General features: G+C 63.8%; 54 protein-coding genes (2 of these 54 cut by a window edge). 32 read left to right on the forward strand and 22 right to left on the reverse strand.

Annotated elements, in window-relative coordinates; translation table 11 throughout:
• The 5 genes from dnaK to JY96_RS01495 all read left to right on the forward strand — a co-directional run.
• On the forward strand, positions 1–1,011 hold the 3' portion of the coding sequence (gene dnaK, locus JY96_RS01475) for a molecular chaperone DnaK (RefSeq protein WP_035034347.1). It extends 927 nt beyond the left edge of the window; 1,011 of the gene's 1,938 nt are visible here — the last part of the coding sequence; its start codon lies beyond the left edge, outside the window; it ends in the stop codon at positions 1,009–1,011.
• 88 nt (positions 1,012–1,099) lie between these two features.
• Entirely contained in the window at positions 1,100–2,245 is a 1,146-nt protein-coding gene (dnaJ, locus tag JY96_RS01480; protein ID WP_035040716.1) for a molecular chaperone DnaJ, read from the forward strand.
• 171 nt (positions 2,246–2,416) lie between these two features.
• Positions 2,417–4,060: a tetratricopeptide repeat protein gene (locus tag JY96_RS01485; protein WP_035034348.1), complete on the forward strand. Its 1,644-nt coding sequence runs from the start codon at positions 2,417–2,419 to the stop codon at positions 4,058–4,060.
• Between the two features lie 6 nt (positions 4,061–4,066).
• Positions 4,067–4,687, forward strand: coding sequence for a sensor histidine kinase KdpD (locus tag JY96_RS01490; RefSeq protein ID WP_035034349.1), 621 nt, complete (start codon positions 4,067–4,069; stop codon positions 4,685–4,687).
• Between the two features lie 70 nt (positions 4,688–4,757).
• On the forward strand, positions 4,758–6,425 hold the full coding sequence (locus JY96_RS01495) for a response regulator (RefSeq protein ID WP_081960949.1): 1,668 nt from the start codon (positions 4,758–4,760) through the stop codon (positions 6,423–6,425).
• Positions 6,426–6,473: 48 nt separating this feature from the next.
• Here JY96_RS01495 and JY96_RS01500 read toward each other — a convergent pair whose 3' ends face one another.
• Entirely contained in the window at positions 6,474–8,735 is a 2,262-nt protein-coding gene (locus JY96_RS01500; protein WP_035034350.1) for an arginine/lysine/ornithine decarboxylase, read from the reverse strand.
• A gap of 187 nt (positions 8,736–8,922) precedes the next feature.
• Here JY96_RS01500 and JY96_RS01505 point away from each other — a divergent pair, with 187 nt between their 5' ends.
• Positions 8,923–9,354 (forward strand): NfeD family protein, encoded by a 432-nt coding sequence (locus JY96_RS01505; RefSeq protein ID WP_035034358.1) that lies wholly within the window; start codon positions 8,923–8,925, stop codon positions 9,352–9,354.
• A gap of 37 nt (positions 9,355–9,391) precedes the next feature.
• Positions 9,392–9,790 (forward strand): DUF2237 family protein, encoded by a 399-nt coding sequence (locus tag JY96_RS01510; RefSeq protein ID WP_035034361.1) that lies wholly within the window; start codon positions 9,392–9,394, stop codon positions 9,788–9,790.
• A gap of 26 nt (positions 9,791–9,816) precedes the next feature.
• Here JY96_RS01510 and def read toward each other — a convergent pair whose 3' ends face one another.
• The 4 genes from def to smc are packed head-to-tail and all read right to left on the reverse strand — an operon-like array spanning position 9,817 to position 17,176.
• Positions 9,817–10,353, reverse strand: a complete 537-nt coding sequence (gene def / locus JY96_RS01515; RefSeq protein ID WP_035034364.1) for a peptide deformylase — start codon at positions 10,351–10,353, stop codon at positions 9,817–9,819.
• 30 nt (positions 10,354–10,383) lie between these two features.
• On the reverse strand, positions 10,384–12,555 hold the full coding sequence (gene ligA, locus JY96_RS01520) for an NAD-dependent DNA ligase LigA (protein ID WP_052162026.1): 2,172 nt from the start codon (positions 12,553–12,555) through the stop codon (positions 10,384–10,386).
• Positions 12,556–12,569: 14 nt separating this feature from the next.
• The gene (locus JY96_RS01525) at positions 12,570–13,646 is read right to left on the reverse strand and encodes a cell division protein FtsZ (RefSeq protein WP_035034366.1); all 1,077 of its coding nucleotides are present in this window, start codon (positions 13,644–13,646) and stop codon (positions 12,570–12,572) included.
• Positions 13,647–13,660: 14 nt separating this feature from the next.
• On the reverse strand, positions 13,661–17,176 hold the full coding sequence (gene smc, locus JY96_RS01530; RefSeq protein WP_035034369.1) for a chromosome segregation protein SMC: 3,516 nt from the start codon (positions 17,174–17,176) through the stop codon (positions 13,661–13,663).
• A 254-nt stretch (positions 17,177–17,430) separates the two neighbouring features.
• Between smc and queF the strand changes: the two genes are divergently transcribed.
• The 10 genes from queF to JY96_RS01580 all read left to right on the forward strand — a co-directional run bounded on the left by queF (position 17,431) and on the right by JY96_RS01580 (position 28,508).
• The gene (gene queF / locus JY96_RS01535) at positions 17,431–17,883 is read left to right on the forward strand and encodes a preQ(1) synthase (protein ID WP_235334011.1); all 453 of its coding nucleotides are present in this window, start codon (positions 17,431–17,433) and stop codon (positions 17,881–17,883) included.
• A 27-nt stretch (positions 17,884–17,910) separates the two neighbouring features.
• Entirely contained in the window at positions 17,911–18,564 is a 654-nt protein-coding gene (locus JY96_RS01540; RefSeq protein WP_035034370.1) for an energy-coupling factor ABC transporter permease, read from the forward strand.
• 121 nt (positions 18,565–18,685) lie between these two features.
• Positions 18,686–19,852, forward strand: coding sequence for a diguanylate cyclase (locus JY96_RS01545; protein ID WP_152606330.1), 1,167 nt, complete (start codon positions 18,686–18,688; stop codon positions 19,850–19,852).
• Positions 19,849–21,012, forward strand: coding sequence for a GGDEF domain-containing protein (locus tag JY96_RS01550; RefSeq protein ID WP_052162027.1), 1,164 nt, complete (start codon positions 19,849–19,851; stop codon positions 21,010–21,012). Before JY96_RS01545 ends, JY96_RS01550 begins: the two co-directional genes overlap by 4 nt.
• Before the next feature lie 55 nt (positions 21,013–21,067).
• On the forward strand, positions 21,068–22,297 hold the full coding sequence (dapC, locus tag JY96_RS01555; RefSeq protein WP_035034373.1) for a succinyldiaminopimelate transaminase: 1,230 nt from the start codon (positions 21,068–21,070) through the stop codon (positions 22,295–22,297).
• A 15-nt stretch (positions 22,298–22,312) separates the two neighbouring features.
• Complete coding sequence (dapD, locus tag JY96_RS01560; protein WP_035034375.1) at positions 22,313–23,137, forward strand: 2,3,4,5-tetrahydropyridine-2,6-dicarboxylate N-succinyltransferase; 825 nt, start codon at positions 22,313–22,315, stop codon at positions 23,135–23,137.
• 53 nt (positions 23,138–23,190) lie between these two features.
• Complete coding sequence (locus JY96_RS01565; protein WP_035034378.1) at positions 23,191–24,372, forward strand: PilT/PilU family type 4a pilus ATPase; 1,182 nt, start codon at positions 23,191–23,193, stop codon at positions 24,370–24,372.
• A gap of 8 nt (positions 24,373–24,380) precedes the next feature.
• Positions 24,381–25,535 (forward strand): succinyl-diaminopimelate desuccinylase, encoded by a 1,155-nt coding sequence (dapE, locus tag JY96_RS01570; RefSeq protein ID WP_035034382.1) that lies wholly within the window; start codon positions 24,381–24,383, stop codon positions 25,533–25,535.
• The gene (prmB, locus tag JY96_RS01575) at positions 25,535–26,422 is read left to right on the forward strand and encodes a 50S ribosomal protein L3 N(5)-glutamine methyltransferase (protein WP_035034384.1); all 888 of its coding nucleotides are present in this window, start codon (positions 25,535–25,537) and stop codon (positions 26,420–26,422) included. The genes dapE and prmB overlap by 1 nt, the downstream gene beginning before the upstream one ends.
• A gap of 67 nt (positions 26,423–26,489) precedes the next feature.
• A complete protein-coding gene (locus tag JY96_RS01580) occupies positions 26,490–28,508 on the forward strand; it encodes an ABC-F family ATP-binding cassette domain-containing protein (RefSeq protein WP_035034388.1) in 2,019 nt (672 codons plus the stop codon).
• Here the strand turns inward: JY96_RS01580 and JY96_RS21860 are convergent, their stop codons facing one another.
• On the reverse strand, positions 28,509–28,895 hold the full coding sequence (locus tag JY96_RS21860; RefSeq protein ID WP_161784227.1) for a TraR/DksA family transcriptional regulator: 387 nt from the start codon (positions 28,893–28,895) through the stop codon (positions 28,509–28,511).
• Positions 28,896–29,029: 134 nt separating this feature from the next.
• Between JY96_RS21860 and JY96_RS01590 the strand changes: the two genes are divergently transcribed.
• From JY96_RS01590 to JY96_RS01615, 6 genes are all read left to right on the forward strand, one after another.
• Entirely contained in the window at positions 29,030–29,530 is a 501-nt protein-coding gene (locus JY96_RS01590) for a MarR family winged helix-turn-helix transcriptional regulator (RefSeq protein WP_035034389.1), read from the forward strand.
• 98 nt (positions 29,531–29,628) lie between these two features.
• Entirely contained in the window at positions 29,629–30,051 is a 423-nt protein-coding gene (locus tag JY96_RS01595; RefSeq protein ID WP_035040730.1) for an organic hydroperoxide resistance protein, read from the forward strand.
• A gap of 242 nt (positions 30,052–30,293) precedes the next feature.
• The gene (locus JY96_RS01600) at positions 30,294–30,962 is read left to right on the forward strand and encodes a C40 family peptidase (protein WP_235333820.1); all 669 of its coding nucleotides are present in this window, start codon (positions 30,294–30,296) and stop codon (positions 30,960–30,962) included.
• A gap of 53 nt (positions 30,963–31,015) precedes the next feature.
• Complete coding sequence (gene moaA / locus JY96_RS01605; RefSeq protein ID WP_035034391.1) at positions 31,016–32,167, forward strand: GTP 3',8-cyclase MoaA; 1,152 nt, start codon at positions 31,016–31,018, stop codon at positions 32,165–32,167.
• Positions 32,160–32,801, forward strand: a complete 642-nt coding sequence (gene mobA, locus JY96_RS01610; RefSeq protein ID WP_235333821.1) for a molybdenum cofactor guanylyltransferase MobA — start codon at positions 32,160–32,162, stop codon at positions 32,799–32,801. Before moaA ends, mobA begins: the two co-directional genes overlap by 8 nt.
• Positions 32,788–33,333 carry a GNAT family N-acetyltransferase gene (locus JY96_RS01615; RefSeq protein WP_035034395.1) on the forward strand — a complete coding sequence of 182 codons (546 nt, stop codon included), beginning with the start codon at positions 32,788–32,790 and terminating at the stop codon, positions 33,331–33,333. Before mobA ends, JY96_RS01615 begins: the two co-directional genes overlap by 14 nt.
• A 28-nt stretch (positions 33,334–33,361) precedes the next feature.
• Here the strand turns inward: JY96_RS01615 and rnhA are convergent, their stop codons facing one another.
• Positions 33,362–33,811, reverse strand: coding sequence for a ribonuclease HI (gene rnhA, locus JY96_RS01620; protein ID WP_035034396.1), 450 nt, complete (start codon positions 33,809–33,811; stop codon positions 33,362–33,364).
• Positions 33,808–34,656, reverse strand: a complete 849-nt coding sequence (locus JY96_RS01625) for a class I SAM-dependent methyltransferase (RefSeq protein WP_035034400.1) — start codon at positions 34,654–34,656, stop codon at positions 33,808–33,810. Before JY96_RS01625 ends, rnhA begins: the two co-directional genes overlap by 4 nt.
• On the opposite strand from JY96_RS01625, the gene gloB reads away from it, so the two are divergent.
• Together gloB and JY96_RS01635 are read left to right on the forward strand one after the other, a co-directional pair.
• The gene (gene gloB / locus JY96_RS01630; protein ID WP_035034402.1) at positions 34,655–35,431 is read left to right on the forward strand and encodes a hydroxyacylglutathione hydrolase; all 777 of its coding nucleotides are present in this window, start codon (positions 34,655–34,657) and stop codon (positions 35,429–35,431) included. The two genes, JY96_RS01625 and gloB, sit on opposite strands and share 2 nt — an antisense overlap.
• A gap of 17 nt (positions 35,432–35,448) precedes the next feature.
• Entirely contained in the window at positions 35,449–37,269 is a 1,821-nt protein-coding gene (locus JY96_RS01635) for a transglycosylase SLT domain-containing protein (RefSeq protein ID WP_235333822.1), read from the forward strand.
• Between the two features lie 146 nt (positions 37,270–37,415).
• Here the strand turns inward: JY96_RS01635 and recR are convergent, their stop codons facing one another.
• Genes recR through dnaX form a run of 3 tightly spaced genes read right to left on the reverse strand, consistent with a single transcriptional unit; the run spans position 37,416 to position 40,465 of the window.
• Positions 37,416–38,003, reverse strand: a complete 588-nt coding sequence (recR, locus tag JY96_RS01645) for a recombination mediator RecR (protein WP_035034406.1) — start codon at positions 38,001–38,003, stop codon at positions 37,416–37,418.
• A 26-nt stretch (positions 38,004–38,029) separates the two neighbouring features.
• Positions 38,030–38,356 (reverse strand): YbaB/EbfC family nucleoid-associated protein, encoded by a 327-nt coding sequence (locus JY96_RS01650; protein WP_035034408.1) that lies wholly within the window; start codon positions 38,354–38,356, stop codon positions 38,030–38,032.
• A 57-nt stretch (positions 38,357–38,413) separates the two neighbouring features.
• Entirely contained in the window at positions 38,414–40,465 is a 2,052-nt protein-coding gene (gene dnaX, locus JY96_RS01655; RefSeq protein WP_035034411.1) for a DNA polymerase III subunit gamma/tau, read from the reverse strand.
• Positions 40,466–40,752: 287 nt separating this feature from the next.
• On the opposite strand from dnaX, the gene JY96_RS01660 reads away from it, so the two are divergent.
• On the forward strand, positions 40,753–42,219 hold the full coding sequence (locus JY96_RS01660) for a DEAD/DEAH box helicase (protein WP_081960953.1): 1,467 nt from the start codon (positions 40,753–40,755) through the stop codon (positions 42,217–42,219).
• 106 nt (positions 42,220–42,325) lie between these two features.
• On the opposite strand, the gene JY96_RS01665 is transcribed toward JY96_RS01660, so the two are convergent.
• The 4 genes from JY96_RS01665 to JY96_RS01680 all read right to left on the reverse strand — a co-directional run bounded on the left by JY96_RS01665 (position 42,326) and on the right by JY96_RS01680 (position 44,804).
• Positions 42,326–42,508, reverse strand: coding sequence for a hypothetical protein (locus tag JY96_RS01665; RefSeq protein WP_035034413.1), 183 nt, complete (start codon positions 42,506–42,508; stop codon positions 42,326–42,328).
• A gap of 118 nt (positions 42,509–42,626) precedes the next feature.
• The gene (locus JY96_RS01670; RefSeq protein ID WP_035034415.1) at positions 42,627–43,460 is read right to left on the reverse strand and encodes a 2OG-Fe(II) oxygenase; all 834 of its coding nucleotides are present in this window, start codon (positions 43,458–43,460) and stop codon (positions 42,627–42,629) included.
• Between the two features lie 12 nt (positions 43,461–43,472).
• Entirely contained in the window at positions 43,473–44,249 is a 777-nt protein-coding gene (yaaA, locus tag JY96_RS01675; protein ID WP_035034418.1) for a peroxide stress protein YaaA, read from the reverse strand.
• A gap of 6 nt (positions 44,250–44,255) precedes the next feature.
• Positions 44,256–44,804 carry a peroxiredoxin gene (locus tag JY96_RS01680; RefSeq protein WP_035040749.1) on the reverse strand — a complete coding sequence of 183 codons (549 nt, stop codon included), beginning with the start codon at positions 44,802–44,804 and terminating at the stop codon, positions 44,256–44,258.
• Between the two features lie 157 nt (positions 44,805–44,961).
• Here JY96_RS01680 and JY96_RS01685 point away from each other — a divergent pair, with 157 nt between their 5' ends.
• Both JY96_RS01685 and JY96_RS01690 read left to right on the forward strand, forming a co-directional pair.
• On the forward strand, positions 44,962–45,504 hold the full coding sequence (locus JY96_RS01685; protein ID WP_035034422.1) for a gamma carbonic anhydrase family protein: 543 nt from the start codon (positions 44,962–44,964) through the stop codon (positions 45,502–45,504).
• An 8-nt stretch (positions 45,505–45,512) separates the two neighbouring features.
• Complete coding sequence (locus JY96_RS01690) at positions 45,513–46,499, forward strand: Hsp33 family molecular chaperone HslO (protein ID WP_035034424.1); 987 nt, start codon at positions 45,513–45,515, stop codon at positions 46,497–46,499.
• Positions 46,500–46,536: 37 nt separating this feature from the next.
• On the opposite strand, the gene JY96_RS01695 is transcribed toward JY96_RS01690, so the two are convergent.
• The 7 genes from JY96_RS01695 to JY96_RS01725 form a co-directional block, all read right to left on the reverse strand.
• Complete coding sequence (locus JY96_RS01695) at positions 46,537–47,334, reverse strand: pseudouridine synthase (RefSeq protein WP_035034426.1); 798 nt, start codon at positions 47,332–47,334, stop codon at positions 46,537–46,539.
• Between the two features lie 7 nt (positions 47,335–47,341).
• Positions 47,342–47,980, reverse strand: coding sequence for an AAA family ATPase (locus tag JY96_RS01700; RefSeq protein WP_035034429.1), 639 nt, complete (start codon positions 47,978–47,980; stop codon positions 47,342–47,344).
• 1 nt (position 47,981) lies between these two features.
• Positions 47,982–48,653 carry a nicotinamide riboside transporter PnuC gene (gene pnuC / locus JY96_RS01705; RefSeq protein ID WP_052162030.1) on the reverse strand — a complete coding sequence of 224 codons (672 nt, stop codon included), beginning with the start codon at positions 48,651–48,653 and terminating at the stop codon, positions 47,982–47,984.
• Positions 48,654–48,655: 2 nt separating this feature from the next.
• On the reverse strand, positions 48,656–48,970 hold the full coding sequence (gene ftsB, locus JY96_RS01710) for a cell division protein FtsB (RefSeq protein ID WP_052162031.1): 315 nt from the start codon (positions 48,968–48,970) through the stop codon (positions 48,656–48,658).
• A 102-nt stretch (positions 48,971–49,072) separates the two neighbouring features.
• On the reverse strand, positions 49,073–50,356 hold the full coding sequence (gene eno, locus JY96_RS01715; protein WP_035034432.1) for a phosphopyruvate hydratase: 1,284 nt from the start codon (positions 50,354–50,356) through the stop codon (positions 49,073–49,075).
• Between the two features lie 81 nt (positions 50,357–50,437).
• Positions 50,438–51,292: a 3-deoxy-8-phosphooctulonate synthase gene (gene kdsA / locus JY96_RS01720; RefSeq protein ID WP_035034435.1), complete on the reverse strand. Its 855-nt coding sequence runs from the start codon at positions 51,290–51,292 to the stop codon at positions 50,438–50,440.
• 23 nt (positions 51,293–51,315) lie between these two features.
• Positions 51,316–52,971, reverse strand: coding sequence for a CTP synthase (locus JY96_RS01725; RefSeq protein ID WP_035034439.1), 1,656 nt, complete (start codon positions 52,969–52,971; stop codon positions 51,316–51,318).
• Positions 52,972–53,179: 208 nt separating this feature from the next.
• Between JY96_RS01725 and JY96_RS01730 the strand changes: the two genes are divergently transcribed.
• The 4 genes in view from JY96_RS01730 to JY96_RS01745 are tightly spaced (at most 42 nt apart) and all read left to right on the forward strand, a layout consistent with a single transcriptional unit that may run on beyond the window.
• Positions 53,180–54,349: an acyl-CoA desaturase gene (locus JY96_RS01730; protein WP_035034440.1), complete on the forward strand. Its 1,170-nt coding sequence runs from the start codon at positions 53,180–53,182 to the stop codon at positions 54,347–54,349.
• A complete protein-coding gene (locus JY96_RS01735) occupies positions 54,342–55,454 on the forward strand; it encodes a flavin reductase family protein (RefSeq protein ID WP_081960954.1) in 1,113 nt (370 codons plus the stop codon). Before JY96_RS01730 ends, JY96_RS01735 begins: the two co-directional genes overlap by 8 nt.
• Before the next feature lie 42 nt (positions 55,455–55,496).
• On the forward strand, positions 55,497–56,231 hold the full coding sequence (locus JY96_RS01740; protein ID WP_035034445.1) for a 1-acyl-sn-glycerol-3-phosphate acyltransferase: 735 nt from the start codon (positions 55,497–55,499) through the stop codon (positions 56,229–56,231).
• Positions 56,228–56,384 carry the 5' end (the start) of an MFS transporter gene (locus JY96_RS01745; protein WP_052162032.1) on the forward strand. It continues 1,076 nt past the right edge of the window, so only the first 157 of its 1,233 coding nucleotides appear in the window; the start codon lies at positions 56,228–56,230; the stop codon falls past the right edge of the window. Before JY96_RS01740 ends, JY96_RS01745 begins: the two co-directional genes overlap by 4 nt.

Consider the following 56,384-nt stretch of genomic DNA (forward strand, 5'->3'; position numbering starts at 1 on the left):
GTCGAAGAGCTGATCGAGCGCACCATCGCCCCTTGCCGCATGGCCATCAAGGACGCCGGCGTGTCCGTGGGCGACATCCAGGACGTGATCCTGGTGGGCGGCATGACCCGCATGCCCAAGGTGCAGGAGAAGGTCAAGGAGTTCTTCGGCAAGGAGCCACGCAAGGACGTGAACCCTGACGAAGCCGTGGCCGTGGGCGCCGCCGTGCAAGGCCAGGTGCTGGCTGGTGACCGCACCGACGTGCTGCTGCTGGACGTGACCCCGCTGTCTCTGGGTATCGAAACCCTGGGCGGTGTCATGACCAAGATGATCAGCAAGAACACGACGATCCCCACCAAGTTCGCGCAGACCTTCTCGACCGCCGATGACAGCCAGCCTGCCGTGACCATCAAGGTCTTCCAGGGCGAGCGTGAAATGGCTTCGGGCAACAAGATGCTGGGCGAGTTCAACCTCGAAGGCATCCCGCCCGCACCGCGTGGCGTGCCCCAGATCGAAGTGGCCTTCGACATTGACGCCAACGGCATCCTGCACGTGAGCGCCAAGGACAAGGGCACCGGCAAGGAAAACAAGATCACCATCAAGGCCAACTCGGGTCTGTCGGAAGACGAGATCCAGAAGATGGTCAAGGACGCCGAGCTCAACGCCGCTGAAGACAAGAAGAAGCTCGAACTGGTTCAGGCCAAGAACCAGGGCGACGGTCTGGTCCACAGCGTGCGCAAGTCGCTGACCGAGTACGGCGACAAGCTGGATGCCGGTGAGAAGGACAAGATCGAAGCCGCGATCAAGGACGTCGAAGAAGCCCTCAAGGGTGAAGACAAGGACGACATCGAGGCCAAGACCAATGCCCTGATGACCGCTTCGCAGAAACTGGGCGAGAAGATGTACGCCGACATGCAGGCCCAGGGCGCTGCAGGTGCGGCCGGTGCCGAAGGTGCTGCTGGTGCCGAACAGGCCAAGCCCGCCGACGACAACGTGGTCGACGCCGAGTTCAAGGAAGTCAAGAAGGACTAATCGGGTTCACCCGTAAGCCGACAGGGCACAGGTCGTGTGAGCCGAGCGCTCACGCCCTGTGCCTTTGTCGGATCTGGACATCAAGATCATGGCAAAACGCGATTTTTACGAAGTCCTCGGGCTCACCAAGGGTGCGTCCGACGAAGACATCAAGAAGGCCTACCGCAAGCTGGCCATGAAGTTCCACCCTGACCGCAACCAGGGTGACAAGGCCAAGGAAGCCGAAGAGAAGTTCAAGGAGGCCAAGGAGGCCTACGAGATGCTCTCGGACCCGAAGAAGAAGGCCGCCTATGACCAGTTCGGCCACGCCGGCGTCGACCCGAACATGGGTGGCGGCCGCGGTGGCCCCGAAGGCTTTGGCGGCTTCGCCGATGCCTTTGGCGACATCTTTGGCGACATCTTCGGCCAAGGCGGCGGAGGCCGCCGTGGTGGCGGTGGCGGCCCGCAGGTCTACCGCGGCAGCGACCTGTCCTACGCGATGGAAATCACGCTGGAAGAAGCTGCAGCCGGCAAGGACACGCAGATCCGCATCCCCGCCTGGGACGAGTGCGGCGTGTGTCACGGCTCCGGTGCCAAGCCCGGCACCAGCGCCAAAACCTGCCCGACCTGCAATGGCTCGGGCACCGTCCACATGCGCCAGGGCTTCTTCAGCGTGCAGCAATCCTGCCCGCATTGCCAGGGCACCGGCAAGGTCATCCCCGACCCTTGCACGACCTGCAATGGCCAGGGCCGGGTCAAGAAGACCAAGACGCTGGAAGTCAAGATCCCGGCGGGCATCAACGAAGGCATGCGCATTCGCTCGGCCGGCAACGGCGAGCCGGGCACCAATGGCGGCCCTCCTGGCGACCTGTACATTGAGATCCGCATCAAGCAGCACGACATCTTCGAGCGTGACGGCGATGACCTGCACTGCTCGGTGCCGGTCCCGCTGACCTCGGCCGCGCTGGGCGGCAACATCGAAGTGCCCACGCTGGGCGGCAAAGCGGAAATCGAGATCCCTGAAGGTACGCAGCACGGCAAGACCTTCCGCCTGCGTGGCAAGGGCATCAAGGGCATCCGCTCCAGCTACCCGGGTGATCTGTACTGCCACATCTCGGTGGAGACGCCGGTCAAGCTCACCGAGCACCAGCGCAAGCTGCTCAAGGAACTGGACGAATCCTTCCGCAAAGGGGGCGAGAAGCACTCGCCCAACTCCAAAAGCTGGACGGACCGCGTGAAGAACATCTTCAAGTGAGCCAGCCCCGGCCGCACAGGCCTGGCTGCTTCCAAAGGCACCTTCGGGTGCCTTTTTCATTTGCCAACATGGTTTTTCGGTCATCTGCCTCAAGTTTGTGCAAAGTCGTGCCGAAATGCGAAATGTGCTGGTCCACAAGGGATCGGGTTGACGCATGCCGAGTGAAACGCCATGGCCATTCAGACCTCCAATTTCTCCAATATCCAGGCCCTGATCGTGGACGACATGCCCGTGCAGCAGTCGACCTTGCGGGGGCATCTGACCATGCTGGGCATCGCCAAAGTGGACGTGGCCAGCAACGCAGAAGACGCCACCCGGCTCATCAAGCAGCGCAGCTACAACCTGGTGCTGTGCGACTACAACCTCAACCAGAAAACCGACGGACAGCAACTGCTGGAGTTCCTGCGTGACAACAGCCTGCTGACCGCTGACTGCCTGTTCTTCATGATCACGGCCGAGAGCAGCTATGCCTCGGTCGCATCGGCCACGGAACACCACCCTGACGCCTACCTGCTCAAGCCCACCACGGCGGCAGACATTGGCGACCGCCTCCAGGTACAGCTCGAAAAACGCGCGGCGCTGCTGCCCATCTCGCAAAAGCAAAGCAAGGATGACCTGCCCGGCGTGCTGAGCGAATGCGACAAGCTGCTGGCCCAGCAGAACCGCTGGTTCATGCAGGCCTTGCAGATCAAGGGCCAGACCTTGCTCAAGCTGGGCAAGAACGACGAGGCCAAGAGTGTCTACCTGGCGGCGCTGGAAAAGCGGCCGGAGCTGGTCTGGGCCCAGTTGGGCCTGGCGCGCGCGCACAAGGCTGCTGGCCAGTTCGAAGAGGCCAAGAAGCTGGCGCAACAGATCATCCAGTCCCGCGAAGGCGAAAAGAACGTGGCCGCCTACGACGTGGTGGCCGAAGCGCTGGAAGCGCAGGGCGATCCGCAAGCCGCCATGTGGGTGCTGCGCGATGCGGCCACCATCGTCCCATCGGCCCGCAGGCAGCGTGTCGCGGGCGAAAGCGCCTACCGCAACGGCGACCTGGACACCGCCAAGACCATGCTGCAGAAGGCCACCAAGGCCACCCGAGGTTCGGTTGTGGCGCAGGTGCAGGACACCTTGCTGCTGGCCCAGGCCATGGTGGATCTCGGCGAATCGGCCGACGCGGTCAAGGTGCTGAAGGACGCCACGCCGGCCAACCAGACCAACCCGACGTTCGCCAATGTGGCCTTGGCCATCCAGGCTCAAGCAGAAGCCAAGGCCGGCCGGCCCGAAGAGGCCCGCAAGCTGCTGGACAAGGCCCGCGCGTCCATGCGCAGTGGCCGCGCTGACTTTGCCTCTGTGGCGCTGGCCAAGGCGGAGTTGATGAGTGGCAACGTCGAGGCCGGGCTGGAGCTGCTGAGCAGCACCGTCAGCGCCGACCACGAAAACCCCCGCATCAAGCAGATGGTCGCCAACACCCTGCGCGAAACCGGCCACGAGGACAAGGTCGGCGACATCGTGGAAGGCGGCACCGCCCTGCTGGAAAGCAAGGTCCAGGATGCGCGCAAGCTGTTCAGAGACAGCCAGATCGACGAAGCCGTGCGCGCCATCGAAAACGCCGTGCAGACCTACCCGGAAAACACCGGCGTCCTGCTGCAGGCAGCCCAGCTCAACTGCATGGCGCTGCGCCTCAAGAAGGCGTACAACACCGAGATGATCGATCGCGTGCAGCTCTACCTCACGCGCCTTGAAAAACTGATGCCCGCCAACGACCGTGTGGTCATGATGCGCCGTTACTTCCGCGAAACCCTGAACGCGCTGGAAGCCCTGCCCGCCCAGGCCTGAACCACCATGGAAGCCGCCTCCTTTGCCCTGATCGCCCACGACCTCAAGAACGCCTTGGGGTCGCTGGAGGGCGAGCTCGAAGCGCTGATCGACGACCCCTCGCCCGCGATGGCGCACAGCGCCTACATGCGCTGCACCGAACTGCGTCGCCAGTTCGTGCAATTCCTCACGGTGTATGGCGCTGCCGACGGCATCCACACGCACTGCGAGGACGAGTCCCCCAAAGACCTGCTGGAGCAGATCTACCGTGCGGGGCAGATTCGCCGCCTGAGCCTGCCCCATGCACCGCGCGTGGCCATGCAAGTGCCAGAGAACGCCCCACCCTACTGGTACTTCGACCAGCGGCTGGTCCACATGGCGCTCGATGCGGCACTGCACAATGCCAGCCGCTTTGCACGCGAACAGGTCACGCTCGGCCTGCGCGAGGAAGACGGCTACCTCGTCTTCACCATCGATGACGACGGGCCGGGGCTGGGCGCGGCAGATCCGTCCTCGGCATCAACAGGGCTGGGCACGGCGCTGTGCGAGGCGGTAGCGCAGGCCCACCGGTCGGGCGCCCGGCAGGGCCGCATTGACTTGCGCAACCGGCCCGAGGGGGGCGCCCGCTTCGAACTCTGGCTACCGTGACATTTGTGATGGCATGGTCTCACTTTTTCACGGATACCCGTGCTGAAAAAGTGGGAAAGTCGGGCTCATCATGAGTCTTCCTGCCTTTGCCACGCAAGCCAGACCGTTGGCCGGCATTCCGGTCAGCGACCTGAGCACGTGTCGCGCCCTGATCATCGACACCAACCAGACCTCGCGCAGCATCCTGCGCGCGATGCTGGCTGACCTGGGCCTTCAGACCATCACGCAAGCCGCCAAGATCAACGACGCGCGGCGGGCGCTGGAGACGCAGGCCTACGACGTCGTGCTGTGCGACTACCACTTCGACGACAGCAAGATGACGGGCTCGGACCTGCTGGACGACCTGCGTCGCGCCCAGCTCCTGCCCTACTCCACCGTGTTCGTGATGATCACGGGCGAAGCGTCGTATGTGAAGGTGGCCGAAGCGGCCGAGTCCGCGCTGGACAGCTACCTGCTCAAGCCACACACCTCCAATGCATTGGCCCAACGCCTGCACATGGCGCGCCACCGCAAGGTCGTACTGGGCAGCATCTTCGAGGCCATCGAGCGCGAAGAATTCAGCATTGCCGCCGAGCTGTGCCTGCAGCGCTTTGCCAATCGTGGCGAGTACTGGGTGTATGCCGCCCGCATTGGGGGCGAGCTGCTGCTGCGCCTGGGCCGCCATGAAGAAGCCCGCAAGCTGTTTCAGGCCATCGACGAGACCAAGGCCCTGCCCTGGGCCCGGCTGGGCATTGCCCGCGCCCAGCTCGATGGTGGCCACGCCCTGCCCGCGCGCCGCACGCTGGAGAGCCTGCTGTCAGAGAACCCGACCTTCGCCGATGCCTATGACGTGATGGGTCGCGCCCAGTTGCAGGCCGGCTCGTTCGACGAAGCCTACGAGACCTACCAGCACGCCGCGGAGATCACCCCATCGTCCATCAGCCGCCTGCAGAAGGTCGGCATGCTGGCCTACTACCTGGGCCGCAATGACGAGGCGGCCCGCAGCCTGGAGCGCGCCACCAGCCTGGGCGTGTCATCCAAGATGTTCGACTACCAGAGCCTGGTCATGCTGGCTCAGATCCGTTTCGAGCAGAAGGACTACAAGGGTGTCCAGCGATGCCTGGTCAACCTGCAGCATGCCTACGAAAAGCAGGCCAACAGCGGGCGCCTGCGCCGCATGACCGGCCTGGTCAGCGTGCTGGCCTTGATGCTGCAGCGCCAGGTGGCCGAGGTGGTGCGCCTGGTCAAGGCCATGGTGGCCGACTTCGAGATGCCCGACTTCGACTTCGAAGCCGCCGGCAACATGCTGGGCCTGCTCACCCGCTTGCGCAACAACGAGCTGGAGCTGCCCGATGCCGAACTCTGGGTTCAAAAGCTGGCATCACGTTTTTGCATCTCCAAGCCCTCGACCGACTTGCTGGCCATGTCAGTGTCGGGCTTCAAGGCTTATGGCGACCTCGTTCACGACGCTTACAAGAGCATCGTGGATCACGCGGAAAAGGCCCTGGAGCAAGCCAGAAACAGCGCACCTGGCGCTGGCGTCAAGACGCTGCTGGTGCACGGTAGCAAGACGATGAATGCCAAGCTGCTGGACCTGGCCGACATGATGCTGAACCGCTACCGCGACCAGACCAAGGACGCCCCCATCCTGACCGAGATGGTGCAGGAGATGCGGGGCAAGTTCTGCCGAGGCAGCGCCCAGGTTCAGCTCGGCGCGAACACAGGGCGCCAGGCTGGCGCGCTCAACCTGCGCAACTGACGCAACTGACGCAACTGACGCAACTGATCACGCCCACACGGGCCCTGATCACGCTGCGGCCACGCAATCCACGTAGTAGCGCACGCCACCGCCTGGCAGCTCTTCGGCCACCAGGCCGTGCACATCCGTGGCGAAGCCCGGGAAGGATGCGTTGAAGTCACGCGCGAACTTCAGGAAGTCCACGATCTTCTTGTTGAAGCGCTCACCCGGGATCAACAACGGGATGCCGGGTGGGTACGGCGTCAGCAAGGCCGTGGTGATGCGGCCCTCCAGCTTCTCGATGTCCACGCGCTCGGTCTGGCGGCGGGCGATGCAGGCGTAGGCATCCGAAGGCTTCATGGCGGGCTCCAAACCCGACAGGTACACCTCGGTGGTCAGGCGGGCGATGTCACCCTTGGCATAGGCCTCGTGCACGCTCTGGCACAGGTCCTTCAAACCCATGCGCTCGTACTTGGGGTACTTCTTGCAGAAGTCCGGCAGGATGCGCCACAGCGAGACGTTCTTGTCGTAGTCGTCCTTGAACTGCTGCAGTGCGGTCAACATCGTGTTCCAGCGGCCCTTGGTGATGCCGATGGTGAACATGATGAAGAAGGAGTACAGCCCGGTCTTCTCGACCACCACGCCGTGCTCGGCCAGGTACTTGGTGACGATGCTGGCCGGGATACCGGTCTTGGCGAACTTGCCCGACACGTCCAGGCCCGGCGTGATGATGGTGGACTTGATCGGGTCCAGCATGTTGAAGCCTTCGGCCAGGTTGCCAAAGCCATGCCACTTCTCGTTGGCCTTGAGCACCCAGTCAGAAGGCTTGCCGATGTCGTCGGCGGCGATCTTGTCCGGGCCCCAGACCTTGAACCACCAGTCCTTGCCGTACTCCTTGTCGACCTTGCGCATGGCACGGCGGAAGTCCAGCGCTTCCTTGATGCTTTCTTCCACCAGGGCGGTGCCGCCCGGCTCTTCCATCATGGCCGCGGCCACGTCGCACGACGCGATGATCGCGTACTGCGGCGAGGTGGACGTGTGCATCAGGTAGGCCTCGTTGAAGAGGTTGCGGTCCAGCTTGACGTTCTGCGAATCCTGCACCAGCACGTGCGAGGCCTGCGAGATGCCGGCCAGCAGCTTGTGGATGGACTGGGTGGAGTACACCACGGCCTCCTTGGGGCGTGGGCGGCCCTTGCCCATGGCGTGGTACATGCCATAGAACTTGTGGAAGGCGGCGTGTGGCAGCCAGGCTTCGTCGAAGTGCAGGTTGTCGATCCAGCCGTCCAGCGTGGCCTTGATGGCCTCGGTGTTGTAGAGCACGCCGTCATACGTGCTCTGCGTGAGCGTCATGATGCGCGGCTTGGCCTTCTTCGGGTCCACGCCCTTGAGCAGCGGGTTGGCAGCGATCTTCTTGCGGATGGTGGCCGGCTCGAACTCGCTCTTGGGGATGGGGCCGATGATGCCGTAGTGGTTGCGCGTGGGCGTCATGAACACGGGGATGGCCCCGGTCATGATGATGCTGTGCAGGATGGACTTGTGGCAGTTGCGGTCCACCACCACGATGTCGCCGGGCGCCACGGTGTGGTGCCACACCATCTTGTTGGACGTGGACGTGCCGTTGGTGACGAAGAAGCAATGGTCGGCGCTGAAGATGCGTGCGGCGTTCTTCTCGGACTCATACACCGGGCCGGTGTGGTCCAGCAACTGGCCGAGTTCTTCCACGGCATTGCACACGTCAGCGCGCAGCATGTTCTCGCCATAGAACTGGTGGAACATCTGGCCCACCGGGCTCTTGAGGAAAGCCACACCACCGGAGTGGCCTGGGCAGTGCCAGGAATAAGAGCCATCCTGGGCGTAGTCCATCAGCGCCTTGAAGAAAGGCGGCGGCAGCGCATCAAGGTAGCTCTTGGCTTCACGGATGATGTGGCGCGCCACGAACTCGGGCGTGTCCTCGAACATGTGGATGAAGCCGTGCAGTTCGCGCAGGATGTCGTTGGGCAGGTGCTCGGAAGTGCGCGTTTCGCCATACAGGTAGATGGGAATATCGGCGTTCTTGAAGCGGATCTGCTCGATGAACTTGCGCAGGTTCAGCACGGCGGGATCCAGCTCGGGGCCAGGCGTGAACTCCTCGTCGTCGATCGACAGGATGAAGGCGCTGGCGCGGCTTTGCTGCTGCGCGAACTGGGCCAGATCACCGTAACTGGTCACGCCCAGGACTTCGAAACCCTCTTTTTCGATGGCCTCGGCCAGCGCCCGGATGCCAAGACCGGAGGTGTTTTCGGAGCGGAAATCTTCGTCGATGATGACGATGGGGAAATGGAAACGCAGCATGGCCGGAAACCCTTGAGGTGCGAGGCGGACTCGGAAATAGGCAGAAATCAAAAAGTCCGCGCAGTTTAGGGGTTATCAAGGCCCATTTGTTTGATCCGGAGAACAAGTTTTCCGGGGAAACCCGCCAGGGCTGTTCACAGGGTGGCATACGGACTTAAACTAGTGCCCCGAAAGGGGTGAACGCGGCATGAGCGAGTCGACTCTTTGGTGGATCGTGGCAGGTTTCTTTGTCAGCCTGGAGATGCTGACGAGTTCGTTTTACCTCCTGATCCTGGCGTTTGGCGCCGCGGCAGCGGCCTTGTGTGCCTTGGCGCACCTGCCTCAGGATGTGCAATTGCTCGTCGCTGCGGCCGTTGGCGGCGGCGGCGTGATGGCGTGGCACCGCCACCTGCTCAAGCGGGGGCCCATCGACACCGAGGGCTACACGACGACCGGTCTGGGCCATCTGGATCTGGGGGAAGAAGTGAGCGTGGCAGGCTGGGCCCCCGATGGCACGGCCGAAGTGCTTTATCGCGGCAGTGCCTGGCTGGCGCGCCACCATGGCCCCCACGTACCGCAGACCGGCGTGCATCGCATCCGCGCCATTGAAAGCTGCTACCTGGTGCTGGAGCCCATTTGAGGCTCAGCAAGCGCCCTTCACCCGCCGAGGCCAGCACATGAGCGTCGAACTGACCTCGGGGCGCAATGTCTTGGGAGGGCCCTTGCGGGCCTGCTCGTTTGACCCCCTCACAGGTTTCTTCCGTGATGGTTGCTGCCGCACCCGCGGCGAGGACGAAGGCCAGCACGTGATCTGCGCCCGCGTCACCCAGGAATTCCTGAGCTACTCACTGAGCCAGGGCAACGACCTCATCACGCCACGGCCTGAATGGCGCTTTTCCGGCTTGAAACCGGGCGACCGCTGGTGCATCTGTGCGACGCGCTGGATGCAGGCCTGGCAAGCCGGCGTCGCCCCGCCCGTGGTGCTGGACTGCACGCACGAGAAGGCACTGGAAGTGGTGCCACTGGAGGTGCTGCAGGCCTACGCCTACCAGCCCGTCAGGCCCGACAACGCCTGATCAGGTTCAGGGCAACAGCCGCAGCCTCAGTCGTCGGCTTGCGCGTCCAGCTCGGGGAACAGCACGGACGTATAGCCAAACAGCCTGAAATCGCACACCCGCATGGGGTAGAGCTTGCCGATCAGGTGGTCGCACTCGTGTTGCACCACGCGGGCGTGAAAGCCCTCAGCCTCGCGCTCGATGCGGCGGCCGTACTGGTCGAACCCGGTGTAGCGGATGCGCGCAAAACGAGGCACCACGCCGCGCAAACCAGGCACGGAGAGGCAGCCCTCCCAGCCGGCCTCTTCCTCGTCGGACAAGGGCGTGATGACGGGGTTGATCAGCACCGTTTCCGGCACGGGTGGCGCATCCGGGTAGCGTTGACTGCGGCCAAAGCCGAAGATCACCACGGCCAGATCAACGCCGATCTGGGGCGCGGCCAGCCCCGCCCCCTGTGCGGCGGCCATCGTGTCCTTGAGGTCCGCGATCAGGTCGTGCAGGTCGGATGTGTCGAAGGCTTCAACGGGCCTGGCGACCTTCAGCAGCCTGGGGTCGCCCATTTTCAGGATCTCGCAGATGGCCATGGTCTCGTCCTCCAGCCGGGCTTTCCGTATTCAGTTCTGGTCTGCCTGGCTCGGCGTGCCTGCAGCATCGGCGGGGTCTGCAGGGGCTGGCGAATCGGCCGAATCCGCGCCGGGGGCCAGCAAGGCCAGCAAGCCAGCCTCGTCCAGCACAGGCACGCCCAGGCTCTGGGCCTTTTCCAGCTTGCTGCCGGCCTCTTCGCCGGCGATGACGTAGTGCGTCTTCTTGGACACGGAGCCGGCCACCTTGCCACCAGCCGCTTCGATCATGGCCTTCGCATCCTCGCGAGACAAGGTGGGCAGCGTACCTGTGAGCACCAGCGTCTTGCCGGACAGCGGCAGCGAGGCGGCATCGGCCTCCGCCGAAGGCTCGTGCTCGGGCCAGGTGACGCCGGCTGCGCGCAGTTGCTCGACCACCTCGCGGTTATGGGCTTGATCAAAGAATGTGCGGATGCTCTGTGCGACCACGGGCCCGACATCGCGCACCGTGAGCAGTTGGTCGACGCTGGCATCCATGATGCGATCGATGCCGCCAAAGTGCCGCGCCAGGTCCTTCGCCGTGGCTTCGCCCACGTGGCGGATGCCCAGGCCAAAGAGGAAGCGGGGCAGCGTGGTGGTCTTGCTCTTTTCAAGTGCGTTGACGATGTTCTGCGCGCTCTTGTCGGCCATGCGGTCGAGCGCGGCCAGCTTGGCCAGGCCCAGCTTGTAGAGCTCGGGCAAGGTGCGCACCAGGCCGCTGTCGACCAGTTGGTCCACCAGCTTGTCACCCAGGCCTTCGATCTCCACGGCGCGGCGCTGGGCGAAGTGCAGCAGCGCCTGCTTGCGTTGGGCCGCGCAGAACAGGCCACCTGTGCAACGGTGATCCACCTCACCGCGCTCGCGCACCACGGTGCTGCCGCACACAGGGCAGTGAGCTGGCATGCGGAAGTTGGGCACGTAGCTGGCGCGCGCTTCGCCCACGACGCCCACCACTTCAGGGATGACGTCCCCCGCGCGGCGCACGATGACCGTGTCCCCTACCCTGACGCGCTTGCGACGCAGCTCGAACAAGTTGTGCAAGGTGGCGTTGGTGACGGTGACCCCGCCCACGAACACCGGCTTGAGGCGGGCCACGGGCGTGAGCTTGCCGGTGCGGCCGACCTGGATGTCGATGCCCTCGACCTGCGTGAGCTGCTCTTGCGCGGGGTACTTGTGTGCCACGGCCCAACGGGGCTCGCGGGTCACGAAGCCCAGGCGCTCTTGCAACTCTCGGCTGTTGACCTTGTAGACCACGCCATCAATGTCAAAGGGCAACTGGTCGCGGCGCTGGCCAATGGCTTGATGAAAGGCCACCAGGCCATTCGGGCCGGAAGCGCCCTGGGCCACCGTGCGCTCTGCGCAAACAGGCAAGCCCATGTCACGCAAGGCATCCAGCAGGCCACTGTGTGTGGGTGGCACGTCCCAGCCTTTGACCTCGCCCAGGCCGTAGGCAAAGAAGCTCAAGGGGCGCCTGGCAGCGATGCCGGGATCCAGCTGGCGCACGGCACCAGCCGCGGCATTGCGCGGGTTCACGAAGGTCTTATCGCCCTGTTGGCGCTGCCGCTCGTTGAGCGCCTCGAAGTCGTCACGGCGCATGTAGACCTCACCGCGGACTTCCAGCACCTCGGGCGCAGCGCCTGCCACCTTGAGCTTGAGCGGGATCTGGCCAATGGTGCGGATGTTCTGGGTGACATCCTCGCCCTGCTCTCCATCACCGCGCGTGGCGGCCTGCACGAGCACACCACTTTCGTAGCGCAAGTTGATGGCCAGGCCGTCGAACTTCAGCTCTGCCGCGTATTCCACCTGGGGTGCGTCTTCTGGCAGGCCCAGTTCGCGGCGCACTCGGGCGTCGAAGGCCTCGGCGCCGCTGGCTTGCGTGTCCGTCTCGGTGCGGATCGACAGCATGGGCACGGCATGCCGAACCGGCATGAAGCCATCGAGCACCTTGCCCAGCACGCGTTGCGTAGGTGAGTCCGGTGTGCGCAATTCCGGGTGTGCCGCTTCCAGCGCTTGCAGGGCCTGGAACAGGCGGTCGTACTCGGCGTCAGGGATCTGCGGGTCGTCCAGCACGTAGTAGCGGTGTGCATGGAAATGCAGCTGCTCGCGCAGGTTCGCGGCCTGTTGCGCAGGCGACGCCGCATCCGGCGTGCCGCTGGCTGGCGCGCCAAACAGATCAGACTGGCTCATGCCGAACTCCGCTTTCAGCTGAACAGGCGACGCGTAGATGGGGCGCCGGCCGCGAGGTCACGCGCAGCCAGGGCTTCATAGAGTTTGCCCAGTTCACCCTCGATGGAGGCAAAGGCCGCCGTGGTAAAGGGGTGTCCCTGGTCATCGGCCATCGTGGCATCCATGGCCATGGCCAGCGCCTCGCCGGCCGCGCACCAGGCCTTGAAGGGCTGCTGCTCCACGGCCGTTTGTGGCACGTCGAACGACAGCACCAGCTCGCGCAAGGTAGCCTGTTCCTGATCCTCCGCGAATGCGGCCTGGGCATCGAAATGCAGCGTCAGGATCGGTGGCGCCCCCTCTTCGGGCGAAGGCAGCACCAGGCGGCCCGGCAAGGCACCTGGCAGGAAGCCATGGCGCGAGGCCTGCTGGGTCACATAGCCCAGCGACCAGGCGCTGCCACGTGCGTGCAGGCGCAAGGCCAGTTGCGCATCGTGCGCACCCGCGAAGGCATCCAGCTCCTTGGCGCGCGCCACCACATCCAGCATGTCGGGCGCCTCGACCGAAGCACCGAGGGCATCGGCCATGGCCTGGATCTTCTGCACGAACTCGGAGTATTCGATCTCGTTGAGGCCGCCGGTGCGGTTGGCCAGCAGCACGCCTGCCTGCAGTTCGCTGTAGGTCACGCCAGCTTGCGGTTGCTCCCACTCGCCACAATCGGTGCGCAGCCCTTCGATCAGCATGGGCTTGCTGCCCGCGCGGCGCGTGGTGGGCACGTGCAGCAGGATGTGATCGCCGCTCATGGGCGCCTCGATGCTGATGGTGACGATGGCATCCACCAGGGCATCGAGCTTCGGCCCCGTGCGCTTCACGGGGGGCATGCTGGGCTTGCTCGCTGCGCCGGGCACCTCATCCATGGGCTGCGTGGGGATGTCGTCCATCGCGCTGTGTGAAGCCGCGTCACCAGGGCGAGCGGCGCCATCCATGGGCTCCAGCGTGGCACGCTTGGGTTGCCGCGCGGCGGCCTTGCGGGCCGTCCAGGCGCCGTGCGCGACCACGGCGGCCAGCACACCACCGCCGAGGATGGCCAGGTACAGGGTCAGGGAATTGCTCATGTTTGTGTTGTTCCTCAAGCGGCCTGGGCCATGCCCAGTGCGGCTTCCATGTCCACCGCCACGATGCGGGACACGCCTTGTTCCTGCATGGTCACGCCAATCAGTTGCTCGGCCATCTCCATGGCGATCTTGTTGTGGGAGATGAACAGGAACTGGGTGCCGCTGGACATGCTCTTGACCAGTCGGGCGTAGCGCTCGGTGTTGGCGTCGTCCAGCGGCGCGTCCACTTCGTCGAGCAGGCAGAACGGGGCGGGGTTGAGTTGGAAAATGGCGAACACCAGCGCGATCGCGGTCAGGGCCTTTTCACCACCGGACAGCAAGTGGATGGTGCTGTTTTTCTTGCCTGGTGGGTGGGCCATGACCTGCACGCCTGCGTCCAGGATTTCGTCGCCCGTCATGACGAGCTTGGCCGTGCCCCCACCAAACAGGCTGGGGAACATGCGGCCAAAGTGCTCGTTGACGGTATTGAAGGTGCTACCCAGCAGATCGCGTGTTTCCAGGTCGATCTTGTAGATGGCGTCTTCCAGGGTCTTGATGGCGTCCATCAGGTCGGCCATCTGCGAATCGAGGAAGGTCTTGCGCTCGCAGGCAGCGGTGAGTTCATCCAGCGCAGCCAGGTTGACGGCGCCCAGGGCATTGATCTCGCGCTGAATGCGGTCGATCTCGGTCTGCAGGCCGTAGAGCTTGACGCCATCGCGCTCGATGCCGGCGGCCAGGGCCTCCAGATCGACCTCGGCGGCGGTCAGTTGCTCCAGGAACTGCGCGCCGCCCAGCGTGGCGGCCTGCTGCTCCAGTTGCAGCTTGGTGATCTCGTCGCGCAAAGGTTGCAGGCTGCGCTCGAAGGCCATGCGTTGCTCATCCGCACGACGTAACTGAGCCGACAGATCCTCGTAGCGGTTGCGCGTCTGCAGCAGCAAGCCCTCTTTTTCCAGCTTGACCGCCAAGGCGTCGTCCAAACCGGTTTGCGCCGTGGTGTCGCTCAGGCGGGCGTGCTCTTCCTGCAGTTGTGCGGCCGATGTCTGGTTGGCCTGGATCTGCTGGGATGCGGTTTCGATGCCGCGCTGCAACTCGCCACGGCGTGCGGCCATGCTGCGCGCGCTAAACTGGGCTTCCTGCGCCTGGCGCTCCAGGGCACGTGATTGCTCGCGGGCCTGGTTGAGCTTGCGCTCGGCCTCGATCACGGCCTCTTCCAGCTGGGCGTGCTTCTCTTGCGCCTCGCCCAGGCTGATGTCCAGCTCTTCGAAACGGGCTTCACCCGTGGCGCGGCGCTCTTGCAGGTCGCCCAGTTGCGCATCGATTTCAGCCAGTTCTTCCTCGATCTGGCCGCGCCGGGCATTGGTCTGCTCGGCCTGTTGCGTGAGGCGCAGCACCTCGACTTGCAACTGGTGCGTGCGCTGCTGGATCTCGCTGGTATCGCGGCGTGCTGTGGCCAGGCGCTGGGCGCCATCGGTGTAGGCGGCCTCGGCACGGATCATGGCGGCACGTGCATCTTCGGCGATCAAGGCCTGGGCACGCACCTGCTTTTCGAGGTTCTCGATCTCCTGCGCACGCGCCAGCATGCCGGCCTGTTCCGAATCAGGCGCGTAGAAGCTCACCGCGAACTGGCTGACCGTGTGCCCCGCCTTGGTCATGATGACCTCGCCGTGCGTCAGCTTGCTGCGATTGGCCAGTGCCTCTTCCAGGTTGGCGGCGGTGTAGACGCCTTCCAGCCAGTCATTCATCAAGGCCTTGAGGCCCTGGTCGTTCAGGCGCAGCAGATCCGACAGACGAGGCAGCGTCGTGTGGGTGTTCTGGATGCCGGCTTGAGGCAGGCTGTAGAAGGCGAGCTTGGCCGGCGGCGCGTCGTTCTCGAAGGCGCGCACGGTTTCGACGCGGCCCACCTCCAGCGCGGACAGGCGCTCGCGCAAGGCCGATTCCAGCGCGTTTTCCCAGCCCGTCTCGATGTGCACGCGCGTCCACAGGCCTTGCAGGCTGTCCAGCCCATGCTTGGCCAGCCAGGGCTTGAGCTTGCCTTCGGTCTGCACCTTTTCCTGCAGGGCGCGCAGTGCCTCCAGCTTCGCGACCAGCTCGGCCTGTTTGGCCGATTGGGCAGCGCTGTCGTTGTGCGCGGCCTTGCGGGTTTCGTCCAGCACGGGCACGGTTTCGGTCAGCTCGCCCAGCTGGGCTTCAAACACGGCCAGCTCTTCCTGCCCGGCTTCCAGCTGGCGGCGCAGGTCGATCAGGCGGGCGTCATCACTGGCAGCCAGCCCTTGGCGTTCGGTGGCCAGGCGCTCGCGGCGCAGGTTCAACTGGCGCGACTGGTCATCGATGTTGCGCGACTCGGCGGCCAGCAACTGGATCTGCTGCTGCACCTGGCCGGCCACACCGCGCTGCTCGTTGGCACGGGTGGTCGCCGCGCGAACAGCATCTTCAAATGCCGGGATGTTGCCGGCCAGCTCTTCAGCCTGGGCCGCCAGGATCTCGGCCTGTTCTTCGGCCGCCATCATCTTCTCGGCCAGTTCTTCCAGCTCGAACTCGGCGGCGGCCTTGCGCTCGGCCCACTGGTCGTTCTGGCCCTTCAATTCGGCCAGACGCTGCTCGACGCGCTGGCGCCCTTCCACCACGTAGCGAATGCGTTCTTCCAGCCGGCTGACCTCCAGATTGGCCTCGGCCAGCACACCTTGCGCGGCATGCAGTTCGTCGCTCACCGCGTAATGGTCCTGGCGCACATGCTCCAGTTCGGCCTCCACGGCGCGCAGCTCGGCCATGCGGCCTTCCAGCGCATTGGTCGCCTCCAGCACGGCTTGCTTGATGCGTGTTTCTTCTGTCGCGGCATCGCGGTGCTTGAGGAACCACAGCTGATGCAGCTTCAGCGTGCCCTGCTCCTGCAGGCCGTGGTAACGCGTGGCCACCTCGGCCTGCTTTTCCAGCTTGTCGAGGTTGTTGTTGAGCTCGCGCAGGATGTCTTCCACGCGGGTCAGGTTCTCGCGTGTGTCCTTGAGGCGGTTCTCGGTCTCGCGGCGGCGCTCCTTGTACTTGGAGACACCCGCGGCCTCTTCCAGAAACAGGCGCAGTTCTTCAGGCTTGGACTCGATGATCCGGCTGATGGTGCCCTGGCCGATGATGGCGTAGGCGCGCGGGCCCAGGCCGGTGCCCAGGAACACGTCCTGCACGTCGCGGCGACGCACCGGCTGGTTGTTGATGAAATAGCTGGAGTTGCCGTCGCGGGTCAGCACGCGTTTGACGGCGATTTCGGCGAACTGGTTCCACTGGCCACCGGCGCGCGCGTCTTCGTTGCTGAACACGAGCTCCACGCTGGCGCGGCTGGCCGGCTTGCGGTTGCCCGAGCCGTTGAAGATCACGTCCTGCATGGACTCGCCACGCAACTCGGACGCCTTGGACTCACCCAGCACCCAGCGCACCGCGTCCATGATGTTGGATTTGCCGCACCCGTTCGGCCCCACCACACCAACCAATTGCCCAGGCAGCTGGAAGTGGGTGTGTTCGGCGAATGACTTGAAGCCAGACAGCTTGATCGAATTCAGTCGCATGCTTGATGTCGGCCCGGGACTCGCGCCTCCGAAAAACCCGCTAAGTCATTGATTTGTTTGACAAAACCCGTACCAAAACAGGCCAGGATCAGCCAAAGATGATAACATCGCACTTTTGCCGATTTCCCCTTACCGATAAGTAGCCCGCCATGGCCAAGAAAGCCCCTGCTGCCCCTGCCGCTGACACCCCCGCCAGCACCAAGGCCAAGCCTGTCAACAAGACCGCCACCAAGGCTGGCAGCAAGGCCAGTGCCCTGGCGGTGGGCGAGCGCGCCAAGCCGGCCACGCCCCCCTCGACGCCCTCTCGTTCGCTGGATGTCTTCCCCAACCCAGCCCCCGAGCGCGACTACGTCATCCAGTTCCAGGTGCCCGAGTTCACCTGCTTCTGCCCGCTGACCGGCCAGCCTGACTTCGCCCACTTCACCATCGACTGCATCGCCGACAAGCTGTGCATCGAACTCAAGAGCCTGAAGATGTACATGTGGAGCTACCGCAATGACGGCGCCTTCCACGAAAAGGTCACCAACGACATCCTCACGGACATGGTGAAGGCCATCAACCCGCGTTACCTGCGCATCACGGCCAAGTGGTACGTGCGTGGCGGCATCTACACCAATGTCGTGGTCGAGCACCGCAAGAAGGGCTGGAAGCCTGCCCCCCGCGTGGACCTGCCGCAGCACAACGCGGAAACCGGCCTGCTGGGCTGATCGCCTTCAGTCTGACGAGGGCTTGCCATGAGCAACCTGCCGGCATGGCTGGACTGGGCCGTGCTGCTGGCGGCCCTGACACTGGCCCTGCCCTTCAAGCCCTGGCTGCCACTGCGGCATGCCCCCTTGCAAAGCCCCTGGGTGGGCGCCATGGTGCTGCTGCCCTGGGTCTGGTGGACCGAGCACCTGCTGCCCAACGGCCTGGCCCTGCATGTCAGCGGGGCCTGCCTGCTGGTCCTGATGTTCGGCTGGCCGCTGGCCATCTGGAGCCTGCTGCCGATCGGCTTCGCAGCCAAACTCATCGAGGCCCGCGCCTGGCCCAACCCCGATGCCCTGGTCACCCACATCGTCTGGCTGGGCGTGATCCCCGCCACCCTGGCCCTGCTGCTGGGGCTGCTGGTACGCCGCTGGCTGCCCAAACACCTGTTTGTCTACATCCTGGGGCGAGGCTTCGTGGCCACGGCACTGGCGGTCACGGCCACCGGCTACCTGGCCACTTTTGCCCTGCACAAGCCCGACACCATTGACGTCGAAGAATGGATGCTGGCCCACTGGCTGCTTGGCTGGGGTGAGGCCATCAGCACCGGCATGCTCACGGCCATCTTTGTGGCCTTCAAACCCGAGTGGCTACTGACCTATTCGGACCAGCGTTACCTGCCAGGCTCACACGAGCAGCCATGATGTTTTCGGATAGCGGGAAATCCCCACCCGCTTTCTGCGGCCTGCAACCTGACACTGAGTTGACCAAAGGGTCAAGCTTTTCCACACAATGCCGATAGCCCGTGAAACCTGTCGAGCTTTGATGAACAAACCTCTCTGGCTGCAAGCGCTGTCAAATCTGTTGCTGGGCGTGGAACCGCATCGGCGTCGCCACGTCCTGCTCGTTCTGGTCACCTTGCAGCCCTACACCGTGAACCTGGGCGTGATCATGCACTCGGTTCACCTGGGGCTGCTGGACATCCGCGTCGCGCAAGAATTGACACTGGCCAGCGTGATCACCTTCCTGGCCGTTTTCGCGCTGGTGCGCTCCGGCTGGTCACAGCGCTTTGGCGACCCCGTCCTGACCTTCCCGCATGCGCTGGTGTCCATCGCCTTGTGCATGGTGGCCTACATCCAATTGGGTGAAAACCGTGCCAACGTGATGATCCTCATCGCGCAGACCATCGTCCTGGCCATGTTCCGGCTGCGCCCCATGCAAGTGCTGATGCTGGGCGTGTTCACGATCCTGTCGCTGGGCGCCAGCATCATCGGCATGACCGCCACCAACAGCCTGAACGGCAACGGTTCTTCGGTCTGGACGCACTTCGTGGTGGGCGGCTCCACCTTGCTGACCCTGTCCTTGATCGGCAAATGGGTGAGCGACATCCGCATCCGCATCGGCCGCCAGGCCCGTGAACTGCAAGAGGCTGTCGATACCGTCAAGCAAATGGCCACCACCGACATGCTCACCGGCGCACTCAACCGCCGGATGATGACCGACATGGCCGAAACCGAGTTACGGCTGATCGAGCGCACCGGGGCACCGATGTGCGTGGCCCTGATCGACATCGACCATTTCAAGCATGTCAACGACCACTTCGGCCACCATGCGGGGGATGCCGTGCTGCGGGGCGTCGCGCAGCACGCCCAAGGCCAGATCAGGCAGGTGGACAAGTTCTCGCGCTGGGGCGGCGAGGAGTTCCTGATCATGCTGCCCACCATCGCATCTGCCGAGGCCATGATCGCCATCGAGCGGCTGCGCCAAACGGTGGAGACGCTGAACTTCCCTGGTTACCCGCAGCTGAGGATCACCTTCTCGGCCGGCCTCGCGCAAGCGCTGCCGGGCGAATCGCTGGAACACCTCATCGAACGTGCCGACCAGGCGCTGTATGACGCCAAACACCAGGGGCGCAACCGCTGCGTGCTCGCAGGCGCCGAACTCAAGCCCCTGACCGCGCCTCAGGCCGTCTCCGGGGAGGCCTTGTCATGACCCAGTTCACCCCACCCGCACCCGCGCATGACCCGATCGTCGAGGCGGTTGGCCGACTGGTCAACCTGATCTTCGGCCCTGACCGCGCCACGCGCGCACGCACGGCGGCGATCTTGCTGTGCGCGATCATGTACGGCATCTGCTGCAGCGCCGCGTACTACGCCGCCGAAATCAACCTGATGCGCCCCTTCGCCCCCAAGCTGCTGTGGGCCACCAGCATGCCGGCGTACGTGCTGTTTTATTCCCTGGTGCGCTTTGGCAAGACCAAGCACCTCAAGGACCCCACCTTGATGCTGCCGCAGAACGTGTTCGCGCTGCTGGCCATCGCCTTTGCTTACACAGCCATTGCCCCGCATGACCGCGGCGTGGTGCTGGTGCTGATTGCCCTGGTGATGGTGTTTGGCATGTACACGCACACACCCAAGCAATCGGTGCAGATCGGGGTGCTGGCCATGCTGCTGCTGGGCCTGAGCATGGGCATCCTGGCCCACATCGACCCTGAGTACTACCCGCCCAAACTCGAGTTGCTTCGATTCGAATTGCTGCTGGGCACGGTACCCACGCTGATCTTCTCGGCCTACCAGATCTCTTCGTGGCGCAACCGGCTGGCGGCGCAGCGGCGGGATCTGCGCGTCGCGCTGGAGCAAGTCCAGCAAATGGCCACCCATGATGTGCTGACGGGCCTCTACAACCGCCGCTTCATGCAGGACAAGCTGGAAGATGCGGTCAAACGCTTTGACCGCTACGGTGAGCGCTTCACGGTGGTGCTGATCGACCTGGACCACTTCAAGCGCGTCAACGACCAGTACGGCCACAAGGTGGGTGACCAGGCCCTGATGGCCTTTGCCAACGCGGCGGGCATCGTGCTGCGTGAAACCGACATCATCGCGCGCTGGGGCGGCGAGGAATTCATCTTCCTGCTGCCCAATACCAACGCGGAAAAGGCCTTGATCGCCCTGGAGCGGCTGCGCCAGACCCTGGCCAACTGCACCGTGACCGACACCGTACCTAACCTGCGCGTGAAGTTCTCGGCGGGCCTGGCCGTGCACGATACGGTGACGGCCTTGAACCACACGCTGGAGCGCGCTGACAAGGCCCTCTACCAGGCCAAGAGCGAAGGCCGGGACCGCAACGTCACGGCGCCCCCGGAGAAGCCCTGAGCACCAACTTGCCCCCGCCGCCATGGCGGCAGCGCAGGGCTGGGATAATCGCGGGATGAACCCACTGCTGAAGAAACTCCAGCCCTATCCGTTCGAGCGCCTGCGCGGCCTCACGGCTGGTGTCACCCCGAACGCTGCTTACCGCCCCATCAGCCTGGGGATCGGTGAGCCCAAGCACCCTACTCCGGCCTTCATCAAGGAGGCCCTGACCGCCGCGCTGGACGGCCTGGCCAGCTACCCGGCCACCGCTGGCGAACCCGCCTTGCGCGAGGCGTGCGCCGCCTGGGTCGAGCGCCGCTACGGGCTCAAGCTGAATGCCGCCACCCAGATCCTGCCCGTCAACGGCTCGCGCGAGGCCCTGTTCGCCCTGGCCCAGACCGTGATCGACCCCAGCCAGCATCGGGATGCGGGCGGCCCGGCTGTCGTCTGCCCCAACCCGTTCTATCAGATCTACGAAGGCGCCGCCTTGCTGGCTGGCGCCCGCGTGGTGTTCGCCAACTCCGACCCGGCTCGCAACTTCGCGGCCGACTGGTCTTCCATCCCTGAATCTGTCTGGGCCACGACGCAGTTGCTGTATGTGTGCTCGCCCGGCAACCCCACCGGTGCCGTGATGCCGCTGGACGAATGGCAACGCCTCTTCGCCTTGAGCGACCGCTTCGGTTTCGTGATCGCCTCCGACGAGTGCTACTCCGAGATCTACTTCCGCGAAGGCGCCGACGCCGCACCGCTGGGCGGCCTGGAAGCCGCCGCCAAGTTGGGCCGCAACGACTTCAAGAACCTGATCGCGCTGACCAGCCTGTCCAAACGCTCGAACGTGCCCGGCCTGCGCTCCGGCTTCGTCATGGGCGACGCGGCCATCATGAAGGCCTTCCTGCTCTACCGCACCTACCACGGCAGCGCCATGAGCCCGGCCGTGCAGCGCGCCAGCGTGGCGGCCTGGAACGACGAAGCCCACGTGGTGGAAAACCGCGCGCTCTACCGCCAGAAGTTCGAACGCGTCACCCCCATCCTGGCCTCGGTCATGGATGTGGCCCTGCCCGACGCCAGCTTCTACCTCTGGGCCAAAGTGCCGAGTCACATCTGCGGCGGCAGCGACGAAACCTTCACCCGCGAGCTGCTGGCTCAATACAATGTGGCCGTTTTGCCCGGTAGCTATCTGGCGCGCGAAGCCAAGGGCGTGAACCCGGGCCAAGGCCGAATCCGCATGGCGCTGGTCGCCGGCGTCGACGAATGTGTCGAAGCTGCCGAGCGCATCAAGGCCTTCATCCAATCCCAATCCGTCTGAATTCGAGAGAACAACATGACCCAAGCTCTGCAAACCGTCATCGACAACGCCTGGGAACAGCGCACTTCGCTGTCCGCCGCCAGCGCACCCGCTGAAATCCGCGACGCCGTCAACCACATCATCGACGCCCTGGACGGCGGCAAGCTGCGCGTGGCCGAAAAGATCGACGGTGACTGGGTGACCCACCAGTGGCTCAAGAAGGCCGTGCTGCTGTCCTTCCGCCTCAACGACAACGTGCCCATGGGCGACGGCCCCCTGCAGTTCTACGACAAGGTGCCCACCAAGTACGCCGGCTGGAGCGAAGAACAGCTGCGCGCCTCGGGCGTGCGCGTGGTGCCACCCGCTGTGGCCCGCCGTGGCAGCTTCCAGGCCAAGAACGTGATCCTGATGCCCTCCTACGTGAACATCGGCGCATACGTTGACGAAGGCACCATGGTCGACACCTGGGCCACCGTGGGTTCCTGCGCCCAGATCGGCAAGAACGTGCACCTGTCCGGCGGCGTCGGCATCGGTGGCGTGCTGGAGCCCCTGCAAGCCAACCCCACCATCATCGAAGACAACTGCTTCATCGGTGCCCGCTCCGAAGTGGTGGAAGGCGTGATCGTGGAAGAGAACTCGGTGATCTCGATGGGCGTGTACATCGGCCAGTCCACCAAGATTTATGACCGCGCCACCGGCGAAGTCAGCTACGGCCGCATCCCAGCCGGTTCCGTGGTGGTGTCGGGCAACCTGCCCTCGACCGACGGCAAGTACTCGCTGTACTGCGCCGTGATCGTCAAGCGCGTGGACGCCCAGACCCGCTCCAAGACCAGCATCAACGACCTGCTGCGCGGCGCCTGATCGCAGCCGCGACCTGATCTTTCACAGCATCTGATTCAACCAGGAGCACATTGATGAGTGGTGGCAATCTCGAACGGGTCTTGCGCTTGATGGCCGAGAAGAAGGCGTCCGACGTCTTCCTGTCTGCGCGCACGCCCATCCTCATCAAGCTCCATGGCCAGATCATGCAGTTGACGGATCAGGTGCTGAGCCCGTCCCAGCCACGCCAACTGCTGTCGGAGATGATCTCTTCGACGCAAATGGAAGAGCTGGACGAGACCGGTGAATTGAACCTGGGCATCACCATCCCCGGTGTGGCCATCTTCCGCTTGAGCGCGTTCAAGCAACGTGGCTCGGTGGCGGCCGTGTTCCGCTACATCCCGTCGGACATCCCCCCGCTGGATTCGCTCAACGTGCCCGATGTGCTGGGCGACCTGATCCTGGAGAAGCGTGGCCTGATCCTGCTGGCCGGTGCCACCGGCGCCGGTAAAAGCACCACGCTGGCCGCCATGCTGGAGCACCGCAACCAGCGCATGACCGGCCACATCCTCACCATTGAAGACCCGCTGGAATTCCTGTTCACCAACAAGAAGTCCATCGTGAACCAGCGTGAAGTGGGCCGCGATACACAATCGCTGCAAGTGGGCCTGAAGAACGCGCTGCGCCAGGCACCTGATTGCATCCTGATCGGCGAAATCCGTGACCGTGAAACCATGACGGCGGCGATCTCGTACGCGCTGTCGGGCCACCTGGTGCTGTCCACCCTGCACGCCAACAACAGCTACCACGCGCTGGGCCGTATCCTGTCGTTCTACACGCCGGAAGCACGCCCTGCGCTGCTGAGCGACCTGGCCTCGGGCCTCAAGGCCATCGTGTCGCAACGTCTGTTGAAGTCGACCACAGGCGGGCGTGTGCCGGCCGTGGAAGTGCTGCTCAACACGCAACTGGTGTCCGAGATGATCGTCAAGGGCGACTTCACCGGCGTGAAGGAAGCGCTGGAGAAGTCCATGGCCGAAGGCTCGCAGAGCTACGAGCAGGACATCGCCCGCCTCATCAACGAAGGCATGGTCACGCGCGACGAAGGCCTGATCCACGCCGACTCGCCCACCAACCTCATGTGGCGCCTGCAAAACGACATGGGCAACAAGACCAAGCTCGCGCCCAAGGTTGAAGAGCAGGACGACGGCCCGTCGTTCACCGAGATCACACTGGACGTCAACAACGACGACCAGAACTTCTCGTCCACCCGTTTCTGATACCACTCATGACCGCTACCGTGCGCCTCACCGAGGCGCTGATCGCACGCCAGTCCGTCACCCCTGAAGACCACGGTTGCCAGGACCTGATGGCCGAGCGCCTGCGCGCCATCGGCTTTGAATGCCAGACCCTGGTCTACGGGCCGCAGGCCGCGCCGGTCACCAATCTGTGGGCCATCAAGCGTGGCAGCGGTCACGCCAGTGGTTCGCCCTTGCTCGTGTTTGCCGGCCATACCGACGTGGTGCCCACAGGCCCGCTGGACCAATGGACCAGCCCGCCCTTCGTGCCCAGCTACCGCGATGGCCTGCTGTATGGCCGCGGCGCCGCCGACATGAAGACCTCGCTGGCCGCCATGATCGTGGCCAGCGAAGAGTTCGTGGCAGCCCACCCCCAACACCAAGGCAGCATCGCCTTCCTGATCACCAGCGACGAAGAAGGCCCGTCTGTGGACGGCACCGTCAAGGTGTGCGAGTGGCTGCAGCAACGCGGCGAGCGCCTGGACGCCTGCATCGTGGGCGAACCCACCTCGGTCAAGCAGGTGGGCGACATGATCAAGAACGGCCGACGCGGCTCGCTCTCCGGCAAGCTGCGCATCAAGGGCGTGCAAGGCCACATCGCCTACCCGCACCTGGCCAGGAACCCGATCCACCTGGCCGCGCCGGCCCTGGCCGAGCTCACCACCATCGTCTGGGACGAGGGCAACGACCACTTCCCGCCCACCAGCTGGCAGATGTCCAACATCCATGCAGGCACGGGCGCCAACAACGTCATTCCCGGCGAACTGGTCATCGACTTCAACTTCCGCTTCTCGACCGAGTCCACACCTGAAAGCCTGCAGAGCCGCCTTGAAGACGTGCTCAAGCGCCACGGCCTGGACTTCCACATCGACTGGACGCTCGGCGGTCGCCCCTTCCTGACACGCCGCGGCCCGTTGGTTGACGCCATGGCCGAGGCCATCAAGCGCGTGACCGGCATCGACACCGAACTGTCCACCACCGGTGGCACCTCAGACGGGCGCTTCATCGCGCAGATCTGCCCGCAGGTGGTCGAGTTCGGCCCCGTCAACGCCAGCATCCACAAGATCGACGAACACGTGGCCGTGGCCGACATCGAGCCACTCAAGGACATCTACAAGCAGACGCTGGAAAGGCTGCTGGCGTGATGGGCGACACCATGACCGTCATCCAGCTGATCGAACAAAGCGCGGACCGCCTGGAGCAAGCCCAGGTGGGCTATGGCCACGGCACCACCAATGCTTTCGACGAAGCCGCCTGGCTCGTGATGTGGCGCCTGGGCCTGCCCATCGATGACCTGGACGGCGCGGCCGATCAAGCCGTGTCACCCGACCAGACCGAGCAGGTGCGCCAGCTCATCGAGGAGCGCATCACCACCCGCAAACCCGCGGCCTACCTGACGAAGCAAGCCTGGTTGCAAGGCGTGCCCTTCTATGTGGATGAGCGCGCCATCGTGCCCCGTTCCTTCATCGCCGAGCTGCTCGCCGAAGGCACCATTGATGACTGGCTCAGCGACAAGACCCGTCGTGTGCTGGACCTGTGCACCGGCAACGGCAGCCTGGCCGTGCTCGCCGCCATGGCCTACCCGGACGTGACGGTCGATGGCGCCGACATCAGCCCGGACGCCCTGGCCGTGGCCCGCATCAATGTGGACCAGCACCAGCTGGCCGATCGCATCACGCTGCTGCAAAGCGACGGTCTGCAATCGGTCAAGGGCCCGTATGACCTGATCCTGTGCAACCCGCCCTATGTGAACGCCCAGTCCATGAAGGCGCTGCCCGCCGAATACAAGGCCGAGCCCGAACTGGCCCTGGCCTCCGGCGACGATGGCATGGACTTCACCCGCCAGTTGATCGCCGACCTGCGCGCCCAACCCGATCGCTACATGACGCCCGAAGCCGTGCTCGTGCTGGAGATCGGCAACGAGCGCGAACACTTCGAGCGCGCCTTCCCCGATCTGCCTGTGTTCTGGCTGCCAACCTCGTCCGGCGACGACCAGGTGCTGCTGGTCACCCGCGAAGCCCTGCTGGCCTGAGTCCTTGCCTTAGACTGCGCACGCTCTGCGTGCCCATCAGGCGCGCCCCCGTTTTACTGATTGCCCCATGATCGTCCTCAAGAACGTCTCGCTGCTGCGCGGCACCAAGCCCGTCCTGAACCAGGCCAGCGCCACCCTGCACCCTGGCGAGAAGGTCGGCCTGATCGGGCGCAATGGCGCGGGCAAGTCCTCGCTGTTCTCGCTGCTGGCGGGCCGTCTGCACCCCGATGCCGGTGACGTCGAGATCCCACCCAGCTGGCTGCTGCCAGGCGGCATGGCCGAAGTCGCGCAGAACATGCCCGAGACGGACGACCCGGCCACCGAGTACGTGCTGCAAGGCGACACCCGCCTGATGAAGGCACTGGCCGACCTGGCTGCAGCCGAAGAAGCCGATGACGGCAATGCCATCGGCGAGGCCCATGCCACGCTGGCCGAAGTCGGTTACTTCGATGCCCCGGCTCGCGCCCAGGCCCTGCTGCTCGGCCTGGGCTTCACGCTCGAACAGACCCAGGCCCCCGTCAACAGCTTCTCGGGCGGCTGGCGCATGCGCCTGCAACTGGCCCGCGCCCTGATGTGCCCGGCCAAGCTCCTGCTGCTGGACGAACCCACCAACCACTTGGACCTGGACGCACTCGTGTGGCTGGAAGCCTGGCTGCAGCGCTATGAAGGCACCCTGCTGATCATCAGCCACGACCGCGAATTCCTGGACGCCATCACCAAGGTCACCCTGCACCTCGATGATGGCAAGCTCACCCGCTACACCGGTGGCTACACCGCTTTCGAGTCCATGCGCGCCGAACGCATGAGCCAGCAGCAAGCGGCTTTCAACAAGCAGCAAGACAAGATCGCGCACTTGTCCAAGTTCATCGCCCGCTTCAAGGCCCAGGCCAGCAAGGCCAAGCAGGCGCAAAGCCGCGTCAAGGCGCTGGAGCGCATGGAAAAGCTCGCCCCTGTGCTCACCGCCAGCGACTTCCAGTTCACCTTCCCCGAGCCGGCCAGCCTGCCCAACCCCATGCTGGCCATCAAGGACCTGGCCTGCGGTTACCACCGCGAAGGGCAAGAACCCCTGACCATCGTCTCGGGCATCAACCGCTCCGTGCTGCCCGGCCAGCGCATCGGCATCCTGGGCGCCAACGGGCAAGGCAAGTCCACCGTGGTCAAGACCCTGGCCCACATGAACAAGCCCATCAGCGGCGAGATCACCGAAGGCAAGGGCCTGAGCATCGGCTACTTCGCGCAGCAGGAGCTCGACGTGCTGCGCATGGACGAAGGCCCCATGCAGCACATGATCCGCCTGGCACGAGATGTGGGCCCCAATGCCCGCGAGCAGGAGCTGCGCGACTTCCTCGGCCGATTCCAGTTCACGGGCGACATGGTCAACCAGCCCGTCAGCCAGTTCAGCGGTGGGGAGAAGGCACGCCTGGTGCTGGCCCTGATCGTCTGGCAACGCCCTAACCTGCTGCTGCTCGACGAACCCACCAACCACCTGGACCTCACCACCCGCGAAGCCTTGAGCATGGCGCTCAACGAATTTGAAGGCAGCGTGATGCTGGTCAGCCACGATCGCGCGCTGCTGCGCGAGGTGTGCGACGAATTCTGGCTCGTGGCCAAAGGCAGCGTCAGCACCTTTGACGGCGACCTGGATGACTACCAGAAGTGGCTGCAGGAGCAAGCCAGGGAAGTGGCCCAGGCGGCCCGAGCGGCGCGTGAGGCCGACCGAAATGGCAAGACACAGCCCAAGCCGGCTGAGGCCTCTGCACAGCCCCCTGCCCCCAGCGCCCCCATACCAGCCCCTGCAACGCCCCCCGCCAAGAACAAGGAGGACCGCAAGGCCCAGGCCCAGGCACGCCAGCGCGTGGCCGAACTGACCAAACCGCTGAAGGCCGAACTCAAGCAGCTGGACCAGCGCATGGCCAAGGCCCATGAGGAGCAAGCTGCGCTCACCGACCGCCTGTCCGACCCAGGCCTGTCAGGCGCCGAACGCGCAGAGCAAGGCAAACAGCTCAAGGCCCTGGGCGAAGAGATCGAAAAGCTGGAATCCCGGTGGCTGGAGCTGACCGATCAGATCGAGCAACTCGAAGCCTGATCAGCGCCCCTGGCGGTGCTCCAGCATGTCCTGGCAACCCACGCACAGGTGCGCTTCTGGCAGCACCTCCAGACGGGACAGGCCAATCGGGTCACCGCATTCGGTGCACTGGCCGTATTCGCCGTTTTCCATGCGATCCAAGGCCTGCTTGACCGCGGCCAGTTCGGTCTGTTCATGTTGCAAAAGCGCAATGACCTCGTCATCAGCCTCGGCCGCCATGGCCCCCTCGATGCCCGCAACAAAGGTATTGGCCGTCACGGACTCTTCCGCAGCCAGGCGCGCGCGCAGCTCAACGTCCTGCGCACTCAAGGCGCGCACCTGCTCCTGCAGCCTGGCCTTGAAACGCGCCACCTGCTCGACGGTCAACTCCGGCTCAAGGGTCAACATGGGCGCTTGATTGCTTGGCATCTGGTTCTCCACAGTCGCTACTTTTTTTGAGAATAGTCAGCAAACCGGCGTCTCACCTTGCGGCATGTCAAGCCGAGCCTGCCAATGGGCGCACCGCGGGCTAACATTGCGCCATGTCATCCTTGCCCCCATGCGCTGACAGCGATGCGCTCAAGCCCGCCGCAGCCAGCCCAGACGACCTGCTCCAGCTCGACCAGCAGTTGTGCTTTGCGCTGTACTCCGCCTCCCTGGCCATGACCAAGGCCTACAAACCCATGCTGGCACCGCTGGGCCTCACCTACCCGCAGTACCTGGTGATGCTGCTGCTGTGGGAGCAAGACGAGCGCACCGTCAATGAACTCGGGCAGTTGCTGCACCTGGACTCGGGCACCTTGACCCCGCTGCTCAAGCGCATGGAGAGCCAGGGCTTGCTGACTCGTCGCCGGGACACGGAGGACGAACGCCGCGTACGGGTGGTCCTCAGTCAGGCGGGCCGAGAGCTCCGGCACAGCGCGGCCAGCGTGCCCGTGAACATGGCCTGCCAACTGCAACTCAACGGGCAGGAAATCGGCCAGTTGCGGGCACAGTTGCAAGCGCTGCGTGCGCGCCTTCTCGCAGGCACTCCCGGGCATTAACCCCCCAGGGGGCCAGGTCTTCATCGTCATGCACACACGCCCCAATTAACTTGCGCACAATTTAATTGCTCAATCTCATCATCACGAAAGGCAAGATCATGGCGCTCGACAAAGTTCTCTACACCGCTCACGCAACCGCCACCGGAGGCCGCGACGGCCGTGCCGTGAGCTCGGACAACAAGCTGTCCGTCGCCCTCGCCCGCCCCAAGGAGTTGGGCGGCAACGGTGAAGGCACCAACCCGGAGCAACTCTTTGCCGCGGGCTACGCCGCCTGCTTCATCGGCGCCATGGGCCACGTGGCTGCACAATCCAAAAAATTCCTGCCGGCCGGCACCCAGATCGCGTCAGAAGTAGGCATCGGGCCCATTCCTGCCGGCTTCGGCATCCAAGTCGCTCTCAACATCACGCTTCCTGGCATGGACCGCAGCGAGGCGCAGGCACTGATCGACGCGGCCCATCAAGTCTGCCCGTACTCCAACGCGACCCGCGGCAACATCCAGGTCACCCTCAATCTGGTCTGATCGAAGCCATCCGCAAGCGATCAGGCTTCGACGTTCGGGATAAAACCCGGAAATTCGGTGCTAATCTCAGGTTTTCCCCAGCTTCCTGAGGTTGACGCGCTGCAGTTGAGCGCCTACGCTTGCGACCCATGGTTTTCACGATCCGCCGTCAAGGCCGCCTAGCCCAAGTTTTGGGCGACCCTGCCCCCGGGATCCCTTCTGGTGTCCACACATCGCTTGCCGCCGGCCTGCTGGCGTGCGGCTTGCTGCTGGGCGCCGTCTCATCGGCCTCGGCGCAGTCCGTGAACACCAACTCGCCCACCAGCACAACGGCGGGTTTGCCTCAGGCATCGAGCACCACGCCCGCACCACCTGCGGCCGCTACCGGCACAACTCAGGCTGCAGGCACTGACAACGCCGACCCCGTCTCCCGCTTCCTGGCCGACAAAGGCTTGCTGCCCAACACAAAACCTGTGGTCGAACTGGCCCAGCAGGTGCGAGACAAGGCCACGGACATGGCCTCCGACCTGGTGCTGTCAGCCATGAACTTCCTGGGCGTCCCCTATCGCCGGGGCGGCTCGTCCGCACAGAGCGGCTTCGACTGCAGCGGCTTCACCCGCCACGTTTTCGAAAACAGCGTGGGCCTGATCCTGCCGCGCCGCGCCATCGAACAAGCCAACTCGCCTGACCTGATCCCGATCCAGAAGTCCGAGCTGAAGCCCGGTGACCTGGTGTTCTTCAACACCTTGCGCCACACCTTCTCGCACGTGGGCATCTACATCGGCGACGACAAATTCATCCACTCGCCACGCGCGGGCGGCCATGTTCGCGTCGAGGACATGCGCCAGGCATACTGGCAGCAACGTTTTGACGGTGCACGCCGCGCGCCGGCCATGATCGCGCGCCAGCAAACACCGCCGCCCAACAACTGAGTTGCCATCAGGGCCACGGCAAGCCAACCAGACTTGCCGCACAATGCGGGGCCATGAGTCAGTCACCCGCGCAGCAAACCGGACGCATCATCCCGATCCGGACGTCCTCTCCAGACGCCCTGCCCTTGCCCGCCGCCAAGCAGGCGACCGTCTCCCGGCTGCCGATTGACTTGCTTGGGCGTCCCCTGCATGACATGCGCATCTCGGTCACGGACCGCTGCAACTTCCGCTGCGGCTACTGCATGCCGCGCACCGCCTTCGGTTCTGACCACCCCTTCCTGCCGCAGGCTGAGCTGCTGAGCTTCGAGGAGATCACCCGCGCGGCACGCATCGCCTTGTCGCTGGGTGTGACCAAACTGCGGCTGACAGGTGGCGAACCCCTGCTGCGCAAGGACATCGACAAGCTGATCAGCCAGCTGGCAAACCTGCGTACCCTGGACGGCCAGCCCCCTGAACTCACGCTGACCACCAACGGCAGCCTGCTCAAGCGCAAGGCACGGGCACTGAAAGACGCCGGGTTGCAGCGCGTGACCGTCAGCCTGGACGCCCTGGATGAGGCCACCTTCCAGCGCATGAGTGATGCCAACCTGTCCGTGTCAGACGTGCTGGCCGGCATCGAGGCCGCACAGGCGGTGGGCCTTGCGCCCATCAAGGTCAACATGGTTGTGCAAAAAGGCGTCAACGACCAGGAGATCCTGCCGCTGGCACGCCACTTCCGGCACAGCGGCATCGAACTGCGCTTCATCGAGTTCATGGACGTCGGCCAGACCAACCAGTGGCAGATGGCGCACGTGCTCCCCTCGGATGACGTCCGCGCACGCATCCACAAAGAGTTCGTGCTGCGCCCGGCAGAACAAGCCCGGCACGGTGCCACCGCCCAACGCTGGGCCTATGCAGACGGCGCAGGCCACATCGGCTTCATCTCCAGCGTGACGCAGGCCTTCTGCGGCGACTGCACCCGCCTGCGGCTGTCCACCGACGGCCGGCTCTACACCTGCCTGTTTGCCAGCCAGAGCCATGATCTGCGCAGCCTGCTTCGCAGCGAACAGCAACTGCCCGACGAACACATCGCAGCGCGCCTGGCCGGCCTGTGGTCGCAACGCCAGGATCGTTATTCACAACTGCGCGGCTCACCGACCCAAGACCTGCAGGCGCCGGGTAACACGCCTGCGCCACGCGTCGAAATGAGCTATATCGGTGGTTGAAGCGGTGTCAACAGGCGTCACAGGCTGGCTGCTGGCCGGCGGCGAAGGCCGTCGCATGCAAGGCCAGGACAAAGGCCTGGTCGACTACCAGGGCCAGCCACTGGCCACCTGGGTGCTCAACAGCCTGGCGCCGCAATGCCAGACACTGCACATCAGCGCCAATCGCAACCTGGATCGCTACGCGCAGCTGCTGCATGAAGCGACTGGCGCGAGTTCGGCCGAATCAAGTCAAGCCGTATTCCCTGACGACCCCGACCTCGAACCCCGAAGCGGCCCGCTGGCCGGCCTCATCACCGCCATGCGTCACACCGACACCGACTGGCTGATGGTGGCGCCTTGCGACATGCCCCACCTGCCGCGCGACCTGGTGACGCGCCTGATGCAGCAAGCCTTGCAAACAAACGCCGACATCGTGATTCCTTGCACGGAATCAAGCGCCCAGGAGCCCCGTCACCATTGGGTCTGTGGATTGATTCGCAAGCGGGTTTGCCCTGACACTCTGCATCAGTTCGTGAATGGTGAACGTAAAGTTGGCCATTGGGTTCGTAGCCAATCCTGGTCCAGCGTATCCTTCCCTGACACGAGCGCTTTTGCCAACATGAACACCCTGGAGACACTGCGTGGTCGGGATTGATTCTTCCGTACGCATTGCACGCATTGCGCCCGCCGAGCTGAGTGCATACAAGAAGCTTCGTGACGAAGGCCTGCAATTGCACCCTGATGCCTTTGATGCCGACATCGAAAGCGAGCGTGCCCGCCCCCCTGAAAGCTACCTGGGCCGCCTTGGCTTGAGCGAAACCCTGGGCGGCACCTTTCTGCTGGGCGCCTGGGTCGAGAAAGAGCTCGTGGGCATGATCGGCCTGGAGCGCCAGTCACTCCAGAAACTGCGCCACAGCGCTGAACTCAACAGCATGATGGTGAGCGCCCGACACACGGGCAAAGGCATCGGCCTCATGCTGGTCAATGCGGCCATTGCGGAAGCACGCCACTCGATCGGCCTGGAGCAGATCATGCTGCGCGTGAGCACGTCCAGCGAGTCCGCCATCCGTTTGTATGAGCGCGCGGGCTTCCAGGCGTGCGGGGTCCTGCCCCATGCGATCAAACTGGTTGACGCACCTGGCCAGGTCCGCTACTTTGACAAGCTGACCATGGTCCTCATCCTCTGAAGACCCGGTTCAGCCAGTTTCGCACCCTTCAGCGCGCCTCGGCCGCACCCCGGTTGGCCAGGCCATCCGCCCGTTCGTTGCCCGGGTCGCCCGCGTGCCCCTTCACCCAGCGCCAGTCCACCTGGTGCTGCGCGGCCATGTCTTCCAGCTTGCGCCACAGGTCGTCGTTCTTGACGGGCTTGCCGTCTGCCGTCTTCCAGCCGCGGCGCTTCCAGCCCGTGATCCACTCGGTGATGCCTTTACGCACGTACTCGCTGTCGGTGTAGATCACGACCTTGCATGGCCGCTTGAGTACCTTCAAGGCCTCGATCACGGCAGTGAGCTCCATGCGGTTGTTGGTGGTCATCAGCTCACCGCCCCACATTTCCTTCTCATGCGGGCCACTGACCATCCATACGCCCCAGCCGCCACGGCCCGGGTTGCCCTTGCACGCACCGTCGGTGTACATCACGACGGCAGGCGTTGCTGTTTCAGTCATCCATTCACATCCTGTTGAAAGTGGCCATCACGCTGATGGCGTTGGGCCACAACGGCCGGTGCCGCAGTCGGGGCGACACGGGCCTTCTTGATCTTGCCGACCAGGTGCATGCCACGCGCCCGCTTCACGGCCACCACGAAATAAACGGCGCCCAGCACGGGCCACCAACGGTCACCAGCATGCTCCATCCAGCGCAGCCGCGACCACGATTGCTCGCTGCGCACCATGGGTCGATAACAACCAAAGCAACCGGCCTCGACCTCCAGGTCCAGCAGGCGCAGCCAGTCGCGCAAGCGCCAATAGGCAATGAACTCGCCTTGCGGCAAAACCAATGCCGACTGCACGCCCCACCGCCCCATGCGCTGCCACATGCCCCACAGGCTGGCCGGGTTGAAGCCGGCGATCACCACACGCCCTTCAGGCACCAGCACACGCTCGACCTCACGCAGGGTGTCATGCGGGTCACGAGCCAACTCCAATGCGTGCGGCAACACCACCAGATCCAGGCTGTTGCTCGGGAAAGGCAAAGCCTCGAAATCACAACGCAGGCTGAACGGCGCGCCATTGAGCAGCTCACCACCATCGACCAGAGGCTCATGCACCAGCGGCGACATGCCCGAAGGTGGCGCCCAATGCGCGTATGCTGCGTCCAGCGCCAGCCAGCGGTGCGGCATGCGGTTCGTGCGCAAGCCATCCAGCTCAGGCAAACCCAGCTGCAGCGCATGAAAGCCAAAGATGTCGGACACCAGGCGGTCCATCTGCGCCTGCTCCCATTCGAGCAGGGCCTGCCCCGGCGGCAAAGCCAGCCAGGGGTGCAACTCTATAATTGGATCGACTCTGGTCATGGAATTACTAGCTCTACCCGCCTTCACCGACAACTACATCTGGATGCTGCACAACGGGCAACAAGCGCTCGTGGTCGATCCAGGTGAGGCCTCGCCTGTGCTCGACGCACTGCGGCAACGCGGATTGACGCTGACCGCCATTCTAGTGACCCATCATCACCCGGATCACACGGGTGGGCTGCGGTCCCTGCAATCTGGCCACATTCCCGTCTACGGGCCGCGACAAGAAGCCATTGCCGGTATCACGCACGCGATGGGCGAAGGCGATGTGCTCGAGTGGGAGGGCATCGGCATCCGCGTGATGGATGTCCCGGGTCACACGGCCGGACACATCGCTTACCTGATTGAGCATGCGCCACATCAAGCGCCGTTCGATCCGATCGCCTTCGTTGGCGATACACTCTTCTCTGCGGGCTGCGGCCGTCTATTCGATGGCAGCATGAACCAGTTGTTCGCGAGCCTCACCCGCCTGAAGCAGTTGCCGGATGCCACCCGCGTCTGTGCAGCACACGAATACACCCTCAGCAACCTGCGCTTTGCGAAGGCTGTTGAGCCAAACAACCTTGACCTTGGCGCTTACCAGTCGCATTGCGAGGCCTTGAGGGCCAACGCGCTGCCTACACTGCCCAGCACCATGCGCACCGAGAAGGCGGTCAACCCCTTCTTGCGTTGCACTGAACCCGAAGTGGTCTCCAGCGCCTTGCAGCACGGCGCAAAGGATGCCAGCCCCGAGGCTGTCTTTGCCGCCCTGCGTCTATGGAAAAACACATTCTGAAGATGAAGACAACACGCTTGCTCCATCGCTCCTTCACCTTGACCGCCACGATGCTGGGATGCCTGTTGATGACGGCATGCGGCTCGGTCTACGGCCCACAGAGCCGCCAGCAACTCGACATGGACAAGCTGCTGCAAAGCACCCCACCCGGGGCTGGCAATGCACTGGCAGGCAACGAGGGCAAGTTCCTGCGCAGCACCGTCAAGCAAGACCCGGCATCAGGCTTGCGGGTGGACATCGGCGCCGCCACGATCAATGGCACCGAGGCCTCACCTGCCGCCACGGCCACCACCTCAAGCGGCACCACTGAAGCAGCCTCCAGCTCCAGCGACACGGTCGCGGCTTCGGCCGCAGCGGCCATCGCCGCGGCTGCCGAAGAAGACCAGGACGGCAAGGAAGCTGTCGGGGCCCCATCCGACCCGCTGCGCCCTGATGCCGCACTGGACCTGACCGACACCACGGCCAACCAGGACCTGTGGGGCCGTGTGCGCAAGGGCTTTGGCCTGCCGCCACTGGAGAGCCAGCTGGTGCTGGACCACGAGCGCTGGTACGCCAGCCGCCCCGAGTACGTGCAGCGCATGACCGAACGGGCCAGTCGCTATCTGTTCCACGTGGTCGATGAAATCGAGCGCCGCCAGATGCCGACCGAGCTGGCCCTGCTGCCCTTCATCGAAAGCGCGTTCAACCCGCAAGCCTTGTCCTCGGCCCGAGCTTCGGGCATCTGGCAGTTCATGCCCGAAACCGGCAAGGACTTCGAACTCAAGCAGAACCTGTTCCGCGATGACCGCCGCGACGTGCTGGCATCGACCCGCGCCGCGCTGGACTACCTGCAGCGCCTGAACAAGCAGTTCGGTGACTGGCACCTGGCCCTGGCCGCCTACAACTGGGGCGAAGGCAATGTGCAGAAGGCCATCAACCGCAATGCGCGCATGGGCCTGCCCACGGACTACGCCAGCCTGAACATGCCGCCCGAGACACGCAACTACGTGCCCAAGCTGCATGCGATCAAGAACATCATCTGGCACCCGGAAACCTTCGGCCTGACGCTCACGCCGATCGAGAACCACCCGTACTTTGTCAGTGTGCCCATCCAGCGCGACATGGACGCCCCGCTGGCTGCCCGCCTGGCCGGTCTGCCTCTGGAAGAGTTCAAGGCCCTGAACCCCTCGCTGAACAAGCCTGTCATCCTGGCTGCCGGCACACCGCAGGTGCTGCTGCCCTATGACAACGCCAGCCTGTTTGTGCACAACCTGAGCAACCACAAGGGCCCCCTGGCCAGCTGGACGGCCTGGGTCGTGCCACGCACGATGCGCCCCGCAGATGCAGCACGTCAGGTCGGCATGAGCGAAGCCAGCCTGCGCGAGGTGAACCACATTCCACCCAAGATGCTGGTCAAGGCAGGCTCCGCCTTGCTGGTGCCGCGCTCTGGTCAGCGCGAACAGGATGTGTCTGAATCCATCGCGGACAACGCCATGATGGCGCTGGCACCCGACCTGCCTCCCATGCGCCGCATGAGCCTCAGGGCCGGCAAGCGTGACACGGTCGCCGGCATTGCCAGGCGCTACCGTGTGTCACCACAACAGGTGGCGCAATGGAACCGCACCTCGGCCTCGGCCACCTTCTCGCGTGGCCAGACCATCGTGGTATTCGTGCCCAGCAAGCCCGCCACGCGCAATGTGGCCAGCGCCCGGCGCGCCACCCACACGGTTGCCACAGCCAAGGGCCGCAAACCAGCACGCGTCTTGGCCAGCGCAGCCCGCTCGCCGGCGCGCAACAATGTAAAGGCCAAGCCAACCTTGAACCGCAATGCGCGTGTTCGCGTGGCCAGCGCGCGTTGAGCGCGTTGAGCGCGTTGAGCGCGTTGAGCGCGTTGAGCGCGTTGAGCGCGTTGAGCACGCTGAGGGCGTCAATCTGGCGTTGGGCTGCTTGAGTGACTGGTCCATGCAGCCTCGCGCATATCCTGCGCGGGTCGTGCACGGCACGCTCAGCGTCGGTCCATGAAGGCGTGGGCAATGGTACCCAGGTCCACGTATTCGAGCTCACTCCCCACCGGCACACCGCGCGCCAGGCGCGTGACCTTCAAGCCTCGCGCACGCAGTTGTTCGCTCAGCACATGGGCGGTGGCTTCACCTTCCGCGGTGAAGCTCGTGGCCAGAATCACCTCATTGACCACGCCATCGGTCGCGCGCTCCAGCAGAGCAGCCAGCCCGATGTCGCGCGCGCCCAGGCCGTCCAGCGGGCTCAGGCGTCCCAGCAGCACGAAGTACTGGCCCTTGTAGCTGCCTGTACGCTCCAGCGCGGCCTGGTCAGCCGGCGTTTCGACCACGCACAGCAGGTGAGGGTCTCGCGTGGCATCCAGGCAGACGTCGCACACAGGCGCCCGGCTGAAGGTATGGCAACGCTGGCAGTGCCCGATCTCCGACACCGCCAGATCCAGCGAGCGCGCCAGCTTGACCGCACCCGGGCGGTCATGCTGCAACAGGTGATACGCCATGCGCTGCGCTGACTTCTGGCCTACACCAGGCAGGCAGCGCAAGGCCTCGATCAAGCCTTCCAGAGCGGGATCGGCCATCTGAAGCAGTCAGTTCAAGCCGTGCATCAGAACGGGAACTTCATGCCCGGAGGCATGGGCATGCCGGCGGTCAGCTTGCCCATCTTCTCGGCGCTGGTGGCCTCTGCACGGCGCACGGCATCGTTGAAGGCCGCAGCCACCAGGTCTTCCAGCATGTCCTTGTCATCGGCCAGCAAGCTGGGATCGATCGTGACACGCTTGACATCGTTCTTGCAGGTCATCAGCACCTTGACCAGGCCAGCGCCCGATTGGCCTTCCACCTCGACCAGCGCCAGTTCTTCCTGGGCCTTCTTGAGGTTGTCCTGCATTTGCTGGGCTTGTTTCATCAAGCCGGCGAGTTGTCCTTTGAGCATGGCTCATCATCCTTTCTTGCGCAAAACGTGATTGTCGCCGCAGTCCGTACACGCGGCTCACAAAGGCCGGATCGACCCCGGCACGATGCGTGCCCCAGGGTGCTGCGCCAGGAGGCTGCGCACCAGGGGGTCGCTTTCGATCAAATGTTCAGCCTGATGTTGACGGCGCTCGCGCGCCACCTGATCACGCTGGGCGGGCGTATTGCGGGCTGGCCCTTTTTCAAGCTCCAGCATGACCTGGCCGCTCACCACCTGGGCCAGGGCTTGGGCCAGGCGCTCACGGTTGGTCTCGCTGCACAGGCTTTCGCGGTCAACCCTCAGGCGCCACATGCTTTGCCCGCCTTCATCCTGTTGCGCAACGCATTGCGCCTGCATGGCGAGTTCGCGCACCAGCGCCGTGATAGCCCCTTTGGCATTCAACTGCGCCACGACATCAGCCCAGCGATCCGACAAGGGATCGGCACCTGGTGGCGGCAACTCAATGGACACGGCCCGTTCGGCAGATGAGATCGATTCAGCCAAAGGTGCAGACACAGATACGGCCACAGGTGCGGCCACACGTTCGAACTGCCGTTGCGTGCGATGCGCCGGCTCCGGCATCGCTTCCTGCACAAATGCGTCTTCTGGCGGCATGCCGATGGACGCAGGCTCGCCCGCCATCAAAGCGGCATCGGCCTCGGGCGGCAACGCCTCCCAGGGCGGCACGGATTGCCCACCACCTTGCGACTCGACCGCTCTGACCGGTGCGGATGGCTGACGCTGGGCCACATCACCCGCCGGCGCCATGGACGACACAGGCGCAGCAACGGGCACCGGGCCAACGGCAGAAGCCCCCGACGCTGACACAGACGCGGCCACAGGCAAGGGCTCAGGCCGCGCCGCAAGCGAAGCCGGCGCCTGTCGTGGCGCAGCGCCTTGCGCAAGCGTGCTGCTGACTGGCTCGGTCCTGGGCTGCTGCCTGACCGAGCCCTCAGCTTTTGGGAGGGAGGATCCCCCCTGCCCTGCGCCACTGCCTGGCTTGAATGCCAGCAAGCGCAGCATCAGCATCAGCAGCCCGCTGTACTCGTCAGGCGCCAGGGCCAGTTCGGCCCGGCCTTGCAGGCACAGGCTGTAGAAGAGCTGCGTCTCGTCGGGCGCCAGCAAAGGCGCCAGGCCACGCCAGACCAACTCGTCGGGGTCTTCCGAATCTTCCAGCCCCGGCACGGCCTGGATCACGGCCATGCGCTGCAGGGCCGTTGCCAACTCCTCCAAGGTGCCCGAAGCCGACAGGCCCAGCTGACGCAGGGTGTCCACGGCCGCGACGATGGCCTTTCCATCACAGGCTGCCACGGCTTCAATCAGGCGCTGCACGTGCTGGCGGTCCACCGCGCCCAGCATCTGCCGCACGGTGGCTTCCTGCAGTTGCCCACCGCCAAACGCGATGGCCTGGTCACTCAGCGACATCGCATCCCGCATGGAGCCACGCGCCGCCCGCGCCAGCAAACGCAGGGCTTCAGGCTCGAAGCTGATGCCCTCGACGGCCAGCACACTGGCCAGGTGCTCGTGCACCGTCTGCGCGGCCATCGGGCGCAGGTTGAATTGCAGACAACGCGACAGCACCGTGACCGGCACCTTCTGCGGGTCGGTGGTCGCCAGCACGAACTTCAGGTAGTCCGGCGGCTCCTCCAGCGTCTTGAGCATGGCGTTGAAGGCCGTGTTCGACAGCATGTGCACTTCGTCGATCATGTAGACCTTGAAGCGCCCGACCACCGGCTTGTAGACCGCCTGCTCCAGCAACTGCGAGATCTCTTCCACGCCACGGTTGGAAGCCGCATCGAGCTCGACATAGTCCACGAAGCGCCCGGCGTCGATGTCGCGACAAGGCTGGCACTGCCCGCAAGGCGACGCGGTGATCGTGCCCTGCCCATCCGGGCCGACACAGTTGAGCGACTTGGCCAGGATGCGCGACACCGTGGTCTTGCCCACGCCCCGCGTGCCCGTGAACAGATAGGCGTGATGCAGCCGCTGCTGCGACAAGGCATTGCTCAGCGCCTGAACAACATGCCCTTGCCCGACCATGCTGTCGAAGCCCTTGGGGCGGTATTTGCGTGCGAGGACCATTGAACTCATGGCGCGATTCTAGGGCGCCCGCGCCACGCCAAAGGCCTCCCCGCACACTTTCGCGCAGCGCATTTGATACATCTGGAAACAGGTTTACTCACAAAGTCGTGTCCAAACACCCGTTTGAAGCTATGAAAGATGCACGCACCGCCCTACAATTTGATCAGTCGCGATTAAATACATCGCGTCGCGGTTTGCGGGTTTTCCTGCATTTCTGCCACTAATCGGTTGACTCATCTTTTCCAGGCCCGGACCAGGTGAGTGCAGTCGCCGTTTCACCAGAAGTGGGCCGTTGTATGTCGTTTGAAAATCTGGGGTTAATTGAGCCCCTCTTGAAAGCAGTTCTCGAAGCTGGCTATTCAACCCCCACCCCGATCCAGTCTCAGGCGATTCCCGCCGTGCTGGCAGGTGGTGATTTATTGGCGGGCGCGCAAACCGGCACGGGTAAAACGGCCGGGTTTACGCTGCCCCTGCTGCACAAATTGATGACTTCGCCCAGCGCACCTCAGGCGGGTGGTCGGCGACATATTCGCGCGCTGATCCTCACGCCTACACGCGAATTGGCGGCGCAGGTCGAAGAGTCGGTGCGTATCTACAGCAAATACCTGCCGATCCGTTCCGCGGTGATGTTTGGCGGTGTGGGCATGAACCCGCAAATCGACGCGCTGCGACGCGGGCTGGATGTGCTGGTGGCCACGCCCGGGCGGCTATTGGATCACCATCAACAGGGCACCCTGGATCTCAGCCACGTTGAATATTTCGTGCTTGACGAAGCGGATCGCATGCTGGATATGGGTTTTATCCACGATATCCGCCGTGTACTGGCCATCCTTCCGCCCAAAAAACAAAGCCTGCTTTTCTCTGCCACCTTCTCGGATGAGATCAAGGCACTGGCCGAGCGTTTGCTGAATGCACCCAAGGTGATTGAGGTCGCACGCCGAAATGCAACAGCTGAAACCATAGCCCAAAAGGTTCATCCGGTTGATCGCGATCGCAAGCGCGAATTACTCACCCACCTGATTCAAACAAATAACTGGCATCAGGTGCTGGTTTTCACACGCATGAAACATGGCGCCAACCGCCTGGTCGAATATCTGCTCAAGCAAGACGTGACGGCCATGGCCATTCACGGCAACAAGAGCCAGAGCGCGCGTACCCGGGCATTGGCCGATTTCAAGTCTGGTGATTTGCAGGTGCTGGTCGCAACGGACATCGCCGCACGCGGCATCGACATCGACCAGTTGCCCCATGTGGTCAACTTCGAACTGCCCAACGTGCCAGAGGACTACGTGCACCGCATCGGGCGCACCGGCCGCGCCGGGGCCGAAGGTGAAGCCGTGTCGCTGGTCTGCATCGACGAAGAGGGTTTTCTCGCCGATATCGAGAAGCTCATCAAGCGCAGCATCCCGCGTGAGGTCGTACCGGGGTACGAGCCAGATCCTCACGCGCGCCCAGAACCGATTCAGCTTGGTCGCCGCGTCCTGCATGGTGCCCCTGGCTCTCGCTCAGGCGGCGGCGGTGGCGGTAGCGGCGGACGCCCGGGCTCCGGCCAGAACCGAGGCGGGCAGCAAGCCCCCAGGAACAAGTCCGGCGGCTTTTCCGGCCAGAACCACGGTGGTGGCGGCGGGCAAGGCGGGCCACGTCAAGCCTCGGGGTCCGGGGCCTACAAGCCTGCGCAGCCTCAAGAGATTCGTCGACGCTCGGATGCCGCCAACAATGAGCCGGTTGCGTCCAAACCTGCCCCAAGGCGCTTCAGAGGCTGAGGGGGGGGGCAGCCCACGGTCAGCCTGGCATAGGCTGGCATGAAAACAAAAAACCCGGCCAGGCCGGGTTTTTTTCTGCACGGTCAAACTGACCGGGCCGCTTGAATTACTTCGAAGCAGCTTCAGAAGCAGCAGCAGCCTTCTTGGCAGCCTTGGCCTTGTGAGCCTTCTTGGCCTTCTTGGCGGGAGCAGAGGCAGCAGCTTCAGCAGCAGGAGCGGAAGCGGCTTCAGCAGCGAAAGCACCAATAGCGAACATCGAGGCGACCAGAGCGGCGATCAGCTTTTTCATGAAAAAACTCCAAAGGGTAGGATATGGTTGCTTGTCAGATCTGGTCACAGCCAGACCTGTAGACACAAAACGAAGGGTTTCGCGATTCGGTTGACACGCTGCACAAAAATTTTTTTGCTCACTCAAAAGCACGCTCGCGCAGCCATTTGGTAGCCACCCATTTCTCGCCTTCCTTGACTGGCGCACCACCGTGCAGCGTTTTGGTGGAAGGGTGAGGCAGGCCATACGCGAAGAACACGGCCTGCCCGGCCACCGCATGAACATCGATGCCGGCGTCCGGAAATGTGGTGGCACCACCCACCTCTGGTGTATTGAGGTACATGACCACAGTACCGACTCGTTGCCCCCCTCGCTTCAGGATGGCGGCGGAACCGGGCTGGCTGGGGTCGAAATAATCAAAATGAGGCTTGTATTCGGCACCGGGTGCATACCGGAGTATCTGGATGCCCTCGCCGTTTTCGACAGGCCAGTTCACCAAGGCGGCGATGCGGGCCTCGATGCGGGCACAGAGTTCATTTTCGCCCCAGCCAAAAAACATGCCCTGACTGGTTCTCGCCTCGTTGACCTCGCTGCCGCCTGTTGCATTGACCACCGTCTGTGAACGCGTCATGCGCGGCTTGGCCAGGTCGATCAGCTCCTGGCACTCCTGCAGCGAGAGAAAGTCGCCAAAGACCACCACACGGGGATTTCTCATCTGCACCAGGATCTTCACCGACTTGTCGTGTGCCCATACCTCCGACACCCCCTCGGCGGCGACATCCGGCACGCGCCCTGTACCGGCCTGAGCCTGGCTCACGCGCTCAACCATGACCTCTTCCAGGGCGGACAGCGCCACACCTTCCTCCCAGCCGCTGGCCATCATGGCCGCCAGCACGGCATCGGCACCGTGCCCAGCTTCAGCCTGCTCAATGATCCAGCGTCGAAGATCCGGCGTGATCAGTTGCCCCGTCATGCTTGCTCCCGTTCAGTCACTCAACCGCCGCCTGAACACCAGGCGATCGGGCTCAGAGGCCGCCTTGTCGTAGGCATAACCTTCTGCACTGAAATCCAGCAGATCAGCCGGCTTGCGTGCACGCCGAACGATGGCGTGCCGAGCCATCATGCCCCTGGCACGCTTGGCATGGAAACTGATGACCTTCCAGCCCGCACCCTTCCAGTCTTCGAACACGCATTCGACCACGCGCGCCTTCAGCGCCTTGCGCTTGACCGACTTGAAGTATTCCTGGGAAGCCAGGTTGATGATGACGTCGTCACCCTGCTCGGCGAGCTTCGCATTGAGGTGCTCGGCCAGGGTGTCGCCCCACCAGGCATACAGATCCTTGCCCCGAGGGTTGGGCAGCCGGGTGCCCATCTCCAGGCGGTAAGGCTGCATCCAGTCCAGCGGGCGCAAGATGCCGTACAGGCCACTGAGCATGTTGACGTGCTCCTGGGCCCAGTCCAGATCGGACTGCTTCAGGCTGGCTGCATCCAGGCCCTCATACACATCACCGTTGAAGGCCAGGATGGCCTGCTTGCTGTTTTTCGCCGTGAACTTCGGCCTCCAGGCCGCGTAGCGCGCCACATTAAGCGTGGACAAGGTGTCGCTGAGGTCCATCAAGGATGCAATTTGCGCAGGCGTGTAGGGGCGCAGCACGTCGATCAGGGCCGCAGCCTCCTTGGCGAATTGCGGCAAGGTGTGTTTGTCAGTCGTGGGGGCGGTGTCGTAATCCAGACTCTTGGCGGGGGACAGCAAAATCAGCATGGTGAATCAGAGCGTGGCGCCACCGGGCTCACGGTTGCAAGGGCAGAAGGCATCAGTTTGCAGGGCATCCAGAACACGCAGGATTTCCTCGGGATTGCGCCCGACTTTCAGGGTGTTGACGGAGACGTGCTGGATGACGTTGTCGGCGTCCACGATGAAGGTGGCGCGCAAGGCCACGCCGGCCTGCTTGTCGCGCACGCCCAGTTGATCGACCAGGGAACCGGTTTCATCGGCGAAGTTGTAGTGCCCCAGTTTGTCGAGTTCGGCGGCCTCGCGGCGCCAGCCCAGCTTGGAGAACTCGTTGTCGGTCGAGCCGCCCAGCAGCACGGCATTGTGATCAGAAAAGGCCTTGGCCAGCTTGTCGAATGCGGCCACCTCGCTGCCGCACACGGCGGTGAAATCCTTCGGGTAGAAGTAGATCACCTTCCACTTGCCCGGGAAACTCTTTTCCGTGATGTCCTCGAAAGCCGACTGCCCATGCTCCTCGGGCTGGTTGAAGCCGGGCTTGACGCCCACGACCTTGAAGTGTTCCAGTTTGTCGCCAACGGTTTTCATGCTTGCACCCATGCTGAAGTCGGGTTGAGATGCCCTATTTTCTCATCATAGATTCCAGCCAGGCGCACGCGACGGCATCAAGCAGGACTTGCGCAACACTCTTAAAATCGCGGATTCCCTCCACTGCCGCGCCGAGGCTTTCGCCCGGCCACTTCATATGGCGCTCTACCGCATCAACGACAAGGCCCCCCAGGTTCACCCCAGCGCCTACGTGGCCGAATCGGCCGACGTGATCGGCGACGTGACCTTGTCGGAAGGCGCCAGCGTGTGGTCGCACGTGACCTTGCGGGGCGACAACGAGCCCATCATGATTGGCGAGCGCTCGAATGTGCAGGAGTCATCCGTGCTGCACACCGACATCGGCTATCCGCTGACCATCGGCCAGGACGTGACGGTGGGCCACCAGGCCATGCTGCATGGTTGCACCATTGGCGATGGCTCGCTGATCGGCATCCAGGCGGTGGTGCTCAATGGCGCGGTGATCGGCAAAAACTGCCTGGTGGCGGCCGGCGCGCTCGTCACCGAGGGCAAGGTGTTCGAAGACGGCATGCTGATCATGGGCTCACCGGCCAAGGCCGTGCGCCCGCTCAGTGACGGCGATCTGGCACGCATGCACATGGGTACGGCCTTGTATGTGGCCAAATCGGCCCAATACAAGACAGACATGGTGCGCATTGACGCACCTGCGACCGCGAAGTAAAGAAGCTCATGAGTGAATTGCACAAATTTCTGTTTGAAGGCCTGCCCGTGCGGGGCATGCTGGTCCGCCTGACCGATGGCTGGCAGGAGGCCCTGCGCCGTCGCGAGTCGGCGGGCGCGTTTGATGCGCCGCTGCGCCGCTTGCTGGGTGAAATGAGCGCCGCCGGTGTGCTGATGCAATCCAACATCAAGTTCAATGGTGCGGTCGTCATGCAGATTTTTGGCGATGGGCCGGTCAAGGTCGCCGTGACCGAAGTCCAGCCAGACTTGAGCTTTCGCTCGACGGCCAAGGTAGTGGGTGAACTGCCCGCGACCGACAACGGCCGGCTGCCGCTGGAAACCATGGTCAACGTGAGCGGGCATGGCCGCTGCGCCATCACGCTGGACCCGAAGGACCGCCTGCCGGGTCAACAGCCCTATCAGGGCGTGGTGCCGCTCAATGGCGAAGATGGCGCGCCGCTGCACGACATCAGCGCGGTGCTGGAGCAGTACATGCGCAAGTCGGAACAGCTGGAAACCAAGCTGATCCTGGCGGCCAACGACGAGGTGGCCGCTGGCCTGCTGATCCAGCGCCTGCCCGTGGAGGGCAAAGGCAATCTGGAGGGCGCAGCGGCGCATGAGCCGGACCCGATCGAGATGGCCGAGCACTACAACCGCATTGCGCACCTGGCATCCACCCTGACGCAGGAAGAGCTGCTCACGCTGGACGCGCCCACCATCTTGCGCCGCCTGTTCTGGGAAGAGGACGTGCGCTACTTCGAGCCTCAGGTTGGTGCCGATGGGCCGCGCTTCGCCTGCACCTGCTCGCGCGAGCGCGTGGGCAATATGCTGCGTGGCCTGGGCCAGGAAGAGATCGACTCCATCGTGGCCGAGCAAGGCCAGGTCGAGATCGGCTGCGACTTCTGCGGCCAGCACTATGTGTTCGACCCGGTGGATGCCACCGAGTTGTTCAGTGATGGCGCGGACACGCCGCCCAGTTCTTCACGCTTGCAGTGAGGCCTGGGCTAGCTGGGCCTGAGCTGATACCCGTGGGCTAGATGCCTGCGGGCCCCGTGCCCATTGGCTGATCGAATTGCCAGGGGAAAGTCTGCATCAAGCGGGCCCAGTCCTGATTGAGGGCGGGATCAGGTGCCGGATTGGGTGCGGGCATATCGCCCATTCCTGTTGGTATCGGCGACACCAGGTTCAACTGCTGGCCGGACAAGGGTTGAACGAGCTGCAATGACGCGGCATGCAACCACAGCCGTTGCTGGCCCAGTTGCTGCGCCCACCAGCGGTTGTGTGCACCCTTGCCATGCGTGGCGTCCCCAATGATGGGATGCGCGATGTGTTTGAGGTGGCGCCGGATCTGGTGGCGGCGCCCTGTGAGCGGCAGCGCCTCCACCAAGGCCACGCGCGTGCTGGGGTAGCGGTCCACCGGCACATCCAGCTGCAAGGTGGCCAGGCGCCGGAAGGCGGTCTGCGCGGGCTGTGCAGGCGCATCGGGCGGGGCGTCGTCAGGGCGCAATGCGTGGTCCACGGTTTGCGCTGCAGCCGGCCAGCCGCGCACCATGGCGATGTAGCGCTTGTGCACCTGGTGCTGCTCGAATACGGCACACAAGGCGCGCGCGGCCTCTGCGTGCAAGGCCATGAGCAGCACGCCGGACGTGCCTTTGTCCAGGCGGTGCACGGGGTACACATGCCGCCCCAACTGATCCCGCAGGGTCTGCATGACAAAGCGGGTTTCGTGCGCATCCAGGCCGGTACGGTGCACCAGCCAACCCGCGGGCTTGTGCACGACCACCATGTCCTCGTCCTGCCAGAGGATGGTCAGGGGCGCAGCGTCATCCATGGCTGGCTCAGCGTTGACGGGTGAGCCAATGCTGCTCGCACTCGCCATCGTCGCAGTTGTCGCAGAACCAGCGCCAGCGGGCCGCACCCATGCTGCGCTGCTGCCGCGCTGGCTCATCCAGCAGGTGCTCGATCACGGACAAAGCGTGGTCCACACGCGCCGCACCGTGCCCAGCCACCACGGCGTAGCCCTGCCCTGCACCTTGCAAAGCCGAGCGGATCAGACCGTCCACGGGTTCGCGCACATGGGGGCCATCACGCTGCAAGCCGTCTGCCGTCCACCCCAGATCCAGGGACATCAGCAGCGTGGCCTGAACCTGCGCGTGGTCGATCAACGCCTGGGCATACAGGCTGGTATCGCGAAAGATGAGCTCGCTGTAGACCGCTGTCATCAGCGCCGTGGTATCGGCCAGCACGATGCCGTGAGCTCGCCGGGCTTGCTCGATCAGGCGCGTCTGCTCTGCCGCGATCGGCGCTTGCTCGTGCTGCATGGGCGTGCGGCCCTGCTGGTCGCAGAACAAGCGCAGCGCTTCGGGCACCATCACGGCGTTCAGGCCGCGCGCAGCCAGCACACGCGTCAGTTCATGCGCAAGCGTGGTCTTGCCCGTGCTCTCGGCGCCCAACAAGGCGATGACCTGTCCCGGCATGTCAGGCTCCAGCCTCGGCGGCTTGGGCAGACACACTCAGGCGCAACCAGGCGCGCCAGCCCACGACCGACAAGATCGCAAACAGCCCATAGAGCAGCACGGTGAGCCACAGGTGCTTGTAGGCAAACAAGCCCATGCTGATCAGGTTGACCAGCAACCAGCAAGGCCAGTTGTCCACCCATTTGCGCGCCAGCAACCATTGGCCCACGATGCTGCCAGCTGTGGGCAGTGCATCCAGAAAAGGCACGTCTGAATCGGTGATGTGGTGCAACAGATAGCCCAGGGCGGGCCACAGCAGCAGGATTGCACCCAACGCGAACCAGCGACCAGAAGAGCTCATGGACCGCACGCTCAAAGGGCGTTGATCACGACCCACGCCGCGCAGCCACTGCCACCAGCCCCAGCAGGAAATGATCACGAACAGCACCTGCAGGCTGGCCTCGCCATACAGCTTGCTACGCGCAAACAGCAGGCCATAGAGCACGGAGCTGATGATGGCCAGCGGCCAGGCCAGGGCATTGACCTTGAGGTTCAAGCCCACCATCAACAGCGAGAGCACAAAAGCCCAGCATTCCAGCTGGCTGACGGGCACGCCCCAAGCGGTGAAGGTGGGCGCCAGCCAGGGGTCTAGCCACGCCAGGGAGGCTGCCAGGCCATCCAGACCAGAAGGCATACTCAAGGCGCCGATGGCGCCGACGACGCAGGCATGACCTGAGGCAGCTTGGTGGTCAGCTGGACATAGATTTCATCCGGCTTGACCATGCCCAGTTCGGTGCGGGCCTTTTCTTCCACCATCTCCAGGCCTTCCTGAAGATCGCGGACCTCGGCCGACAGCTGCTCGTTGCGCGCCTGGGCCTCGGCATTGGCGCGCTGCTGCGTTTGCACCTGCGCACGCAAGGCCATCGCGCGCGGCACGCCACCTTTGCCGAACCAGAGTTCGGCCTGAACCACTGCAAGCAGTGCCAGGATGATGATGGCGGCGAAACGCATGCTCACATTATCCACGAGAGGCCGAATGAAAAACGGGGCCTTGAGCATGGCTCAGGCCCCGTTTCTGCTGCTTGTTGACCTGTGATCAGGTCAACGCAGAGATCAGCGCAGGTTGTAGAAAGCGCTGCGACCGGGGTACACGGCCACGTTGCCCAGGTCCTCTTCGATGCGAAGGAGCTGGTTGTACTTGCTCATGCGATCAGAGCGGCTCATCGAACCAGTCTTGATCTGGCCGGCGTTCAGGCCCACGGCGATGTCGGAGATCGTGTTGTCTTCGGTTTCGCCCGAGCGGTGCGAGATCACGGCGGTGTAGCCAGCGCGCTTGGCCATCTCGATGGCGGCAAACGTTTCGGTCAGGGTGCCGATCTGGTTGATCTTGATGAGGATGGAGTTGGCGATGTCCTTCTCGATGCCTTCCTTCAGGATCTTGGTGTTGGTCACGAACAGGTCGTCACCCACCAGCTGAACCTTCTTGCCCAGACGCTCGGTCAGGTGCTTCCAGCCAGCCCAGTCGCCTTCAGCCATGGCATCTTCGATCGAGATGATGGGGTACTTGTCGCACCAGGTGGCCAGCATGTCGGTCCACTGCTCGGCGGTCAGGCTCAGGCCTTCGCCTTCGAGGTGGTACTTGCCATCCTTGAAGAACTCGGAAGCGGCGCAGTCCAGGCCCAGCATGATCTGGTCGCCAGCGGTGTAGCCGGCGGCTTCGATGGCTTGCAGGATCAGCTGGATGGCTTCTTCGTGGCTGGCCACGGAAGGCGCGAAACCGCCTTCGTCGCCCACAGCGGTGCTGATGTGCTTGTCGTGCAGGATCTTCTTGAGCGCGTGGAAGACTTCGGCGCCGTAACGCAGGGCTTCACGGAAGGTGGGTGCGCCCACGGGCAGGATCATGAATTCCTGGATGTCCAGGTTGTTGTTGGCGTGTGCGCCACCGTTGATGACGTTCATCATCGGCACGGGCAGTTGCACGGCACCCATGCCACCGAAGTAACGGTACAGGGGCAAACCAGCCTCTTCAGCAGCGGCGCGGGCCACGGCCATCGACACGGCCAGCATGGCGTTGGCGCCCAGGCGGCCCTTGTTGTCGGTACCGTCGAGGTCGATCAAGGTCTTGTCCAGGAAGGCTTGCTCGGAAGCATCCAGGCCCAGCACGGCTTCGGCGATTTCGGTGTTGATGTGCTCAACAGCCTTCAGAACGCCCTTGCCCAGGTAACGCGACTTGTCGCCATCGCGCAGCTCGATGGCTTCGCGCGAACCGGTGGACGCGCCAGACGGCACGGCCGCACGGCCCATGACGCCGCTCTCCAGCAGAACGTCGCATTCAACGGTGGGGTTGCCTCGGCTGTCGATGATCTCGCGGCCGATGATGTCAACGATGGCACTCATCTGGGTTTCCTCAGGAAGAAAATTGGAAGATAAGAAAAAACGAAAACAAAAGATTGTGGGGCCCGCGTCGGACCCTCGGCATCAGGAGAAGTTCGACTCCAGGAAGCCGTTTTTCTTGGTGATGCGGTCCAGCTCGACCAGGGTCTCGAGCAAGGCCTTCATGTGCTTGAGCGGCACGGCGTTGGGACCGTCGGACATGGCCTTGGACGGATCCGGGTGCGTTTCCATGAACAGGCCCGAGATGCCCACGGCCACAGCCGCACGCGACAGCACGGGCACGAACTCACGCTGACCGCCCGAAGACGTGCCCTGCCCGCCCGGCAACTGCACCGAGTGCGTTGCATCAAACACCACGGGGGCACCCGTCTCACGCATGATGGCCAGCGAGCGCATGTCGGACACGAGGTTGTTGTAGCCGAAGCTCACACCGCGCTCGCAGGCCATGAAGTTGTCGTCGTTCAGGCCCTTTTCGCGCGCAGCGGCACGGGCCTTGTCGATGACGTTCTTCATGTCGCCCGGCGCCAGGAACTGGCCCTTCTTGATGTTCACCGGCTTGCCGCACTGGGCAACCGCGTGGATGAAATCGGTCTGGCGGCACAGGAAGGCCGGCGTCTGCAGCACGTCCACCACCGAGGCCACCACGGGGATCTCGGCTTCGGTGTGCACGTCCGTCAGGATGGGCACGTTCAGCTCGCGCTTGACCTTGGCCAGGATCTCCAGGCCCTTCTCCATGCCCGGGCCACGGAAGGACGTACCGCTGGAGCGGTTGGCCTTGTCATAGCTGGACTTGAAGATGAAGGGGATGCCCAAGGCAGAGGTGATCTCCTTGAGTGTGCCGGCCGTGTCCATCTGCAACTGCTCGGATTCGACGACGCAGGGGCCGGCGATCAGGAAGAAGGGATGGTTCAGGCCGACGTCGAATCCGCAGAGCTTCATGGCATGTTTCCTCAGCGCCTTGTTCAGGCTTTCTTGGTGGCGGCTTGATGGTCAAGCGCAGCCTTGATGTAGCCGGTGAACAGCGGGTGGCCGCCCCACGGTGTCGACTTGAACTCGGGGTGGAACTGCACGCCCACGTACCAGGGATGAACCGACTTGGGCAGCTCGACCATTTCGGTGAGCTTTTCGCGCTGCGTGATGGCCGAGATCACCAGACCAGCCTGTTGCAGGCGATCCAGGTAACGCTCGTTGGCTTCGTAGCGGTGGCGATGGCGCTCGGTCACAACCGGGCCGTAGATCTCGTGCGCGATGGTGCCGGGCTTGACGTCGGAAGACTGCGCGCCCAGGCGCATCGTGCCACCCAGGTCCGAAGAGGCATCGCGCTTTTGCACGGTGCCATCGGCGTCCAGCCACTCGTCGATCAGGGCGATCACGGGGTGCGGCGTGTGGGGCTCGAACTCGGTGGAGTTGGCGCCTTCGAGGCCGGCCTTGTGGCGTGCGTATTCGATGGTGGCGACCTGCATCCCTAAGCAGATGCCCAGGTAAGGAATGCCGTTTTCGCGGGCGAACTGGGCTGCGCAGATCTTGCCTTCCACGCCACGCTTGCCGAAGCCGCCGGGCACCAGGATGGCGTCGAACTGCTTGAGCTGCGACACGGTTTCAGGCGTCAGCGTTTCGGAGTCCACGTACTCGATGTTGACGCGAGCGTGGTTGTGGATGCCGGCGTGGCGCAGCGCCTCGTTGAGCGACTTGTACGAATCCGACAGGTCGGTGTACTTGCCGCACATGGCGATGGTGACGGCCTTCTTGGGGTTCTCGACCTCGTAGACCAGATTGTCCCAGCGCGACAGGTCGGCGGGCTTGGTCTGCAGCTGCAGCTTGTTGCAGATCAGGTCGTCCAGATGCTGCTCGTGCAGCATGCGCGGCACCTTGTAGATGGTGTCAGCGTCCCACACCGAGATCACGCCGGACTCGGGCACGTTGGTGAACAGCGAGATCTTTTCGCGTTCATCCGCCGGAATGGCGCGATCAGCACGGCACAGCAGCGCGTCGGGCTGGATACCGATTTCGCGCATTTTCTGCACGGTGTGCTGCGTCGGCTTGGTCTTGAGCTCGCCGGCCGCCGCGATGAAAGGCACATAGGTCAGGTGCACGAAGGCGGCATTGGTGGGGCCCGCCTTGAGGCTCAACTGACGGGCAGCCTCCATGAAGGGCAGCGACTCGATGTCGCCCACGGTGCCACCGATTTCCACGATGGCCACGTCCACGGCGTCAGGCGTACCCACGCCAGCGCCTCGGCGCACGTAGTCCTGGATTTCATTGGTGATGTGGGGGATGACCTGCACGGTCTTGCCCAGGTAGTCACCACGGCGTTCCTTTTCCAGAACGCTCTTGTAGATCTGACCGGTGGTGAAGTTATTGGCCTTCTTCATCCGCGTGGTGATGAAGCGCTCGTAATGGCCCAGGTCCAGGTCGGTTTCAGCGCCGTCGTCGGTCACGAAGACCTCGCCGTGCTGGAAAGGCGACATCGTGCCCGGATCGACGTTGATGTACGGATCGAGCTTGATCAGGGTAACTTTGAGGCCACGAGATTCGAGAATGGCGGCCAGTGACGCGGCGGCGATGCCCTTGCCTAGCGAGGACACCACACCGCCCGTGACGAAGACAAACTTGGTCATTGCGCAAAAGCGCCCGCGTACAAGGCGGGCGCTGCGGTGGTAAAGCGGCATTATAGGGGTTTGCGGGGGCCTTGTACCGTGGATTGCGCCACATCAAGCCCCTTGATACTGGGGCCCGGTTAACCCAGAGCAGTCTTCTATACTGCGCGGCTTTTGCGCCCCTGGCAGTTCGCGCACTGCGCCGCCTTCATTCCGGACCCGGCCTTTCATGACCAAGAACATCTTCACAGGGCGCCCCTCTGCGCTTCTCAACGTCGACCCAGCGCTTTTTGATCAGATCGAGAAAGAAATCGACGACATCAAGCAACGCTACCGCGCCAAGCTGGGCCCCAAAGATGTTGCTTATATCAAGGGGCTTCGACGCAATTCTCGCATTTTCGAAGCCATTGGCCGCGGTTTGCTGTGGGTCAGCCCGGAACCCATCACCTTCTCGCTGGGTGTGTTCTTCACCTGGCTGCACCGCAACATCGAGTCGATCGAGATCGGGCACAACGTGCTGCACGGGCAGTATGACTACTTCCCGGAGATCCCCCAGTTCCACGCGCACAACTTCAAGTGGAAGGCCCCCGTGGACGAAGAAGGCTGGCGCCGCGAGCACAACGGCCTGCACCACGTGCACACCAATGTGTTCGAGATGGACCCGGACCTCAACCACGGCATCCTGCGCACCAACGAGCTGACACCGTGGAACAAGCGCCACCTCTTCCAGGTCCCCCTGTACCTGCTGGCGGCCTACCCGACCATGCTGTACCAGTTCAATTCGCAGAACCTGGGTTTTGGCCAGAAGTTCCGCGAACAGGCCTTCCCCGAAGGCAACAAGGGCTACGCCCCGGTGGACACCGCCGGCCAGAGCGACGAAGAGCTCAACCAGCGCAACAGGCGCTCCATCTGGCGCGTGCTGGCCAAGGAGTACATCGTGTTCCCGCTGCTGGCAGCCGCGACCGGCTTCTCGGGCCTGAAAGTGCTGCTGGGCAACGCGCTGGCCGACGCCATCAACAACTACTGGATCAGCATGACGATCCAGGCGACGCACTTCACCGAGCCGCTGCAATCAGCCGATGCACTCAAGCACAAGGGCCACTGGTACCTGTCGCAACTGGAGTCCTCGGTGAACTTCAAAGGCAGCCGTCGCATGAGCATCCTGTGGGGCCACCTGAATTACCAGATCGAGCACCACCTGTTCCCGGACATTCCCTCGCACCACTACCCGGACATGGCCAAGGAAGTGAAGGCCGTGTGCAAGAAGTACAACGTGGACTACAAGTGCAACCCGACCTGGGGCCGCGCCATCCGCAACTACGTGTCGGTGATGTGGAAGCACTCCTTCCCACCCGCCGCGCAGACGCAGCAGCACCCGGCAGGCACCGGCCATGCTTGACGCGATGTTGTCCCGACTGAACCGCTGGGCCCTCAGGCACATCGGCCGTGACTGGCTGGACTACGTCGCCAGCAACACCATGACGGATTTCAACCGTCGCTGGAACGACTTCATCTGGACCTACGACCTGCAAGCCATCGTGGTCGGCATCCAGGACGAAGCGCCCGACGTCAAGACGATCACCTTGATGCCCAACCAGCTGTGGAAGTGCATGGAGCCCGGCCAGTACATCGCCCTGAATGCGACGATCAATGGCGAGGCCGTGAGCCGCTACTACAGCCTGTCGCCCATGGAGGACGACTGCTTCACCATCACCGTCAAGCGCGTGAAGGGTGGCAAGCTGTCGAACTGGGTGCACAACGAGCTCCAGCCCGGCATGGTGGTCGGCATTGGCCAGCCTCAGGGCCACTTCTGCTATCGCCAGCAATCGAAAATCCTGTTCATCTGCGCGGGCGCGGGCATCACGCCTTGCTACTCGATGCTCAAGTCCCTGCTGAGCTACCACATCCGCCCCGACCTGGCCATGTACGCCCAGTTCGGCAGCGCGCAGGACGTGATCTTCAAGGACACGCTGCAACGCTGGCGCAGCGAAGGCCTGAACCTGGTGAAGGCGCTCAGCCGCCCCACACCGGAAGACAAAGCATCGGGCCGCTACGCACCCACGCTGGACGTGAGCAACATCGACACCCTGCTGCCGGACTTCCGCGAGCGCGACATCTACCTGTGCGGGCCGCAAGGCTTCATGGACAAGGTCGTCAACATCCTCAAGGAAAAGGGTTATGACCTGGGCAAGCTCGACAGCGAACGCTTCGTCGCGCATGAAATCAAGCCCCTGACGCCAGCTGACTTCAAGGCCGCGCAGGCCGAGATCTACTTCCGCCACCTGGACCGCCGCGTGCAGTTGACCGAGGCCGACCAGGGCCTGAGCCTGATGCAGATCGCGGAGCGGCACCATGTGCCCATCGAGACAGGCTGCAGGCAGGGCATGTGTGGCACATGCAAATTGATTCTGCGAGAAGGCGACGTGGTCGGCAATATGCTGGGCAATGCGGTGTATCTTTGCACCGCTTTCCCCGCGTCGAACAAATTGGTGCTCGACGCCTGACGGCGCTCACCGGCGCCCATTGACGCACTTCAAGGTTTAGTCATGCTTCTGCCCTTGCGCATGCTGTTGTTATGCGTGCACTTCGTACTGGCCAGCCTGCTGGGTTTGCTGGTCAGCATCTGCCGCCCCTTCAACCCCGACAACAGCCGCATTGCAGCGCGTTTCTATGCAGTGCCTGCGCAGTACATCCTCGGCCTGCGCATGCGCCTGGAGCTCGACGGCGTGCTCAAGCACCAACGGCCTGCGGTGATCGTGGCCAACCACCTGTCCAACTACGACCTGTTCGTGTTCGGGCACGCCGTGCCGCCGCGCACCGTCACCCTGGGCAAGACCAGCCTGAAGTGGATCCCTTTCTTCGGGCAGCTCTACTGGCTGGCCGGCAATGTGCTGATCGACCGCGGCAACGCCATCCAGGCCAAGAAAGCCATGCTGACCACCACGGACACCTTGCAGCACAAGGACATGAGCATCTGGGTGTTCGCAGAAGGCACGCGCGGCCATGGCAAGGGCCTGGCCCCGCTCAAGAAGGGCGCCTTCCAGATGGCCATCAACGCTGGCGTGCCCATCATCCCGCTGTGTGCGAACAACTATGTGCGCGGCATGAACCTCAACCGCTGGCGCAGCGGCACGGTGGTGATGCGCGCACTCGCCCCCATCCCCACGGCCGGCATGACCCTGGATGACATGCCGGAACTCATGGCCAAGTGCCACGCGCAGATGAAGGCCTGCATCGACGAGCTGGACCGCGAAGCAGGCACCCTTGCCAGCAAGGCATGAGTGACGCTGCGCAAAACAGCCAGGCGCAACGCATTGCCCTGCTGAGCGGCCTGTACACGGCGCAAGGCATCCCCTTCGGCTTCTTCACCTTGGCCCTGCCCGTGCTGATGCGCGATGAAGGCTGGTCGTTGACGGCCATCGGCTTCCTGCAAT

The sequence above is a fragment of the Aquabacterium sp. NJ1 genome (genome assembly GCF_000768065.1).
Taxonomy (GTDB): Bacteria; Pseudomonadota; Gammaproteobacteria; order Burkholderiales; family Burkholderiaceae_C; genus Aquabacterium.

What these genes read in the sequence shown, in the direction of transcription:
- JY96_RS01665 (WP_035034413.1), bottom strand. Translation starts at nt 42,508, where the DNA reads ATGAAAAAGCTGATCGCCGCTCTGGTCGCCTCGATGTTCGCTATTGGT.
- rnhA (WP_035034396.1), bottom strand. Translation starts at nt 33,811, where the DNA reads ATGACTGAAACAGCAACGCCTGCCGTCGTGATGTACACCGACGGTGCG.
- JY96_RS01595 (WP_035040730.1), top strand. Translation starts at nt 29,629, where the DNA reads ATGGCGCTCGACAAAGTTCTCTACACCGCTCACGCAACCGCCACCGGA.
- JY96_RS01495 (WP_081960949.1), top strand. Translation starts at nt 4,758, where the DNA reads ATGAGTCTTCCTGCCTTTGCCACGCAAGCCAGACCGTTGGCCGGCATT.
- yaaA (WP_035034418.1), bottom strand. Translation starts at nt 44,249, where the DNA reads ATGCTGATTTTGCTGTCCCCCGCCAAGAGTCTGGATTACGACACCGCC.
- JY96_RS01525 (WP_035034366.1), bottom strand. Translation starts at nt 13,646, where the DNA reads ATGAGCAATTCCCTGACCCTGTACCTGGCCATCCTCGGCGGTGGTGTG.
- smc (WP_035034369.1), bottom strand. Translation starts at nt 17,176, where the DNA reads ATGCGACTGAATTCGATCAAGCTGTCTGGCTTCAAGTCATTCGCCGAA.
- dapE (WP_035034382.1), top strand. Translation starts at nt 24,381, where the DNA reads ATGACCGCTACCGTGCGCCTCACCGAGGCGCTGATCGCACGCCAGTCC.
- JY96_RS01695 (WP_035034426.1), bottom strand. Translation starts at nt 47,334, where the DNA reads ATGGATGACGCTGCGCCCCTGACCATCCTCTGGCAGGACGAGGACATG.
- JY96_RS01505 (WP_035034358.1), top strand. Translation starts at nt 8,923, where the DNA reads ATGAGCGAGTCGACTCTTTGGTGGATCGTGGCAGGTTTCTTTGTCAGC.
- dnaJ (WP_035040716.1), top strand. Translation starts at nt 1,100, where the DNA reads ATGGCAAAACGCGATTTTTACGAAGTCCTCGGGCTCACCAAGGGTGCG.
- dapC (WP_035034373.1), top strand. Translation starts at nt 21,068, where the DNA reads ATGAACCCACTGCTGAAGAAACTCCAGCCCTATCCGTTCGAGCGCCTG.
- JY96_RS01590 (WP_035034389.1), top strand. Translation starts at nt 29,030, where the DNA reads ATGTCATCCTTGCCCCCATGCGCTGACAGCGATGCGCTCAAGCCCGCC.
- moaA (WP_035034391.1), top strand. Translation starts at nt 31,016, where the DNA reads ATGAGTCAGTCACCCGCGCAGCAAACCGGACGCATCATCCCGATCCGG.
- def (WP_035034364.1), bottom strand. Translation starts at nt 10,353, where the DNA reads ATGGCCATCTGCGAGATCCTGAAAATGGGCGACCCCAGGCTGCTGAAG.
- gloB (WP_035034402.1), top strand. Translation starts at nt 34,655, where the DNA reads ATGGAATTACTAGCTCTACCCGCCTTCACCGACAACTACATCTGGATG.
- pnuC (WP_052162030.1), bottom strand. Translation starts at nt 48,653, where the DNA reads ATGCCTTCTGGTCTGGATGGCCTGGCAGCCTCCCTGGCGTGGCTAGAC.
- JY96_RS01500 (WP_035034350.1), bottom strand. Translation starts at nt 8,735, where the DNA reads ATGCTGCGTTTCCATTTCCCCATCGTCATCATCGACGAAGATTTCCGC.
- JY96_RS01625 (WP_035034400.1), bottom strand. Translation starts at nt 34,656, where the DNA reads ATGACCAGAGTCGATCCAATTATAGAGTTGCACCCCTGGCTGGCTTTG.
- JY96_RS01740 (WP_035034445.1), top strand. Translation starts at nt 55,497, where the DNA reads ATGCTTCTGCCCTTGCGCATGCTGTTGTTATGCGTGCACTTCGTACTG.
- kdsA (WP_035034435.1), bottom strand. Translation starts at nt 51,292, where the DNA reads ATGAAGCTCTGCGGATTCGACGTCGGCCTGAACCATCCCTTCTTCCTG.
- JY96_RS01550 (WP_052162027.1), top strand. Translation starts at nt 19,849, where the DNA reads ATGACCCAGTTCACCCCACCCGCACCCGCGCATGACCCGATCGTCGAG.
- JY96_RS01490 (WP_035034349.1), top strand. Translation starts at nt 4,067, where the DNA reads ATGGAAGCCGCCTCCTTTGCCCTGATCGCCCACGACCTCAAGAACGCC.
- JY96_RS01510 (WP_035034361.1), top strand. Translation starts at nt 9,392, where the DNA reads ATGAGCGTCGAACTGACCTCGGGGCGCAATGTCTTGGGAGGGCCCTTG.
- JY96_RS01565 (WP_035034378.1), top strand. Translation starts at nt 23,191, where the DNA reads ATGAGTGGTGGCAATCTCGAACGGGTCTTGCGCTTGATGGCCGAGAAG.
- JY96_RS01725 (WP_035034439.1), bottom strand. Translation starts at nt 52,971, where the DNA reads ATGACCAAGTTTGTCTTCGTCACGGGCGGTGTGGTGTCCTCGCTAGGC.
- JY96_RS01700 (WP_035034429.1), bottom strand. Translation starts at nt 47,980, where the DNA reads ATGCCGGGACAGGTCATCGCCTTGTTGGGCGCCGAGAGCACGGGCAAG.
- dapD (WP_035034375.1), top strand. Translation starts at nt 22,313, where the DNA reads ATGACCCAAGCTCTGCAAACCGTCATCGACAACGCCTGGGAACAGCGC.
- JY96_RS01545 (WP_152606330.1), top strand. Translation starts at nt 18,686, where the DNA reads ATGAACAAACCTCTCTGGCTGCAAGCGCTGTCAAATCTGTTGCTGGGC.
- JY96_RS01485 (WP_035034348.1), top strand. Translation starts at nt 2,417, where the DNA reads ATGGCCATTCAGACCTCCAATTTCTCCAATATCCAGGCCCTGATCGTG.
- JY96_RS01650 (WP_035034408.1), bottom strand. Translation starts at nt 38,356, where the DNA reads ATGCTCAAAGGACAACTCGCCGGCTTGATGAAACAAGCCCAGCAAATG.
- dnaX (WP_035034411.1), bottom strand. Translation starts at nt 40,465, where the DNA reads ATGAGTTCAATGGTCCTCGCACGCAAATACCGCCCCAAGGGCTTCGAC.
- JY96_RS01670 (WP_035034415.1), bottom strand. Translation starts at nt 43,460, where the DNA reads ATGACGGGGCAACTGATCACGCCGGATCTTCGACGCTGGATCATTGAG.
- recR (WP_035034406.1), bottom strand. Translation starts at nt 38,003, where the DNA reads ATGGCCGATCCCGCTCTGGAAGGCTTGATCGAGGCCTTGCGCTGCCTG.
- JY96_RS01580 (WP_035034388.1), top strand. Translation starts at nt 26,490, where the DNA reads ATGATCGTCCTCAAGAACGTCTCGCTGCTGCGCGGCACCAAGCCCGTC.
- prmB (WP_035034384.1), top strand. Translation starts at nt 25,535, where the DNA reads ATGGGCGACACCATGACCGTCATCCAGCTGATCGAACAAAGCGCGGAC.
- JY96_RS01690 (WP_035034424.1), top strand. Translation starts at nt 45,513, where the DNA reads ATGAGTGAATTGCACAAATTTCTGTTTGAAGGCCTGCCCGTGCGGGGC.
- ligA (WP_052162026.1), bottom strand. Translation starts at nt 12,555, where the DNA reads ATGAGCCAGTCTGATCTGTTTGGCGCGCCAGCCAGCGGCACGCCGGAT.
- ftsB (WP_052162031.1), bottom strand. Translation starts at nt 48,970, where the DNA reads ATGCGTTTCGCCGCCATCATCATCCTGGCACTGCTTGCAGTGGTTCAG.
- JY96_RS01680 (WP_035040749.1), bottom strand. Translation starts at nt 44,804, where the DNA reads ATGAAAACCGTTGGCGACAAACTGGAACACTTCAAGGTCGTGGGCGTC.
- JY96_RS01735 (WP_081960954.1), top strand. Translation starts at nt 54,342, where the DNA reads ATGCTTGACGCGATGTTGTCCCGACTGAACCGCTGGGCCCTCAGGCAC.
- JY96_RS01540 (WP_035034370.1), top strand. Translation starts at nt 17,911, where the DNA reads ATGAGCAACCTGCCGGCATGGCTGGACTGGGCCGTGCTGCTGGCGGCC.
- JY96_RS01685 (WP_035034422.1), top strand. Translation starts at nt 44,962, where the DNA reads ATGGCGCTCTACCGCATCAACGACAAGGCCCCCCAGGTTCACCCCAGC.
- JY96_RS01730 (WP_035034440.1), top strand. Translation starts at nt 53,180, where the DNA reads ATGACCAAGAACATCTTCACAGGGCGCCCCTCTGCGCTTCTCAACGTC.
- JY96_RS21860 (WP_161784227.1), bottom strand. Translation starts at nt 28,895, where the DNA reads ATGTTGACCCTTGAGCCGGAGTTGACCGTCGAGCAGGTGGCGCGTTTC.
- eno (WP_035034432.1), bottom strand. Translation starts at nt 50,356, where the DNA reads ATGAGTGCCATCGTTGACATCATCGGCCGCGAGATCATCGACAGCCGA.
- JY96_RS01660 (WP_081960953.1), top strand. Translation starts at nt 40,753, where the DNA reads ATGTCGTTTGAAAATCTGGGGTTAATTGAGCCCCTCTTGAAAGCAGTT.